We start from the raw sequence: 49,332 nt of genomic DNA on the forward strand, positions 1-49,332 counted from the left end.
CCCCAATAAAGCCCTCGTTTGGGGGCTGGCCCCCAATAAAGCCCTCGTTTGGGGGCTGGCCCCAACAAGGGTCCCGATCAAGATCGTGACAAAGTGCGACCGCGACAAAATCCACGTCGAGCAATCGCCAATCACCTCCCAACGCGCCGCGCAGCGGCGCGGGTCGGATGGGCGCAGCCCATTCGAAATTAAAGCCCGTAAATCCCGCGGAACTTCTCTTCGAGATATCCAAGCAACGGCGCCTCAGACGGGGCTTGCCCGCAGGCGCGTTCGATCACCTCACGTGGCGCATAAAGCCCCCCGTGCCGTTGCACGTTCTCGCGCAGCCAATCTGTCGCCGCTGTGGTGTCGCCTTGCGCCAACGCGCCATTCAAATCCGGCACCGCCGCGTGCATCGCCTCATTCAGACACCCCGCATAGACATTTCCCAAAGTGTAGGTGGGGAAATAACCAAACAGGCCAACCGACCAATGCACGTCCTGCAACACCCCGTTGCTGGCGCGATCCACAGGATAGCCAAAGTCAGCCTCGAACCTCTCGTTCCAAGCGGCCTCCAGATCATCGACTTCGATATCCCGCGCGATCAGGGCGCGCTCCAGATCAAAGCGCAGCAGCACATGCAGGTTGTATTGCACTTCATCGGCTTCGGTCCGGATAAATCCATTCTCGACCCGGTTCACGCAGGCGTAAAACGCCTCCTCATCGGCAATCCCGAAATCGCCGAAGGCATCGCGCATCTGACCATAAAGCCAGCCGGTGAAGGCGCGGCCCCGCCCGATCTGGTTTTCATAAATCCGGCTTTGGCTTTCGTGCACACCCATGGACACGCCCTGCCCCAAAGGCGTCAGCAAATACCGCCGGTCCACGCCCTGTTCGTAGGCCGCATGGCCGACCTCATGGATGGTCGAATAGATACAGTTGAACGGGTCATCTTCGGATGTGCGCGTGGTGATCCGCACGTCCAACCCCGACCCGCTTGAAAACGGATGCACGGCCTTATCGACGCGGCCCATGGACATGTCGTAGCCAAAGGCCTTGGCGATCTGGCGCGCCAATTTCATCTGCGCGCCCTCATCGAAGCGGCCTTGCAAGGCGGGCGGTGCAGGCGCATCCAGAACTGCGGCACGCAGTGCCACCAGGCGTGGACGCAGCGCGTCAAACATGGCCGACAGTTCTACGGCGGTGGCGCCTGGTTCGTAATCGTCCAGCATGGCGTCATAGACATCGCCACCGGCGGACAGGGCGGCTCCCTCTTCACGCTTCAGCGACACGACCTCACGCAGGACCGGTGCGAAGGCTGCGAAATCATCTGCCTCACGGGCCGCAGCCCAAGCGCCCTGCGCCTCAGACGTCATCCGCGCGATCTCAGAGGCGAGCTTGGCCGGCACCTTGCTGGCCCGCTCATAGGACCTGCGGATTTCACGCAATTGCGCGACTTCGACCTCGCCCGATGTTTCCGCGGCCGCCAGCCAGTCCGCCACCCGTGGGTCCGTGCGGCGCGCATGCAGCACGCCCTCCATGGCGGCCATTTCTGCGCCGCGCTGGGGGGCCGCATCGCGCGGCATCATCGTCTCCTGATCCCAGCCCAAACGGCCCGCCACCTGCGCCAAAGCCTGCGTTTCGCGCTGAAACGCCATCAAATCATCATAAGCCGCCATGTCTTATCCCCTTATGGATTGAGCCAGCGGATACCGCGCCAAATACCGCGCCCGCAAAATCGCGATCCAAAGCAGGACCGCCGTAAACTGGTGCACAATCGCGATCTGCACCGGTGCTGAATACAAAACCGTCACGATCCCGATGACCATCTGCACAAACATCAACGCCAACATGACATTGAACGCAAACCGCGTCTGCAGATTGGGCTGACGTCGCGCCCGCCACCACACGAAAACGGCAAAGCCCATTAAGAGATAACCAGATGTGCGATGCACAAATTGCACCAGCCCTGCGTCCTCAAAGAAATTGCGCCAGAGCGGGGTCAACTGAAACGGATCAGGCGGAAAGAACGACGCCCCCGTGCCCGATGTCATCAACGGCCAGTTCGGGAAATTGCGCCCCGCATCAATGCCCGCGACCAGCGCACCCAGCAGGATTTGCACCAAGGCAAAGCCCACCAAAACACCCGCCAACCGGAACAGCCCCGCGTCCCCCGCACGGCGTGCCTGCATCAAATCCGCCTCGCGGCGGCCGAGCAAAAACACGTACCATGCGATGAACCCGAGGATGACAAAGGCCAACCCTAGATGGGTGGCCAACCGGTAGGACGCCACATCCAGCATCCCCTCGCGCAGGCCAGAACTGACCATCCACCACCCGATGGCGCCTTGAAGCCCGCCAAGGGCTCCCAGAAACACCAACCGCCCCGTCCAGCCCACGGGGATCTGACGGCGCAGCAGGAAATACCCAAAGCCCAAAGCCCATACCAGACCGATGACACGGCCCAACTGCCGGTGCCCCCATTCCCACCAATAGATCACCTTGAACTCGGCCATAGACATCCCGCTGTTTTGCTCGATGTATTCGGGGATCAGCTTATAGGCGGCAAATTCGGCCTCCCATTGGGCAGCGTTGAGGGGCGGTACAGACCCCGACAAAGGCGCCCATTCGGTGATCGACAACCCTGAATCCGTCAACCGTGTCAGACCGCCCACGGTGATCATCACCACCACTAGCGCAAACAACATCATCAACCAAATCCGGATCGCCCCGCGCGCGCCCTTGGATTTCGCATCAATCCCACCGGGGGCGGCGACGGGCTTTTGCGTTTCAGTGACCTCTTCGAAAATACTGCGCGGCTTGGTCGCCATTTGTGATCCTCACTTACTGTCTTGTGCGCAACCTATGCCTGACCATCCCCTTGGGCAAGCGGGACCGGTCCGCGCCGCCAAAGCGCCGCACCCCCTCTTCATCTGGCCCGAAAAACTCCCGCCGGAGGCTCCAACAAAAAACCCAAAGAACCACCACCCGACCCGCCGCGCAGCGGCGCCCCCCCCCGCCATACGTCCGGGCCCGATCGCCAGATCGTCAGATCGTCACTCGTCCGATTTTCCACGCAACAACTGACGGAGCATCCCGTGCAACATCTGCACATCCGCGCGGGTCATCGGCATGCGCGCCCACAGATTGCGCAGGTTGATCTTCATGCTCTCGGCCTTGTGGTCGGGATAAAAGAACCCCGCTTCTTCAAGCCGGTCTTCATAATGACGGGCCAGCGCTTCGATATCGCGGTGCTCGGCCACGTCGGTGCGTTGGCCCTGTACCACCACGTCCTCCACCGCCTCAGAAGCGCGGCGCCATTCATACCCCACCAGCAGCACACATTGCGCAAGGTTCAAGGATGGAAAGTCCGAGTTCACGGGCACGGTGATGATCGCCTGCGCATGGGCGATATCGGCGTTTTCCATGCCGGATCGTTCCGGCCCGAACATCACGGCGACCTTTTCGCCCCGTGCGACCCGCTGGGCGGCATCGCGCATGGCGGCCTCGGGGGAAAAGACGGGCTTGGTCAACTCACGCGGGCGCGCTGTTGTGGCATAGACATAAGTCCGGTCCGCCAGCCCTGTGGCCACGTTTGGGGCCACCTCGGCCTCATCCAGAAGACGTCCGGCACCGGACGCCATGGCCACCGCAGACGGGTTCGGCCAGCCATCACGCGGGGCCACGATCCGCATCCGGTCCAGCCCGAAATTCCACATGGCCCGCGCCGCCGCCCCGATGTTTTCGCCCATCTGCGGGCGGATCAGCACAAAGGCAGGCTGGGATCGGTCGGTGGGCATGAAGTGTCTCCTTGAAATCTGACGCCCCCTTAGCAGCCCCCTATTCAAAGGGCAATTTCGGCGCTATAGGCAGCCCAAAGACGAAGGATGACACCATGACTGACGATGCCAACACCCCCGATCATCCCCAGATCTACCTGATGACCCCGCCGGATTTCGAACTCAGCAGCTTTCCCGACCAATTGGCCGCCTGTCTGGACGCGACCGAAGTCGCCTGCGTCCGGCTGAGCCTTGCCACCAAGGATGAAGACCGCATCGCGCGCGCCGCTGACGCGCTGCGCATGGTCACCCATGACCGCGATGTGGCGCTGGTGATGGACACCCATATGTTGCTGGTGGAACGGCTGGGCCTTGACGGGGTGCACCTGACGGATGCGGCGCGCTCGGTCAAAAAGGTCCGCAAGGATCTGGGCGAGGATGCGATTGTCGGCGCCTTCTGCCATAACTCGCGCCATGACGGGATGACCGCGGGGGAACTTGGGGCCGATTACGTCTCCTTCGGTCCTGTGGGTCAATCGCCTTTGGGCGACGGTCGTCAGGCCGAATTGGAGCTGTTCCAGTGGTGGTCCATGATGATCGAAGTGCCCGTCGTGGCCGAAGGCGTGCTGGATGAGACGCTGATCCGTCAGATTGCGCCACACACGGATTTCTTTGGTCTGGGCGAAGAGATTTGGTCCACGGATGCACCTGCCGACACTCTCAAAACCCTCACTGCGGCGATGATGAAAGCCTAGGCCGCCGTTTGGCTGGCATGGCCTGCGCGCACCTGCGCTTCAAGATGGGCGGCGAGCGTCTTGCGACTGGCGAAATCGGTCACCCGCACGGGCGGATGATAGACCACGGTCACCGACCCTTGCGGGGATTGCGCCAAGGTGGCCAACAAATGGGTCGCGAAATCCATGTCGCCCCACCAGCCATAGTGGCGCACATCTGCTCCCTTGGGCGCTGTGTAGATGACCGACACCGCTTGGATCGACAGATCCTCGCGCAGCGCGTCGTCAAAGAAGGCCGCGAACAACGTGGGCTTGAACGCCAGCACCTGTTGGCCATCGGTGCTGGTGCCTTCAGGGAAAAACAACAGCTTATGCCCATGCCCCAGACGCGTGCGAAAGACATCGACCTGTTTGACCGCCTCGCGCCTGTCACGCGCGATAAACACCGTGCCTGTGGCGCGGGCCAACCACCCGATGCCTGGCCAATTGGCGACTTCCGCCTTGGACACAAAATAAATCCGCTTCGCAGCATTAAGCGCGAAAATATCAAGCCATGACGAATGGTTCGCCACCACAGCCCCTGCCCCGATCATCGGCTGACCCACGCGGCGATATTTAATGCCCATCAACACAAACGCCGATCGGCAGACAAACTGGGTAATATAGGGCGTCACAGGGCGACCCTGCCCAAACAAGGGCCTTTCGATCAGCCGCACCAACAGCAGCAGGATCAAACAGCCAAAGGTCAGCGTGGCGGTCGCGGCCCCGCGCACGACCACCCGCAGCCAGCCCAGTCCTGTGACCTTATGGCTTGGCGGCAAATCTTCAGACGTCCAAGTCATCGCGCACCTGCGTAGATCGACCGCTGCCGCGCTGTCATGGTGTCGGTGTCCAGCACCAGACAGACATCGGTCGTGTTAAAGGCGTGATCCACATAAACCCCCTGCCCCACGCGCCCGCCCAGACGCAAATATGCCTTGATCAGGCTTGGCACCTGCTTCAGCGCGGCGATCTTGTCGATCTCATCCACCTGTGGCACCACGTCCGCCCCCTTGGTGGTCACCCGCAAAGGCGCAGGCGCCAGATGATCGCGCATCAACACCGTCAGCGGTGCGGCCAAGGCCTCCAAATCCGTGCCGTGAAAACTGGCCACGCCAAACAGAACCTCCACCCTGCGGGCCTGAATTTCTGCGGCCAAGGCCTGCCAGATGTGAAACATCCCCGGACCGCCGCGATAGTCGCGGTGCAGGCACGTCCGGCCCAGTTCCAACACCGACCTGCCTGAGGATTTGAGCACGCCAAGATCAAATTCATCTTCGGAATAAAACTGGCCTGCTTGCGCGGCCTGTCCCTGATCCAACAGCCGATACACGCCCACGACCTGATCGTCAGACGGCCGTGCATGATCGATCAGGATCAACTGATCGGACACCGCATCAAACCGGTCGATTTCGCGCCGTGCGGCGTGATCCACCATGGGGCCGTCTGCGCCCAATTCGGCTACAAAAACCTCATACCGGAGGTGTTCAGCAGCCCGCCCTTCTTGCGGGGTTTGGGCCAAACGGGCCTCAAACACAGGGGTATGGCGCAACGTATCTTTCATCACGCGCAATAATAGTTCGCGGCCACTTGAATGTTAACCATACCGGCCATAGACTCCGAATTGTACTTCATGAGAGTGACACAACCGTCAGCGGAACGCGATGTTCATCAATGACAACCTTGCCCGCATTTTGAAAGTTAACGGTGACCTTGCCGCCCACTGACGATTGAACTTGACCCAAGCCCCAATCGTCCCGCTGCGGATGCTTTACGATCATCCCTGGTTCGAACAACGATTGCTGCATTATGAACGGAGCCTCCTTTGCCCAACCTCAACGCCCTCATAGGTTCGCGCATCTGTCATGACCTAATTAACCCTTTGGGCGCAATCAGCAATGGATTTGAGCTGTTGTCCATGTCCGGTGCGGTCCAAGGCCCCGAGATGGAGCTTGTCAGCGACAGCGTGGAAAACGCCACAGCGCGGGTGAAATTCCTGCGCATGGCCTTTGGCGCGGCCTCCCCCGATCAGATGGTGTCGCGGTCCGAAATCCTATCGACGCTACAATCTATCGCCCATTGCGGACGGCTGAGTTATTCGTGGAATGTGCCCAGTGACAGCCGCCGGATCGAAGCGCGTGTGGCCTTGTTGTCCATGATGTGTATCGAAACCGCGCTTCCGGTGGGGGGGACATTGAAATCAGCCACGACGGGGCCCGCTGGACAGTTTATTCGCAGCACGAGCGTTTGAACCTGAACCCCGATCTATGGGCCCCGTTGAGCAAGAACATCTGCCCAGAAGAGCTTACCGCCGCACAGGTTCACTTTGGTCTGCTGCCCGAAATGTCCGCCGAAGCACAGCGGACATTGACGTTAAGCCACGGCACAGATTGGGTGAAGATCACCTTCTAGGCCGTTGAAAACGCAAATTAACTGCGCGTCGCGCCATTCCCTTCGACGAGGTACTTGAAGCTGGTCAGCTGGGCGGCCCCCACAGGGCCACGCGCGTGCATTTTGCCTGTGGCAATGCCGATTTCACCGCCCATCCCAAATTCACCGCCATCCGCAAACTGGGTGGAGGCGTTGTGCATCAAAATGGCGCTGTCCAACCGATTGAAGAAGGATTGCACCGCCGCAGGGTCTTCGCTGATGATCGCGTCGGTGTGGTTGGACCCATATGTGCGGATGTGGTCAACCGCCTCGTCCAGCCCGTCGACCAACTTCACGGCAATAATCATATCAAGGAATTCGCGCCCGAAATCATCGGCTGCGGCCTCAACCGTGCCATCAACCTCAAGCAGTTTTCCTGTGGTGCGAACCTCAACCCCTTTATCAAGAAGCGCTTGCACCAGATGGGGCCCGTGTTCGGTGTAATACTGCCAGTCAATCAGTAGACATTCCATCGCGCCGCAAATCCCCGTGCGACGGGTTTTTGCATTGATGACAATGGCTTCCGCCATGTCCTTCACAGCGGTTTTGCCCACGTAGATGTGACAAATCCCTTCCAGATGGGCAAAGACCGGCACACGTGCTTCGCGCTGCACCAGCCCCACAAGACCCTTGCCGCCTCGGGGCACGATCACGTCAATCGTGTCCGTCATGGTCAACATTTCCTGTACCGCCACGCGGTCGCGGGTCGGCACAAGCTGTACGGCATCCTCAGGCAGGCCAGCCTCGCGCAGGCCTTGTTGCAGGCAGGCATGGATTGCACGGCTGGAATGAAAGCTCTCCGATCCGCCGCGCAAGATCACGGCGTTCCCTGCCTTCAGGCACAGCGCACCGGCATCCGCCGTCACATTGGGGCGGCTTTCGTAGATCACACCAATGACACCCAAGGGCGTGCGGACACGGCGAATGTTCAGCCCCGTGGGCTGGGTCCATTCATCCATGACAGCGCCCACGGGATCGGGCTGTTCGGCCACCGCGCGCAGGGCGTCGACGATGCCGCGAATCCGGGCTTCGTCCAGCATCAGACGGTCCATCATCGCAGCTGACAGGCCCTTTTCTTCCCCGAAAACAAGGTCTTCGGCGTTGGCATCAATAATGGCCTGACGGTTTTTCCAGACCGCCTCTGCCGCACCGATCAGGGCGGCATGTTTGCGTTCTGCGCTGGCTTCGGCCAACTGAGCACTGGCGGCTTTGGCGCGCGCGCCGATGTCGGCCATCAAGGCGGGGATGTTGTCGAGGTCTTTCATCTAGATCACCATGTCGTCGCGATGGATAAATACGTTGCGCCCTTCATAGCCCAAGGCTTGGGCAATGTCTTGGCTGCGTTTGCCTTTGACGGCCTGCGCCTCAGCCGCGTCATAGCGCGTGAGGCCGACGCCCAGCTGTGCGCCATCCGCGCCCACAATCGCCACAGCGTCGCCGCGCCTAAAATCACCGGACACCGCCGTGATCCCGATGGGCAGCAGGGATTTGCCCTGACCAAGTGCGCGTTGCGCGCCAGCGTCAACCGTCACCCGTCCATGGGGCTTCATCGCCGCGATCCAGCGTTTGCGCGCGGCCTGTGGGTTGGTTTGTGCGGTGAACCACGTGCAACGACCACCGTCCTCCAGCGTTTTCAAAGGGTTCAGATGCGTTCCTAAGGTGATCGCCATGGAACAGCCCGCATCGGTCGCAAGTTTGGCCGCCATGATTTTGGTCTTCATTCCGCCCTTGGACAGGCCCGATCCGGCATCGCCTGCCTGCGCCTCAATCTCTGGCGTAATTTCACGCACGATATCATAGTGTTGCGCGGCAGAGTTCACCTGCGGATTGTCCGTATAAAGCCCGTCCACATCCGACAGCAACACCAGACAATCGGCCCCGACCGTCACGGCCACTTGGGCGGCCAGCCGGTCGTTGTCGCCATAGCGGATTTCGTCCGTGGCCACGGTGTCGTTTTCATTGACGATGGGCGTCACACCCAGCGACACCAGCGTTTCCATCGTCGCGCGGGAGTTCAGATACCGCCGCCGGTCTTCGCTGTCTTCCAAGGTCACCAGCACCTGTGCGGTTGTGATCCCGTGGGGGGCCAGCGCCTCTTCATAGGCGCGGGCAAGGCGGATTTGCCCCACCGCGGCGGAGGCCTGCGCCTGTTCCAGCGGCAATTCCCCATCCGGCAGCCCCAAGACACCGCGCCCCAAAGCGATGGACCCCGACGACACCAAAATCACATCCGTCCCACGGGCACGCAACGCGGCCACGTCGGCGGCCAGTGACGTGAGCCACGCAGACCGCAGGCCCACGCCCACCTCAACCAGCAGGGCCGATCCGATTTTCACAACAAGGCGTTTGGCGTCGGTTAAGGTTGCCACGGGGCGGCCTCCTCACCCTCCTCGGCCCTCTTCTGGCGCAATTTATCTTCCGCGATCTCAGCCTTCAGGGCGCGCAAGACCTCGACCGTGCCTTCGCCCGTGGCACCCGACATCTGCATCACATCCACACCGGTGCCTGCCTTGATCTCATCCACGATGAACTGCCGTTCTTCGTCGTCCAGCGTGTCGACCTTGTTCAACACCGTCACGCGCGGCTTGTCGGCCAGCGGGCCGTCGTAATTCTCAAGCTCACCAATGATGGTTTTATAGTCGCCCACCGGATCGCCGGAGGTCCCGTCAATCAGGTGCAACAGCACCGAACACCGTTCGACGTGGCCCAGAAACAAATCGCCAAGGCCTTTGCCCTCGGACGCGCCTTCGATCAGGCCGGGGATGTCGGCGATCACAAATTCGGACCCGTCCACGCCCACAACGCCCAGGTTGGGCACCAGCGTGGTGAACGGATAATCCGCGATCTTGGGCCGCGCGTTTGATGTGGCGGCCAGAAAGGTGGATTTGCCCGCATTGGGCAGACCCAGCAGACCCGCATCCGCGATCAGTTTCAGACGCAGCCAGATGGTGCGTTCGATGCCGTCCTGACCGGGGTTTGCCCGACGCGGCGCTTGGTTCGTGGCCGACTTGAAATGCAGGTTGCCCCAGCCGCCGTTACCGCCCTTGGCCAGCACCACGCGCTGGCCGGTTTCAGCCAGATCGACCAGCACCGTTTCCTGATCTTCGTCCATGATCTCGGTCCCCGTTGGGACCTTCAGGACGATGTCATCACCATCCGCGCCGGTGCGCTGCTGGCCTTTGCCCGCCTCACCGTTTTTGGCGAAAAAGTGCTGCTGGTAGCGGAAATCGATCAACGTGTTGAGGTTATCGACCGCCTCAACAATCACATCGCCGCCCTTGCCGCCGTCGCCCCCATTGGGGCCGCCGTATTCGATATATTTCTCACGTCGGAACGAAATGCACCCGCCCCCGCCGCTGCCGGAGCGGATGTAGACTTTGCACAGGTCGAGGAATTTCATCGGTTCGGTCTTTCTAAGGGTTCAGTCCCGCGATACGCGAAAGCGGCGCGCGCCTCAAGCGGTGCCCATCTTGCGCACATAGGTCCACGTTGGGATGACGGCGTTGCGCGCCACGTTAAAGGTTTCGGCATCCCCCAGATAGGCGAAACCGGCGTTGGTCAGGATCCGCGCAGAGCGCGGGTTGTCCTGAAAAACCTCGGCATAGATATCGCAGGCGCCTTGCGGATTGGCAGCCAGCGCCGCCTGCACGGCCTCAGAGGCGATGCCCGCGTTCCAGAAAGCCGGAGCCACCCAATAGCGGATTTCGGACTGGTTGCGATCCAGACGGTTCATTTTCATGACGCCCATGACCTCAGCATGGCCGGTGGCGGATCCGTCCATGGCCCAGAAATCCTCAGACCGGTCGTCCGCATTGGCCCGCGCGATCATGTTTGTCACGTAATCGGGCGGCAAAGGATGGGGGATTTGGCGGGTCATTTCAGCCACGCGCAAATCGCCCAAATACATGCCCAAAAGGCCCGCATCAGACGCCTTCAGCGGGCGCAGGATAAATCTGTCGGCTGCAATAACGGCTTGGCCGGTGACGGTGGTTTCCGCGTTCATGACGCTCCTCCTGCGAACAATGCATAGATCACCGAGGCCACGGTCAGGGCCGCCAGTGTCCACATCAAATACTTTTCCCCCGGCTTTCCGGCCAAACCCGCCGCGATCGTCTGACCCGCAAAGGTCCAGATCGGATGCAGCAGAATTTGCAGTCCCAAAAGACAGATGGCGATCGTTGCCGTGGCCTGCAAGGGGGGCGTGCCAGCGGTCACGTAGACCGTGAAGCCGGTTGTGATCATGCCCCAGGCCTTGGGGTTCAGGGGGTGCACAATTAGGCCCGCCAGAAATCCGGGCGGCGTGTCAGCGCCGTCGCCCACCTTTAACGTCATGCCCGCCACACGGTAGGCCAGATACAGGATATAGGCCACGGACACCCATTTCAGAACCTCAAACACCAGCGGATAATCGTCCTGAATGGCCATCAAACCCAGCCCCAGCGGCCAGATGATCAACTGTTTGCCAAGGGCCACACCGGCCACAAAGGGCAGCGCACGGCGCAGACCAAAGCGCGCGCCGGTCGTCAGCAGCACCATATTCGCAGGCCCCGGCGTGCCCACTTGGGAGGCCGCGAAGGTCAGAAAGGGCAGGATTGCGACGCTCATCCGCACCACTCCCGCGCCAAAATCCCCATGATGATATCGTCCTGCCAGCGTCCGCCGACTTGGGCGTTTTCACGCAAGCGGCCTTCTTCGACGAAGCCCAGCTTGCGGTAGCACGCGATGGCGCGGGCATTGTCATCAAGGACACGCAAGGACACGCGGTGCAGCCCGAGGGTCGTAAACGCATGGGTCAGGATCAGCCCGATGGCCGCAGCGCCGATGCCTTGGCCCAACTTGTCCTCATCCAGCAGCCCCACGGCCATGATGGCCCGTTTGTCGGTGTCATCAAATGAATGCAGGAAGATAACGCCGGTCAGCGCGCCATCGTGATCAATGGCAAAGGCATGGTCCTTGGCGATATGGGCCGCGACCCACGCTTCGGCATCGCTTTGCGTGTAGGGGCCCATTTCGGATGCATCGACACCATATCCGCGCAGGATTTCAGCCGACCGGCCGAGGGCCAGCCGCGCGGTCGCGTCGGCCTCTTGTACCGCACGCAGCTGCACGGCGCCGTCCTGCAGAACGGGGGGTGTGAGTGTCTTGGTCATCCTACCCCTCCTCCTGAAGGCTGCGGATACGAAAAAGGGGGCCGGTTTGCACCGACCCCCTTTCAAATTTGAAAACCTTGAGGTTCGGTTACTCGGCGGCCTCGGCCACCGGGGTCACGGAAATAAAGGTGCGGCCCTTGAAGCCCTTGCGGAAGGACACGGCGCCTTCGACGGTTGCAAAGATCGTGTGATCCTTGCCTTCGCCGACGCCCTCACCTGGCCACCACTTGTTGCCACGCTGACGTGCAATGATGTTGCCAGGGATCACGGCTTCGCCGCCGAACTTTTTGATGCCAAGGCGGCGACCAGCGGAGTCGCGACCGTTACGGGATGAACCGCCTGCTTTTTTATGTGCCATTGGTAAGTCTCCTTATTCGCTGGCGAATTCAGCGGCTTGCTTCAGCCACTCATCGCGGTCGATACGACCTTTGAAATTCAGTTTGTCGTCCATAGCAGCAACGTCCTCTGGGGTCCATGCTGCGATCTGGGCGAAGGTTGTGACGCCAAGGTCGTGCAGTTTCCCGACGATAACGGGGCCAACGCCGCTGATGCGTGTCAGATCGTCTGCGCCATCGGCCTTAGCGGCTTTCTTGGGGGCAGCTTTCTTGGCTTCAGCCTTGGGTGCGGCTTTTTTCTCAGCCGCAGGCTTTGCAGCCTTCTTGGGCTGGGACGCACGTTCAGCAGCAGCAGCCGCTTTCTTGGACGTCGGAGCACCCTTGCCAGCAGCAGCTGCCGCAGCGGACACAAAACCAGCACCGGCAACAGCGGCCATAACGCCGGACTTGCCTGCACCCTTTTCAAGGATGTCGGTGATCCGGACCAGCGTCAGTTGCTGACGGTGGCCTTTGGTGCGCTTGGAGGAGTGCTTCCGGCGACGTTTGACGAAGTTGATCGTCTTTTCGCCTTTGATCTGATCGATGACTTCGGCCTGAACGCCAGCATCTTCCACGAGGGGCGCGCCCACCGTATTGCCAACCATCAGAACATCGTTGAATTGGATTTTATCGCCTGCTTCAGCAGCAATCTTTTCGACACGCAGAACGTCACCAGAGGCGACTCGGTACTGCTTGCCACCGGTTTTGAGAACCGCAAACATATCGTTTTCCTTTTCCATCGCGTCTCTGGGGTCCCTTGTTTCCAAGGTGTTCATCGCATCTGCGACCCGTGGACAGCGCGCCCGTCTGGGGCGAGTTTTCGCTTACATCCGAACAAGTTCCTTGCTCGGATGGCGGCTTATCTGGCCAAATCCCCTGCAAGTCAACCCATTGCAAGGCAATCACATGCGCAAAACCGCCCTTCTTTTCCTGATCCTTTTGCCGGCCTGTACGTCACAGCCAAATCACCTTGGCAATCCGTTGCTTTGGCCGGTGAATGCGATGTCAAACGCCTTCGGCAATGCCAATTATGCCAGCCTCCGCGGCAAGGTTGAGGTTTTCGTCAAAACCAATCACCCCGCCCTTATGGCAGATCTGCGTGCCGGTGGCGGCCCTGCCCTGACACAGGCCTTCGACATCGCCCAAACCCCGCAGCCCGTGCGCGCACCGCATACCTTGCAAATGCAATCCGATCTGGCGCTGTATGAAACCAACATCGCCGCCCTGATCACGGCGATCATGGTGGTCGCTGATCCTTAAGTCCTAAAGATCCTGTGACGTCATCTCCGTGGCAGCCGCGCGCCCCAAAGACCGGCTGATGCCGTTGAACAGACGTTCAAAGCTGACAAACATGGCGCGGTTGATGTCTTCACCGGCTTCTGTTTCCGAAAACGCGATATAGGCCTGCAAATCCGCCTCATCCAACGGCGCATAGGCCAAGAGCAGGAACGAATGGATCCACTGGGAGGTGTTGTCGCGAATTTCGCCCTCTTGCCCCCAGACATCTGTCAAAATCTGCTCTTCGGTCAACGCGCCCCCAAAGGCGTTGCCGTCCACCAATCCGCCATAAAACGCGAGGTTGGAATTCAGCGATGCGGCCACATTCGTCTCAATCAGGTTGTTCACCTCAACAAATTCCTCAACCAGCATCATGCGCGGGTCATCGCTGGCCATGGCGGCGGCGGCGGCATCCTCGCTGGCCTCTTCCACGGCCTCATCCAGAAACGCGCGGCGGGCCGACACCTCAAGCCCGACGATCTTTTGCCCCTGTTCCGATCCAAAAAACGCGATGATCGGGGCGAGGTCGGCGTCTGACAGGCTGATTTCGAAATCCTCACGCACAACGCCGGTCATCACGTCATAGTCGTAAATGCGTTCCACCGTGGCACCCCAATCGGCGCTGGGTTCGCCGGCAAACAGGTCTTGGCCAATAGTGTCGCCGTAAGACAGACCCTCTTCGCGCATGATCTCGATAATATCGGGCAACATCAGCAGATCGAAAAGGATATCCGTTTCACTGTCTTGCGCCTGCGCGGGTCCAACAAGGCCTGCGACAAGACCACAGGCAACGATCATGGGGCGAAGAAACATCTTTGGCGTCCTTTATTCTGCTCACCTATATGAATAGGGTGCGCGGCCCCTCTTTCCAAGGGCCAGCACCCCGGCCTGACGCATATGTCATAAAAGGCGTTAAGCCTCTCTGAATTCTGCGGCGGGCATTGTTATCCTCTTGCACGCCCCCGCCCTCACCAGTAAACCCGCGCCGATCACAAACGGGTGCTGCGCGCCCATAGGTGCGGAGAGGTGCCGGAGTGGTCGAACGGGGCGGTCTCGAAAACCGTTGTGGGTGCAAGCCCACCCAGGGTTCGAATCCCTGTCTCTCCGCCAGTGACCTTGCCCTAAATGATACCGTCTCCCCGCAGGCCATAGGCCTGTCGGCCGCCCCCCGCCCGCTGCAAGCGCCGATCGCAGATCGTCCCGCAGTCGCAACAAAACCCTGACCTTGCCCCATTCCCGCCACCAATCGCGTCAACAATCCCATCAACACAGACGTATTGGTAACGGAGTATGAACAATGCATTTCACCAGCAACTCAGCGACCGTCGTGTCAGAGGTCCGCACGTTTGTCATGAACGAACGCGCCACCTGCCTGTCCGACCGTGAATGGAAATTCCGCCTGCGCGGCTATGGATATGATGTGCGCCACACGGATGCGGGCCACGTGGTGTCTACCCTGCCCCATGGCGTGGATGTCTGCACGCTGGACTGATCCCTCAGGGTGATCCGCAGGCCTCGGCCCGGATCACGTCAATGGCGGGCAAAGGCACCGTTTCAGGTGACACGACGCCCCCTTGGGCGACCCATCTTGAAAATTCAGGGCTTTCGCAGTCCACGGACAGCACGCCGTAAAAGTCGCCCGACTTTCCGTCGCCGCGCACAAACACCAAGACGCCTGCATTGGGATCAGCCCCGATCACAGCGCCCGACCACCATTGTTTATAGACGCCACCCAAGGGTTCTTCGTAGAGCAGCCCCAACTCTTGCGCCGTGACTTGGCCTGCGCACAGGCCCATCACCACGGCTGCGATGCGCGCGCGGATCATGCGCTGCGCGTCCGTGAAATTGCGTCTGTCCAACCTGCATACCGCCGGTCTTTGTCGGCCTCCGCCATCTTTGGCGTGAACTGCCGGTCCAGCGCCCAGGTGGCCGCGAATTCGGCCTGCGCGGGGTACACCCCAGCGCGCATGCCGGCCAGCCAAGCGGCCCCCAGCGCCGTGGTTTCCAGCACTTTGGGGCGGTCCACCGGCGCGCCGATGATATCGCTGAGGAACTGCATCGCCCAGTCAGAGGCGGACATGCCGCCGTCCACGCGCAAGGTGGCCTCTTCGCCGCCGGACCAGTCCGCGTGCATGGCTTCCAACAAATCGCGGGTCTGGAAGCCCACGCTTTCCAGCGCCGCACGGGCGAACTCCTCAGGTCCTGCGTTGCGGGTCAGACCAAAGATCGCCCCGCGCGCCTCGGCGTCCCAATAGGGCGCGCCAAGGCCGGTGAAGGCGGGCACCAGATAAAGCTCCACCGACGGATCGGCCTTTTCGGCCAGCGGATGGGTGTCGGCGGCTTTGGCGATGATCCCCAGCCCGTCGCGCAGCCATTGCACCACCGCACCGGCAATAAAGATCGATCCTTCAAGGGCATACGTCGTCTTGCCGTCCAACTGATAGGCAATCGTGCCGAGCAGACGGTTCTGCGACGTCACCAGTTCATCGCCCGTGTTCAGCAGCGCAAAACAGCCTGTGCCGTAGGTGGATTTCAACATGCCCGGTTCAAAACAGGCCTGCCCGATGGTCGCGGCTTGTTGGTCACCTGCGACGCCCAAAATCGGCAACTCAGGCCCAAACATATCCGTCGTGCCGAAGTCTGCGGCACAATCCAGTACCTCGGGCAACATGGACATGGGGATGCCGAAGCGGTCGCAGATGGTGCTGCTCCACCGGCCTTCACGGATGTCATAAAGCATCGTGCGCGCGGCGTTGGTGGCGTCTGTCACGTGGCGTTTACCGCCCGTCATGCGCCAGATCAGAAAACTGTCCACGGTGCCAAAGGCCAACTGACCCGCGTCCGCCTTTTCTTTCGCGCCTTCAACGGTTTGCAGGATATACCTCACCTTGGTGGCGCTGAAATACGGGTCGGCCAACAGGCCGGTTTTGGCGGTAATCGTCTCCTCAAACCCTTCGGCCTTCAGCTCTTCACAAAAAGCGGCAGTACGGCGGTCCTGCCAGACGATGGCGTTGTGGATGGGTTTGCCTGTTTCACGGTCCCAGACGATGGTGGTTTCGCGCTGGTTGGTGATGCCGATGGCGGCGATGTCATCGGCCTTGGCCACGACATCTCGGCAGACGGCGACAACGCTGTCCCAGATTTCTTCGACGTCATGTTCGACCCAGCCGGATTGCGGATAAATCTGACGGAACTCTTGCTGGGCCACATGCCCCACGGCCATTTTGTCATCAAACAGGATCGCACGGCTGCTGGTCGTGCCTTGGTCAATTGCCAAAATGTGGGTCATGCGTCGTCCTCTGTCTTGCCGCGATAGCCTGTGGCCACCACGAATTTTTCCGAACTGTCCGACCGCGAACTGGGCGGTTTGACGTTCAGCACCTTGTTGAATTTCTGTTTGAGGATTTTCTGCAAATCCCCCTCGGCCCCGCCCGCCAGAACCTTGGCGATGAACGTCCCGCCGTCTTCCAGAACGTCGAAGGCAAAGTAAGCCGCAGCCTCACACAGGGCGATGATGCGCAGGTGGTCCGTCTGTTTGTGACCAGAGGCCGAGGCCGCCATGTCGGACATCACAATATCAGCCTTGCCGCCCAGCCAGTCTTTGACCTTCAGGTCGGCGTCGTCTTCCATGAAATCCAGCTGATGCAGCGTGGCGCCTGCAATCGGCTCCATCTCTTGCAGATCGACGCCAAGGATCGTGCCCACGGGCTTGCCCACTTTTTCGCCCAAAGCATTGATGCGCGGCACGGCGACCTGACACCACCCGCCGGGGGCAGCCCCTAGATCAACGACCCGTTTTCCGGGCGTGAAGAAATTGAATTTCTCGTTGAGTTCCAGAATCTTATAGGCCGCACGTCCGCGATATCCATCGGCCTTGGCCCGTTGAACATAGGGATCATTCAACTGACGTTGCAGCCACTTCGTGGACGACATTTTGCGCCCACGGGCGGTTTTTACTTTGACCGTCAGGTCGCGTTGGCCGCGCCCTGATGAGTTTTTGCCCGCCCGCGATTTGGGCCCTGAGGAAGGTTTTTTTACCATACCCCCCGATTACCCGCCGCCTTAGCGGTAGTAAAGCGACTTGCCGTTGGCAAAAAGATGCACCTTGGCTGGGTCCGCCGTCAGCTGTGCCGCCTGCCCACGCATGGATTTGTGGATACCGGGCATTTTGGCGATGACCGCGTTGGTGTCCTCGTCCGATTTCGGGGTTTCGAAGTAAAGCAACGTGACCTCGCCCAAGGCTTCCGCGATCTCAACCCTGCCGGCGAAGGCATAGTCAGGCCCGTCCGCCGCGACGAAATCTTCGGGCCGGATGCCCACATTGACGCGCATGCCTTTGTCGGCGGCCTGGGTTTTGATGTTGGAATAGGTGATGCCCGCGCCATCATCGATTTTAACGCCCGTACGGTCACCGGTTTCCACGATTTCACCGGGCATCAGGTTCATCGCAGGCGATCCGATGAACCGCGCGACGAATTCGTTTTCAGGCGTCTCATAGAGTTCCAACGGCGTGCCGACCTGCGCGATGGAATGGCTGTAGCCGTTGTCTTTCAACGCATCGAGGACAACGATCCGCGTGGCCAGTGTCATCGCCTCAACCTGATCGTGGGTCACGTAGATCATGGTGCTGTCGGGCATGGATTCCTTGAGTTGGGCAATCTCAATCCGCGTCGCGACCCGCAGGGCGGCATCCAAGTTGGACAGCGGTTCGTCGAACAAATAGACCTTGGGGTCGCGTACAATCGACCGGCCAATGGCGACCCGCTGGCGTTGTCCGCCTGACAGCGCCTTGGGCAGGCGATCCAGATATTCCTCAAGCTGGAGGATCTTGGCCGCTTTCTCAATCGCGGCGTCAATCTCAGCCTTTGGTTTCTTGGCAAGCTTCATGGCGAACGACATGTTATCGCGCACGGTCATATGCGGATAAAGCGCGTAGGATTGGAACACCATGGCGATGCCGCGCTGTGCGGGGGGGACGTTGTTGACGACTTGCCCGTCGATTTTCAACTCACCGCCGGAGATGCTTTCCAGACCGGCAATCATCCGCAGCAAAGTGGATTTGCCGCAGCCGGAGGGGCCGACAAAGACGATCAATTCACCCTGTTTGATGTCCAGATTGATGTCTTTGAGCACTTCAACCGTGCCGCCATATGTCTTTGCGACATCCGTAAGTTTAAGATCCGCCATCGTGCGCTCCCTATCCGTTTGCCCTAGAGGGCGGCCGCAAAAAACGGCTGCCATGGTCCAAGGTGCAGTTTTCCATCGCCCGAAACCTCGGCCGATCCCAATTCTTGCCCGATCACGCGCCAGTCGCCTTTTGGAGCGTCAAAGGTTGAGGGTGTTTCGCTCATGTTGAAGGCACAAAAGATCGTCTCGCCCTTATCCATGCGCGTGAAATAAACGACGTCGCCGTCGTGCTTCACCCCGTCATGATCGCCCTTGGCCAATGCTGTGTGGGCCTGACGGAAGGCAATCGCGCGGCGGTAGTGGTGGATCAACGCGCCGGGATCGTCTTCTTGTTCTGCGACGGCCATGTGCACCTGTTCGTGGCTGACCGGCAACCACGTGCGCGGCGCATCGGAGAAACCCGCGTTCTGGTTGTCACGTTCCCAGACCATCGGCGTGCGGCAGCCATCGCGGCCTTTGAACTTGGGCCAGAACTGAATGCCGTAGGGGTCTTGCAGGTCCTCAAAAGCGACGTCTGCTTCGGGCAGGCCCAGCTCCTCACCCTGATAAATACAGGCCGATCCGCGCAGGCACATCATCAAGGACACGAACGCGCGCAAGGCGCCGGGCGTCAAATCCCAGCGGGTCGCGTGGCGCACAACGTCGTGGTTGGAATAGGCCCAGCAGGCCCAGCCTTCGGCGGCCGCTTCGTCCACGCGGGCCATGACTTGGGCGATAGATTTCGCCGTGGGCTGCGCGCCAGACAGGAATTCGAACGCATAGCACATCTGCATCAGATCATCACCGGCGGTGTATTCGCCCATGATCTCAAGCCCCCGTTGGGCATCCCCCACCTCACCCACGGCAGCGGCCTTGAACGGCTCCATCACTGCGCGCAGTTTGCGCAGGAAATCCAAGTTCTCGGGCTGGTTCTTGGAATAGAGGTGTTCTTGATGGTTATAGGGGTTCACCGACGGCGCGATGGTGCTGTTGCGCTTTTCGGGCGGCAGGGCCGGATTGTCGCGCAAGTCCTTGTCGTGCATATAGAAATTGATCGTATCCAGACGGAAACCATCCACGCCACGGTGCAGCCAGAACTTGGCCGCGTCTAGCAGCGCCTCTTGCACTGAAGGTTCCCAGAAATTCAGATCGGGCTGGGAAATCAGGAAGTTGTGCAGGTAGTATTGTTCGCGTTCGCCATGCCACTGCCATGCCGATCCGCCAAAGATCGACAGCCAGTTGTTGGGCGGCGTGCCGTCGGGCTTGGCGTCGGCCCAAACGTACCAATTGGCCTTGTCGTTGGTTTTGTCCGCCTTGCTGGCCTGAAACCACGGGTGTTGATCAGATGTGTGGGACAACACCAGATCGATCATCACCTTCACACCCAAGGCATGCGCGGTTGAGATCACGGCGTCGAAATCCGACAGGGTTCCGAACATCGGGTCCACGTCGCAATAATCGCTGACGTCGTATCCGAAATCCTTCATGGGCGAGGTGAAGAACGGCGAAATCCAGATCGCATCCACGCCAAGCGACGCGATATAGGGCAGCCGCTGGACGATGCCGCCCAGATCGCCGATCCCGTCGCCATTGCTGTCTTGGTAGCTGCGCGGATAGATCTGATAGATCACCGCCCCGCGCCACCAATCCTTGTCCTTCTCAAAGGCCTCAGATGTGGCCATTGTCTCCATCTTGGTCATATCCAAGAGACCTTTCTTACTTAACTGAGCCGGCCAACAGGCCGCGCACCAGATAGCGTTGCATCATAAAGAAAACCGCCAGCGGCACCGCAATCGACACAAAGGCCGAGGTCGCGAGGATTTCCCAATCGCCGCCGCGTGTGCCCAGCAGTTCGACGATCTGCTTGGTCATCACCGTGGTCTGACCGGAACTGTCGATCAGGAACACCAGCGCCACCAGCAGGTCATTCCAGGTCCACAAGAACTGGAAGATTGCAAAGGATGCCAGTGCCGGAAAGGACAGCGGCAGAATGATCTTGGTGAAAATCTGGAACTCCGTCGCGCCATCAACACGGGCGTTTTCGATGATGTCACGGGGCAAGCCGACCATGTAATTTCGCAAAAGGTAAATCGCCAAGGGCAATCCAAATCCGGTATGGGCCAGCCACACCCCCAGATAGCCCTTCCCGATCCCCACCGCATTGTGCAGCGTCAAAAGCGGGATCAGCGCCAGTTGCAGCGGCACCACCAAGAGGCCCACCACGGCGGCAATCAAAAGCGCCCGACCCGGAAAATCCATCCACGCAAGGGCATAGGCCGCGAAGGCCGCGATCAGGATCGGGATGACGGTGGCGGGGATCACCACAGTCAAAGTGTTGAAGAACGCCTTGGCCATCCCTTCGGAATTGTCTTCGTCAAAGAGCACAAAACCGTAGTTGTTGGTGGTAAATTCCGGCGGCACCGTGGCCGTCAGGAATATCCGTTGTCCGCGACCAGACATCTGGTCTTCGTCGCCCTGCCAGACATAGGCGCCGCCCTCGGACAGGGTCAGCGTTTCACCGTCGCCCAGATCGGCGGTTTCACCCACCTGATAGGCATCCAGCGCGCGGGACGATGTGCCCCAGCTTTCAATGCCAAGGACATCACCGCCCTCAAACACATTGCCTTCGACCACGAACACCCCGGCAGAGGTTTCAATCCGGTTGTCATCCGGATCAGCGGCGCGGAATTGCAACGTCTGTTCCGCAGGGAACATGGACGACCACCAGCCTGATGCGGTGATCTGATCGCCCGTGCGGAAGGACGACACGAACAGCCCCAGGGTGGGAAAAATCCACAGCAAAACCAGCAGAACGACTGAGATGTTCAGCGCCCAAACGACGAGAGGCTTTTGACCTGGCGTTTCCATCATTTCATCTCCTGACGGGCGTTATAGACGTTCCAGACAAGGATCGGCGTGACCAGCAACATGATGATCATGGCCGCAGCCGATCCCATGCCCCAGTCATTGGCGCGGAACAATTTGTCGTACATGTAATTGGCCAGCACCTGCGTTTCCCACTGGCCGTTGGTCATGGCAAAGACGATGTCAAAGACCTTGAGTGTGGCGATGGTGATCGTCGTCCAGACCACGACAATCGTGCCCATGATCTGAGGGATTTTGATCTTGAAGAAAATCTGGAACGGGTTGGCCCCGTCCACAATCGCGGCCTCAATGGTTTCTTCGGGAATGCCACGCAGAGCCGCCGACAGGATCACCATGGCAAAACCTGTTTGGATCCAGATCAGCACGATCATCAGGAAAAAGTTGTTCCAGAACGGAATGGTCAGCCATTGCTGCGGCTCATCCCCGCCGAACAGCAAGAACAGATGGTTCAGAATGCCGATCTGCGCCACGTCTTCGGGACGGGCCTCATAGACCAGCTTGAAAATCACGGCAGCCCCCACAAAGGAAATCGCCATGGGCATAAAGATGATCGACTTGGCAATGCTGCCCCATTTCAGACGGTCCGTCAGCTGGGCCACCAGCAGGCCAAGGGCGGTCGACGCCGCAGGCACTACGATCAGCCACAACACGTTGTTGCGCATGGCCTCCCCGAACTTGGGCTCCGCGAACATCTTGGTGTAGTTTTCAAACCCAACAAACGTGCGCACTCCGCCCGCGCCGCGTTCCTGAAACGACAGGATCAACGTGGCAACCACCGGATAGGCCAGATACAGCCCCAGCGCCAACAAGGCGGGCATCAAGAACAGCCATGGGCGGATGATATTGGCGCGGTTGATGTTGCGGCCTGCATTGGGGCCTTTGGGGGGAAACAGAACCTTGTCCAAAAACAGGTTCGATCCGTAAAAGTAGCCGACACAGCCGCCGACACCTACAATAATGGTAATGACCCCTAACAGTGCAGGATGCATTGGTCCCCTCCCCCTATGTGACCCCTCCTCCCAGAGGCGCCATGGCTGCTGCGGTTAATTCCGCGAAACGTCTTGTCGTTAAATCTGACTAAAAGTCATCCCCAACCGTCCCGGCTTGGACGGATGTGGATGGCGCAACCTGCGCTGCGCCATCCGTAAGTCTTAGGCGGAAATCGCCTTACTTGATTGCGTCCCAGCTGTCCTGGATTGCGTTGGCTGTGTCTTCGGCGGACGCGCCACCGACGAAATCAACCATGCCTGTCCAGAACGTGCCTGCACCGATGGCGCCTGGCATCAGGTCAGACCCGTCGAAACGGAAGGTCGTCGCGTTCTGCAGGATTTCGCCCTGACCGCGCAGCGTTGCGTCCTTGTAGGCGTCCAAGTTCACACCGGTGTGCGGCGTCAGGAAGCCGGACTGTGCCATCATCATCTCGTGCGAGATCGGCTGCTGCAGGTACTCCATGAATGCGAATGTCGCATCGGATGGGTCCGTCACCGCCAGCAAAGTACCGCCACCCAGAACTGGGTTGCCGAGGTCTTTTTCAGCGAAGGATGGGAAGTAGAAGAAGTCTGCGTCTTCACCGATCACAACATCCTCAGGCATGAAGGCTGGGATGAAGGATGCCTGCTTGTGCATAAAGCACTGTGCGGGCGATGTGAACAGACCTGCTGGGCTGTCACGGAAGTCGGTGGACCCAACAGCACCTGCGCCGCCTGCAACCATGTCGTCGTTTTTGGCGAACATGCCGAAGGTTTCAAGCGCTTCGATCACTTTGGGATCGTTGAAGGGCAGATCGTTGGTGACCCACGCGTCGTAATCCGCAGCGGATTGTGTGCGCAGCATGATGTCTTCGACCCAGTCAGTCGCTGGCCAACCAGTTGCAGGACCGGATCCCAGACCGATGCACCAAGGTGTGTCGCCGTTTGCGATCATCTCTTCGGACAGAGCGATCAGCTCTTCCATGGTTTCCGGAACGTCGTAACCAGCATCCTCAAAGTTTTCTGGAACATACCAGACGAGGGATTTCACGTTCACGTTGTAGAAGAAGCCGTAGAACTGGTCGGCCCCGTCTGCGTCGGCATATGTTCCCAGATCAACCCAGGAGGACCCAGCCGCATAGTTGTCACCAACCCAAGCCGCAGCGTCGTCACCCAGTGGTGTCAGCAGGCCCTGAGACGCTAGATTGGCGGCCAGACCGGGCTGCGGGAACACAGCGATGTTTGGCGGGGAGCCTGCTTCGGCGTCGATCACAATCTGCTGCTCAAACCCGTCGGAGCCGGTGTAGGTCACGTCTGCGCCTGTGGCTTCTTCAAAGTAAGCAATCATGTTGCCCAAGTATTCGTCCTCAGGGCTCAACCATGGGCCAAAGATCGTAACGGTCTGACCGCTCAGGTCAGGGGCACCTTCGGCCCATGCGTCATACGCATCCCAGCTGAACGGGCCTTCGCCTGCCGCGAAGATCAGGTGACCTTCGGCTTGCGCCATGCCTGCTGTCAGGGCGACCGCGGCCACACCTGCATACAAAGATTTTTTCATTAGTTCCTCCCAGAGGGGCAGACGCCCCATGAATCAGTCGTTGGTTTTCCCCACGCCTCTTTTCCAAAGCGCTTTGGGTATCGCAACACTGATCCAAATGCTGCACCATGTCAATCCAATACCTAAGAGGTCGAAAATGCTGCAACTGCACAATAAAATAACGTTATTTAGTTGCAATTTGTCGCACCTCGGGACAGTAATCGTCGGGCCAATCAATTTTCAAAGCGGTTTGAAGACGACGCATGAACCTTAAAGAGCTCTCTCACATTCTGGGTCTGTCCCAGACCACCGTCAGCCGTGCGCTGAACGGCTATCCGGAGGTGAAAGAAGCCACCCGCAAGAAAGTTCTCGCCGCAGCACAGGCCCATAATTACAGCCCCAACACCCGTGCCAAAAGTCTGGCCACGGGGCGGTCAAACGCCATTGGCCACGTTATTCCCATGGCCACGAGCCATGAAATGGTGAACCCGATCTTTGGCGATTTCATCTCCGGCGCGGGGGAAGTCTATTCCAAGAACAATTACGAAATGGTGCTGTCGATCGTCGAGGATGGCCGCGAAGAGGACGTCTATCGCGCGCTCAAAACACGCGGCACGGTCGATGGGGTGATTCTACACGGCCCGAAGATGAACGATACGCGAATCGCGCTGCTGGATGAGATTGGCCTGCCTTTCGTTGTTCATGGCCGCGCCTCCGGGATTGATCTGCCCTACAGCTGGCTTGATGTGAACAACCGCAGTGCGTTTCACCGTGCGTCGGATTTCCTCATGGACCTCGGACACCGGAGGATTGCGCTGTTGAACGGGTTGGAAACCATGGATTTCGCCCACAGACGGCGGCGTGGCTACGAGGATGCGCTGGCGGCCCGGTCTATCCCTACTGATCCCGCGTTGATGCGCTCCGAAGAGATGACCGAAACCTACGGCTACACCGCGACGTGTAAGATGCTTGCCCTGCCCTGCCCGCCCACCGCGTTTTTGGTGTCGTCGTTCATTTCCGCCTTGGGCGTGCGGCGCGCGATCGAAGAACACGGGCTGCAGATGGGCCGCGATATTTCCATCGTGACCCATGACGACAGCCTGTCCTATCTGACCAACGGGGCCGACGTGCCGATTTTCACGGCCACGCGGTCTTCCGTACGCGAAGCCGGACGTTCCTTATCCAAGATGCTTCTTGACCAGATTGATGACCCGACCCTCGCACCCCAACATCAACTGCTTGAGGTTGAATTGACTGTGGGCCGATCCACCGGCCCCGCCCCCGTCGCGGCCCAGACCGCCTGACCCAAAGGACCAACATGGACTTCAAACGATCCGACTTCCCCGAAGGCTTCACCTTCGGCGCAGCAACCTCCGCCTATCAGATTGAGGGCCACGCCACCGGTGGCGCGGGTTCCACCCATTGGGACACCTTTGCCGCAACACCGGGCAATGTGGTCCGCCAAGAAAACGGTGATTTGGCCTGCGACCATTACAATCGCTACGCCGAAGACTTTGATCTGATGCAGGCCGCGGGTTTTGACGCCTACCGCTTTTCCACGTCTTGGGCGCGGGTGATGCCCGACGGGCGCACGCCCAACCCCGAAGGGCTCGATTTCTATGACAGGTTGGTCGATGCCATGCTGGAACGTGGGCTGGCGCCATATGCGACCTTGTATCATTGGGAATTGCCGTCGCCTTTGGCGGATGAAGGCGGCTGGCGCAGCCCTGACATGCACAAGTGGTTCGGGGACTACACCGCCTGCATCATGGGCCGCATCGGCGACCGGATGGCGGCGGTGGCCCCGATCAATGAACCATGGTGTGTGGGCTGGCTGTCGCATTTTCTGGGCCACCATGCGCCGGGCTTGCGCGACATCCGCGCCACGGCCCGCGCCATGCATCATGTTCTCAAGGCGCACGGAACCGCCATCCAAACCATGCGCGGTCTGGGGCTGAAAAATCTGGGCGGCGTTTTCAATTTTGAATGGGCCGAACCCGTCGATGACAGTGACGCGGCCCGCCGTGCCGCCGACCTTTATGACGGCTATTACAACCGGTTCTTCCTTGATGGGATTTACAAAGGACGCTACCCCGATGCAGTGATGGAAGGGTTCGCGCCGCATTTGCCGGACGGATGGCAGGACGATTTCGACCTGATTGGCCAACCTCTCGATTGGGTGGGGCTGAACTATTACACTCGCAAAATCATCGCCCCCAACACCGACGCATGGCCCAGCCACGAAGAGGCCCCCGGCCCCTTGCCCAAAACCCAGATGGGATGGGAAATCTATCCCGACGGGCTTTATAAATTCCTGACGCGCACCGCGCGTGAATACACGGGCGATACGCCGCTTTTCGTCACGGAAAACGGCCTGGCCAATGCGGATGTCATTGTAGATGGTGTGGTCGATGATGCTGAACGTACGGCCTTCGTCAGCGCGCATTTCGACGCCGTCAAACGGGCCATCGACGCGGGCGCGCCGGTGTCAGGCTATTTCTTGTGGTCGCTCTTGGACAACTATGAATGGGCCTTGGGTTATGAAAAACGGTTCGGGCTGATCCATGTGGATTTCGACACCTTGAAACGCACCCCCAAAGCCTCTTATCACGCGTTGAAATCCGCCCTCGCGCGTTAATCACCGGAGCCCGCATGACGCATCCTGCAAACACACTCGTCCTTGTGGCAGATATCGGCGGCACAAACACGCGGTGCGCCTTGGCCAAAGGGCGTGAGGTTCTGCCAGAAACCGTGCGCCGGTATTCCAACGCCGACTATGCCGGATTGGAGGTCGTGTTGCGTCGATATCTGTCCGACGAGGGGGATGTTGATCCCGCCGCCGCCTGCGTGGCCGTGGCTGGCCCTGTGCGCGACGGGGCGGCCACGATGACCAATCTGGATTGGCAGATCGATCGGGACACATTGGCCCGCGCGACCAAGGCCGAAACGGTGTCGATCCTCAATGATCTGCAGGCCCAAGGCCATGCGATTGGCCACCTGAAAGACGGGTCAGTCCGGCAGATCATCGCGGGTCCGCAGACGCCCCCCAGCCCGCAGGCTGTGCGTCTGGTTGTTGGCGTGGGCACCGGGTTCAACGCGGCTCCGGTGTTTGAAACCACCGGGGGGCGGTTCGTGCCACCGTCCGAAAGTGGCCACGCCAATTTGCCCATCCGCAACGAGCAAGAACTGCGTTTGTGCCAATATGTGTCGACGGCCCATGGGTTTCCTGCGGTCGAAGACGTTCTGTCGGGTCGCGGTTTGGAACGGGTCTATGCGTTTTTGGGCCAAGAGGCCGGTGACCCCCGCGCCCGGTCGGGCAAAGCCATCATGGCGGCCTGCGCGGATGGCAGCGATCCCCGCGCGGTCGAGGCGGCGTCCTTGTTTGCCCGCATTCTCGGTACGGTTTGCGGCAATCTATCGTTGATCCAGTTGCCGTTCGGGGGTCTCTATCTTGTGGGCGGGGTCAGCCAGGCCTTTGGTCCGCATTTGTCCGCCTTCGGCTTTGCCGAAGCGTTCCGCGACAAGGGCCGTTTCGCAGGTTTTATGTCCAATTTTGAGGTCTCTGTCATCGAAGATGATTATGCCGCCCTTATTGGTTCGGCCGCCCACATCGACGCGCTGATGTCCCAGTGACCTGACGGCCTCTTCGGGTCAGTGCAGTTGGCTGTGGACGGTAGAGGTAAGTTCATTGAGAGAAAACGGCTTGGGCAGGAACACCGAATTCGGGATGCTCTTTTGCTCTTCCCCGAAAGCCTCTTCCGCATAGCCTGACACGAAGACGACCTTGGTTTCAGGCCGCTGCACCAACGCCTCACGGACCCAAGTCGGCCCGTCCTTTCCGGGCATGATGACATCCGTCAAGAACAGATCAACATCCAGATCGGGATCGTTGAGCATATCAAGCGCCGCTTCGGCGCAATCAGCCTCCAGCACTGTAAAGCCACGCAGACGCAACGCGCGGGAGGCAAAGGCGCGCACAGGTGCTTCGTCTTCGACCAGCAAAACAACGCCGTCTCCCTTGGTGGGCACGACCGGATCGGCCACAACGACCGGATCATCGATGGTCAGCGGCGCGTCATGGGCGGGGATGAGAATTGTGAAAGATGTCCCCACGCCGATGGTGGAATCCACGAAGATATAGCCCCCCGTCTGCTTGATAATCCCGTAGGCTGTGGACAGGCCAAGCCCCGTGCCGTCGCCCGTTTTTTTGGTGGTCCAGAAGGGTTCAAACACTTTGGATCGTTTGTCTTCGGGGATACCGGTGCCCGTATCATGGACGCGCAGCGCCACATAAGTGCCCGGCGGCACGGTCACGCGGTCCCGTGATAGCCCGTCTGACAGGGTCACGTTCTCTGTTTCGATGCGGATATTGCCGCCTTCCGCCATAGCGTCGCGGGCGTTGACGACAAGGTTCATCAAAACCTGTTCCAACTGCCGTTTGTCCGCCCGGATCGGGCTGAGCCCCGGATCGTGGTCAAGCGTCAGAGAGATCCTTTCGCCCACAAGACGGTTCAGCAGATGGGTGCTGTCCGACAGGGTGTTGCGCAGGTCCAAAACCTCAGGCTGGAGGTTCTGTTTGCGCGAATAGGCCAGCAATTGGCCGACCAAGGCCGCCGCACGATTGGCGTTTTGATGGATTTGCACCAGATCGGCATAATCACCATCGCCCTGATCGTGACGCAACAACAGCAGGTCGCAATGGCCCGAAATGGCCGTCAGCAAATTGTTGAAATCATGGGCGACGCCCCCCGCCAACTGGCCAATCGCCTGCATTTTCTGGCTTTGGACAAATTGCATCTGCAGGTTTTTGAACTCTGTCACGTCATTAAGGACAACAATGATATGCGGATTGTCGGCCTCACCTGCGGGGTTCAAGGACACCTGCACGTGAATTTCGCGGGTATCATGGACCGCCTCAAGGAACTGGGGCGAGGACTGGCCCTTTCCCTCAACAGCTTCCCCCAGCCAATCCACGATGGGCCGCCCCAATCCCGTGAGAACATCAGACAAACGGCTGCCGCGTGTCAGACGATTGTCCAACAGGGCACGCGCTTCGTGATTGGACGCGATAATCTCCCCCTCGGGGGCGATTTTCAGCAAGGGCACGGGCAGTTCTTCGATGGTGTCCCAATCGGTGCTGCTGATGGTGCCTTCGTTCATACTGTCGCCGGGGAGCAGATAAATTTCGCGCCGGCCACCATGGCTTGGCACCTCGGCCACAAGGCTGTCGATGGGGCCATTTTCAGTGAGAACCTGATGCACCTGACCCGACACGATGGGCAGTTGTGAGAACACACCGGAGAGGTTCTTGGCACGTCCCCCCAGAAGGCGACGAAACGCCTCGTTCATGTATAGAACGGTTCCGGTTGGCCCCGCGGTCAGCATCGGCAGGCTTAAGGCATCTGCCGCACGGGCGCCGCCCCCGCGATCAGACAGATCTTCAAGCCGCCACAGGAACGTTTCTTCATCTACGGAATTGACGGACAGACGCACATGACCTTTGCGGGTGACAATGTCCTCACGCGCGCTGCCAAGTGCCTGCGCTTTGCTCTGAAGACGGTACAGAACCGCGCCGGGGTTTGCGAAAAGATCCGTAAAGGCCTGCCCCAGCGTCGTGGTGGTTTTATCCCGAAACTTGTCGGTGGCGGCATCGTTTTTGAACGTGATCTCGCCCTCAAGACTCGCAAGAAAACAAGGGGATGCATCATTATCGACCAAAGAGATCAGCGCATCTGTCGCCACGCCGCGTCGCCGCAATTTCAACAGCCTGACAATCGTCGCAAGGATCGCGAAAACCACCGCGACACAGCCAAACCCCAAAAGGGCAAGCGACACTTCCGCCACGGGGACCACGAAGGACCCCACCAAAGCGGCCGCGCCAATCAGACCCACCACGAAGGGCAAAACAGGCGATTGCGTTCTTGCGGACGCAGGTCGTGTCACGACACCGTCAGGCCGCAATTGCGATTGGTCCGTATGTTCCGTCACGCGCATTTTCCCTATTGATTCTCAGCGGCCAAAGAACCGCAAAAAGGTTTATCAGCGCTTAAGCATGTCTACATTGTAGGACTTTTCACTCAAATCTCAACCATTGGTTGTTACTTGCGTCGGATCAGTCGTGCCCAATAAAACCCGTCGCCCTGCGGGTTCGGCGCGATTTGCCTGTCCTCAGACAGGGCAAAGTCCGTATTCTGGGCGAGGAAAGCCGCGACACGGTCTTCGTTTTCGGCCCGAAAGACCGAACAGGTCGCATAGATCAATGTGCCGCCCGGTGCCACGTGGGCCGCGCTGGCGCGCAGCACGTCATCTTGCATCTGGGTGAGGTCTTGCAGGCGGTCTTGGGTCAAGGCCCACTTGGCTTCGGGCGTGCGCCGCCATGTGCCGCTGCCCGAACAAGGTGCATCGCAAAAAACGCCCTCAAATACGGGAACATCGCGCAGGGCCGCGCTATCCCGAACCTCAATATCAACGTCCGCGCGCGCCGCGCGAGCCGGAATATCGCGCATACGGCCCGCATCGATATCATGGGCGGTGACCACTGCCCCGCGATCGGCCAGCGCCAAGGCTTTGCCGCCGCCGCCCGCGCAATAATCCAGCCAACGGCCCCCAGACGCGACACCCGCAGCCGCAATGGCCGCTTGGCTGGAGGTGTCCTGCACCTCAACCAGTCCTTGGGCGTAGGCTGCACTTTGCGCGACGCGCCGTTCGTTGCGGATCACCTGAAGGGCTGTGTCGATACCGTCGACCTTTGCGGTTTCAATGTCCTCCGCCTGCATGGCGGCAGCGGCCTCAGCCACGGAACCTTTGCGCAGGTTGACCCGCAAAAACACACCTGCACGCGATTGGAGGGTGCTTAGGATATCATCCGCGCTGTCGCCAAACCGGTCGTCAAAAAGTGGCAACATCCAAGCGGGGCAATCCAGACGTTGGGGCCGGTCAGCCGCGTCCAATGGTGCGCCGTCTTCGCCCTCGGCCACAGGCGCGGGCGCGTGGCCTTCGCCGGTAAATATGGCCTCAACCTCACCTGCGGCGCGCATGGCGCCCAGCATGATCCCGCGTCCTGTGTCAGCGCCGCCCAGCCACCCATAGGACGCACGGCACCGCAGCGCCTGAAACACATGATCGCGGATCGCTGCACGGTCCTTGGACCCCGCAAAACGATGGGCACGGCCCCAGCCGGTCAGCGCCTTTTCGGCCACCTGCCCCGCCAGAATATCGTCCAAGACCTCAATCGCAGCGGCAACCCGTGCGGCGGGTGTCATCACATGATCCGGTAGTTGGGGCTTTCGCGGGTGATCTGCACGTCGTGGACGTGGCTTTCTTTCAGGCCCGCACCCGTGATTTTGACGAATTTGCAGTTGTGGCGCATTTCTTCGACGGTGGCACATCCGGTGTAGCCCATGGCCGCACGCAAACCGCCCACCAATTGATGCACGACAGCACCGGCGGAGCCTTTGTAAGGCACCTGCCCTTCGATCCCTTCGGGCACCAGTTTGTCCGAAGCTGCGTCTTTCTGGAAATACCGGTCCGCAGACCCGCGCGCCATGGCGCCAAGGCTGCCCATACCACGGTAGGATTTGAACGACCGGCCCTGATACAAGATCACCTCACCGGGGCTTTCATCCGTGCCCGCGATCATTGAGCCCACCATGGCGCAAGAGGCCCCTGCCGCAATTGCCTTGGCGAAATCGCCGGAAAACTTGATGCCACCGTCAGCGATCACAGGCACGTCGCTTGCGGCCGCCGCGCAATCGGAAATCGCGGTCAGCTGGGGCACGCCCACGCCCGCCACCATGCGGGTGGTGCAGATCGACCCCGGCCCGATGCCGACCTTTACGGCATCCGCACCTGCATCAATCAACGCGCGCGTGGCCTCACCGGTGGCCACGTTGCCTGCGATAATCTGCACCTCATTGGACAGGTTCTTGGCGCGGCGCACGGCCTCCATCACGCCCTCGGAATGACCGTGGGCGGTGTCGATGACCACGATGTCCACCCCTGCATCAACCAAAGCCTGCGTGCGTTCAAAGCCCGCATCCCCAACAGATGTGGCCGCAGCAACCCGCAACCGGCCAAGGCCGTCCTTGCACGCCGTGGGGTTCAGCACGGCCTGTTCGGTGTCTTTGAGGGTCAACAAACCGGTCAGCTTGCCGTCCGCATCCGTCACCAGCAGCTTTTCGATCCGGCGGGATTTCATCAGTGAAATCGCCTCTTGCCGGTCGGCAGGTTCGCGCAGGATCGCCAGATCATTGCTCGTCATCATGGTGCTGACGGGTTGATCGTCGGCGGTGGCAAACCGCATGTCACGGTTGGTGACAATGCCCACCACGCGGCCCGACCCGTCGACTACGGGGAAACCGGTGAAATTGTAGCGGTCTATCAGCGCCTTGGCATCGGCCAGCGTTTGATCGGCCGTCAAAGTGACAGGGTTATAGACGATCCCGCTTTCGAAGCGTTTGACCCGCCGGACCTCGCGCGCCTGTTCCTCCACGCTCAGGTTCTTGTGGATCACGCCCATGCCGCCGGCCTGCGCCATGGCGATGGCCATCCGGCCTTCGGTCACAGTGTCCATGGCCGAGGACAGCAACGGGATATTCAGATCAATGGCCCTGGTGACGCGCGTGCGCGTGTCAGCGGTGCTTGGCAGGACGCTCGATGCTCCCGGAACCAGCAGTACATCATCAAAAGTGAGGGCCTCGCGAATCTCCATTGGTCTCTCCTGAGCATGGCGTCGTTAGGCATGGTCCTTTCGCATGGATACCGGTTTGATTAAAGGGCTTTCTGGCCTCTTGGCGTGCGAGGGCGGCGATCAAACCAACCTCATGACGTTCCTGAACAAAAAGACGGCGCAAGATGGCTGCCTTTGGCCCCCAAGCGCAGTAGTCTGGCGACAAGCCCGAAAGGTAATGCCATGTCCACAGATCCCCTTGTCGTCTTTACGCCCTCCGGCAAACGAGGGAATTTCCCCGTCGGCACGCCGGTTCTGACCGCCGCGCGGCAGTTGGGTGTCGATCTGGATTCTGTCTGCGGCGGGCGCGGCATTTGTTCCAAGTGCCAGATCACGCCCAGCTATGGCGAATTTCCCAAACACGGACTGACCGCCCGTGACGGCGCGCTGTCGGACTGGAACAGCGTTGAACAACGCTACGACGACAAGCGCGGCCTTGCCAAAGGCCGCCGCCTTGGCTGCCAGGCGACCGTGCAGGGCGATATCGTCATTGACGTGCCTGCCGAAAGTCAGGTGCACCGGCAAGTCGTGCGTAAGGCAGCCAGCACGCGACCCATGGTCATGGACCCCGCCGTGCGCCCCTACTACGTCGAGGTGGCCGAACCCGACATGCACACGCCCACCGGCGATCTGGAACGGCTGGCCGAAGCCCTGCGCGACCAATGGGGCATCGAAAAGATCACTGCGGGCATTTCCGTGTTGCGACAGTTGCAGCCCATGCTGCGTAAGGGCAAATGGACCTGCACTGTGGTGCTGCACAAGGCCCACAATGAGGACACGCACCGCATTCTGGACATCGCGCCGGGCTATTTTGACCGCCCGCTTTACGGCGTGGCCATCGACCTTGGGTCGACCACCATCGCGGCCCACCTAACGGATCTGCGCACCGGTGAGGTCGCGGCGTCGTCCGGCATCATGAACCCGCAAATCCGCTTTGGCGAAGACCTGATGAGCCGGGTGAGCTATTCCATGATGAACCCCGGCGGCGACGGGGAAATGACGGACGCTGTGCGCACGGCCATCAACGCCCTGATCGGGACCCTGACGGCGGAGGCGGGGATCACGCCCGAACAGATTATGGAGGCCGTGTTCGTCTGCAATCCCGTGATGCACCACCTTTTGCTGGGTATCGATCCGGTGGAACTGGGTCAGGCGCCTTTCGCGCTGGCCACGTCGAAATCGATCTCTTTGCATGTGGCCGACCTCGACATCAATTCCATGAACGGTGCGGCGCGGGTGTTCATCCTGCCATGTATCGCGGGCCATGTGGGCGCCGATGCCGCTGCCGTCGCCCTGTCCGAGGCACCGGGCGAACAGGAGGATCTGACCTTGGTCGTCGACGTGGGCACCAATGCGGAAATCCTGCTGGGCAACCGCGAACAGGTCCTCGCCTGTTCATCGCCCACCGGACCCGCGTTTGAAGGCGCGCAGATCAGCTCAGGTCAACGTGCGGCCCCCGGTGCCATTGAACGCATCACCATTGATCCCGCCACCAAAACGCCCCGCTTTCAGGTCATCGGCTGCGGCTTGTGGTCCGATGAGGACGGGTTTGAGGCCGCGATTGCCACCACCGGCGTCACCGGCATCTGCGGGTCCGGCATCATTGAGGCCGTGGCCGAGATGCGCATGGCGGGCCTGCTGGACCCCAAGGGCCTGATCGGGTCCCCCGAACAGACAGGCACGGCGCGCTGCATCCTTGAGGGGCGCACCCATTCCTATGTCATCTATGATGGCACCGCCGATGGTGGCCCGCTGGTGACCGTCACCCAAGGCGACATCCGCGCCATCCAACTGGCGAAATCGGCGCTTTATGCCGGTGCGCGGTTGCTGATGGATGAAATGGGCACCGATACTGTGGACCGCGTGGTGCTGGCCGGTGCCTTCGGCGCACATATCTCACCCAAACATGCGATGGTGCTGGGCATGATCCCTGATGTACCGCTGGACAAAGTCACCTCCGCTGGCAATGCCGCGGGCACCGGCGCACGCATGGCGCTGTGTTCGAACGACGCCCGCACGTCGATTGAGGCCACGGTGCGCGAAATCACCAAGGTCGAAACCGCGATTGAGCCGAAATTTCAGGATCACTTCGTCAACGCCAACGCCATCCCCCATGCCACCGATCCCTTCACGATCCTGCGCAGCGTAGCACCCCTGCCCGATGTCAGTTTCAACACCCAAGGCAGCGGCGAAGACGGCGGACGCCGCAGACGGCGGCGCGCGGGCTAAGAACAAAGCACCCAATCAGATGAAGCCAAATACTTTGATCATTGCGGCTGCGCTTATGGGGCCTGCCAGACAGTCACACCACAAGAACGGGCCGATATGCAGATTGCGGCCCAGCGGGCCCAATCAGATATAGTGCAAACACAGGCCACACCGGCGATCGCAGCTTGCGTATCATACGGGGCGGGGCAGCCCTTTAACGCAGCAAAGCTGACCGCTGCTGGGTTTACGGGCCCCAACAGGGCGTTGGCAGGCGTGGCCTACCGCGCACCGGATTTGTCTGTAGCGCTTAATGAAAATCGCGGTGTGTGCCGCATGTCTTGAATTGGCCTAGCCGCCGGTGCGCCCACACCGGACGTCCTGCGCGCAGAACTGGCCAGTGCGGGCTTTCGCCAGACAGGCCGCCAAGACGGACGGGATGTTTTTTATTCAAATGGCACGACCACGTTGAGCGCGGCCAGCATCATGACGGGGTCCGGTGGCACGCGGTCTCTTGATGTGATCCTGAAACGACGCTGACCCCGATCAGGCCGCGATGTGGCCAACGTGAGCTTTGTGTATTTGTGTGCCCTGCTGACGCCGGCGAAGTGGAGCCGCGGTCTGCACGTGGGCACTGCCCTGCAAAGGTGGCACATGGGCGCGGCGGGCGGCCCATGCGGCCTCCTGCGCGGCTTCGTCTGCCGCGTGCAGCCCCATGACCCGCGCGATCAAAACCGCACTGTACAGCACCATCAGATACACCGGATAGGCCAGCAGCAGCACATCCGCAGCCCCCACCGAATAGACCCCGCACACCGCAGAGGCCAGCAACAGCCCCCAAGCGCTGCCTGTCTCGGTTCTGGGGGCAACATAGGCCTTATAGACCGTGCGCGCGCCGCCCAAGGCCGACACTCCTATAGACAGCGCCAGCGAAAAGGCCGCCGTGTCCGTGACCAGCCAGCTGCCGATGCCCAGACCTGCGGCCCCCATCACCCACAGGTTGGACCGGCTCAACATCCGTCCCGACCCGTAAGGAATGGCCAGCCCGCAGACGACCAAGGTGCCCAAGACCTGTGCTGCAACAAACATAAGCGAAGTGCCTGCGCCTTCCATGATGTTGCTGGCCCCCGACAGGCTGGCCAAGACGGCCCAGATCAACCAACAGGCGCGATCGGGCTTGGCGCGGCCCGCCAGAATGTCGCGCACATAGGGTGCGAAAGCTGCAATGCTAAGGCTGGCGGCCAAAAGTCCGGCCATAAGATATCGGTCGGCCCAAAGGCCGTTCAAAGATAAATCGGTCATCAAATCACTGCCTGAAATTGCGTGACGGTTCAAAACTGCGGGGAAAATATGGCCCCCGTTCCCCCTTAATACGCGGCACCGAAAAATCGGGACAGTCAGGGTTCCCTGACCTTTTGTGCCGCCTGGCCCCAATCGGTGCAGATGCAGAAATTTTGAAAAAATTTGGAACACGCGGCGGGGGGATCGTGTTGTTTACGCAAGCGGCACATGAGCCGCACCGAAAGGACTATGTTATGAAAACGACACTTAAAGCAGCCCTTCTGAGCGCATCCGTATTTGGCTTTGCCGCAATGGCATCCGCTGACACAGATGGCATCATCAACGGCGAACTTCTCAATGAAAATGAAACCATCGTCGAGAACGCGGTCAAAGTATCCAACTTCTCCACTCTGGTCGCCGCTGTTGAAGCCGCTGGCCTGTCGGACGCGCTGATGGGCGAAGGCCCATTCACAATTTTCGCGCCAACAGACGCCGCATTTGCCGCCCTGCCCGAAGGTACAGTCGAAAATCTGCTGCTGCCAGAAAACCGTGACCAGCTGGCGACCTTGCTGCAAAGCCACGTGATCCCCGGCGCCTATACAACAGGCGACATGGAAGTGGCCCTGCTGCAGGACGAAGTCTTTGCAGAAGATTATGAGCTGATGAAGGACGACGGCCTGCTGAAGTTCGACACGCTGGTCCAGACGGACCTGCTGATCGGCAAAGAAGGGTCCAACTTCTACATCGAAACCGCACGCGGCCTTGATGACAACATTCAGGTCATCAACGGTGACATCGCAGCCTCCAATGGTGTGATCCACGTGATTGACCAAGTGATCCTGCCCGCTGGCTAACGCCTCCGGCGTGACGCACCAAACGCCGTCCAGCTTTCCAGCTGGGCGGCTTTTTTCTGGCCAGACGCGGGCGCATCCTTTTTGTGCCGCGACCGCGCAAACCACATTGACTGTCCCGCCGCCCGCCCTTAGGTCTGTGGGCGTTGCGGGTATGGTGAAAAGGTATCACGAAAGCTTCCCAAGCTTCAGTTACGAGTTCGATTCTCGTTACCCGCTCCATTCCCCTTTTGATCTGGAGCCTTCCCCATGTCCGACATCACCCGCATCGACACCAACGCCCGCATGTCCCAAGCCGTTGTGCACAATGGCATCGCCTATCTTGCAGGTCAGGTCGGGGCGGAAGGCGCCAGCGTGACAGAGCAAACGCAGGCCGTTCTGGCCAAAGTAGATGAGGTTCTGGCCAAGGCAGGCACCGATAAGACCAAACTGCTGACCGCACAAATCTGGGTCGCGGACATTGCCACGCAATTTGCCGATATGAACGCCGTTTGGGATGCGTGGGTGCCTGAGGGCTGTGCCCCTGCCCGTTGGACGGGTGAGGCCAAGCTGGCCACCCCGGGCTTCAAAGTCGAAATCATCGTGACGGCGGCCGTTTGACGCCTTATCTGACGCCCCTCACCGGTGACGCACTGCGCGACGCCGGTATCCCCGCGCCGTGGACCTATGGCATCAAAGATCGTGTGCGATTTGGGGAGCTGGACGCGCTGAACCACGTGAACAACGTGGTCTACCCGCGGTGGTACGAAACGCTGCGCGTGCAGTACATGGAAGACTATGGCGTCTACGATCTGGCCGGTCCGGACCCGAAATTCGTGGTCAAATCTGTCAGCGTGGACTACCGCGCCGAAGTGCACCGTGGGGCGGATTACATCAATGTGGGCCGCACCGTGTCCATGCGCAACACCAGCTTTGCCATGGAATACGCCACCTTCGTGGATGGCCAAATCACCACGACGGGCACCTGCATCGTGGTGATCCTGAACGCCGACAATTCAAAACGACCCCTGACAGAGGCCCTGCGCCAGAGGTTCATAGACCGCGATGGCACGCAGCAGATGTAGCGTTACAGCCCGTGGCTGTGCAGGAAGCTGACCAAACCGGCGGTTGATCCGTCTTTGCCTGCCGCATCCGCGCCCTCGACAATCGGTTGCAGCGCCGTGGCAAGTTCTTTGCCCAGCTCAACCCCCCATTGGTCGTAGGAATTGAGGCCCAGCACCACGCCTTCGACAAACACACGGTGTTCGTAAAGGGCGATGATCTGGCCAAGCGTGAACGGGTCTAGTGTCGGATAGGCCAGTGTCGTGGACGGGCGGTTGCCCTTGAAGACACGGTGGTGGGCTTGGCGTTCCAACTCATCCCCTTCGAACTTACCCGCGACTTTTGACCGCGCCTCATCCAGATCGCGGCCTTTCATCAAGGCCTCCGACTGGGCCAGACAGTTGGCAACGAGCAGTTGGTGTTGGTGGTGCAGGTCGTCTTCGTGCCCGCGTGCGGCCACCAGAAATTCGCACGGGATCACCCGCGTGCCTTGGTGGATCAGCTGATAAAAGGCGTGTTGGCCGTTGGTGCCAGGTTCCCCCCAAACGACGGGGCCGGAATTCACCGCCAGTTCAGCGCCGTCCATACTCACGCCCTTGCCGTTACTCTCCATCTCAAGCTGTTGAAGATAGGCGGGCAACCGGCTGAGGTTGTTGTCATAAGGCAGCACAGCGCGGGTGGCATGGCCGCAAACCTGATTGTGCCAGATGCCCACCAACGCCAGCATCGCAGGCATGTTGTCGGCCCAGTCTGCCGCCTGAAAATGACGGTCCATGTCTTGACCGCCCCGCAAAAACGCACGGAAGCCGTCGGCCCCGATGGCGATCATCATGGACAGGCCAATCGGCCCCCACATGGAATAGCGCCCACCGACCCAGTCTTCGAACCCGAACACACGGGTCGCAGGAATACCAAAGTCCGAGGTCTTGTCTTCCGCCGTGCTGAGCGCGGCAAACTGCGCCGCAGGGTCGGCCACGGCCTCCCCCAGCCAGGCCTTTGCGGTGCGCGCATTGGTCATGGTTTCGATGGTGGTGAAGGTCTTGGACGCCACGATCACCAGCGTCGTTGCCGGATCACAGGCGCGCAGGGTGTCCGCGATATCCGCAGGGTCCACGTTGCTGACAAAATGACAGCGCGGCCCGTCGTGATAGGGCCGCAGTGCCAGCACACCCATGGCTGGCCCCAGATCGGACCCGCCGATGCCGATGTTGATCACATCGGTGATCTTGCCGCCCTGCCCCGTGAACACGCCTGCGCGCACATCCTCGGCAAAGCTTTCCATCCGCGCCAAAGTATCCAAAACCCCGGGCATCACGTCCTGCCCGTCAACCATGACCGGCCCACCATCCAGATTGCGCAACGCCGTATGCAGCACGGCCCGACCTTCGGTTTCATTGATGGCCTCGCCGCCGAACATGGCGTCGCGTTTGGCGGCCACACCGGATTGGTCCAGCAGGTCGATCAACAGCGCGCGCCCCTCGGCGTCGATGTTGGTTTTTGAATAATCCAGCCGCATGTCGCCCGCCTGTGCGGCAAAGCCCTGCGCGCGGTCTGCATCGACCAAGGTTTCGAACCGGCGGCTTTTGACGGCCTCATGATGCATCTTCAGCTTATCCCACATGGCTTATCCTTCCGCCCAATGCACAGTTGATCCCGCCAGAATGGCCGCGATCGGGGCCTCCTCGGGGGACAGCCCCCGTGCGCGTTCCAGCGCCTCACGTTTGGCGGCACCGGTGATCACGATATGGCGTGCCATCGCCCCTTTGAGGACCCCGCCCGACAGTGTCACACGCGGCTCCAACCCGTCGGGCGGTTGCACAAAGGCCAGCGCCTGATCGGTGCCAAGGGCGTGGGTCACATCGGCGGAATTGGGGAAAATGCTGGCCGTGTGCATGTCCGCACCCATGCCCAGCAACATCACCGAAATCGGCAAATGCGGGGCAAGGCTTTCGGATTTGGCGGCCAGTGCGGCGTCATCCTCGGGAATGATGTTGACGAAATTGGCCGCCGCCGCCGCATCCTGCAACAGCCGCTGCCGGATCAGTCGTGTATTGGACCTTTCATGATCTTCGGGCACGCGACGCTCGTCGGTCAGCATCACGTCCACACGCGCCCAGTCGATGTGTTTGACTGCACAAAGTGCATCAAAAATCGGCCCCGGCGTGGTCCCGCCGGGCACCGCAAAGGACGCGCGGTCCTGTGCCAGAAGGACGTTTTCCAAATCACCGGCCAGAACGCTGGCCAGATCCATCATCATCATTTCGGCGTCGGGGTATTCTACAAAGTCCATGACGGCTCCTTAGTTCGTGCGCCCTGCTCAGGCCTTGATCTGGCTCCAACGGCGGCCTTCGCGGTGCATCAATAGCAACGCATCATCAGGCCCCGCAGATCCCTGATCGTAGAGTTTCGGCACATCGCCGCGCTTTTCCCAACCTTCGATGATCGGATCGGTCCATGCCCATGCGGCTTCAACCTCATCGCCGCGCATGAACAGCGTCTGGTTGCCGCGGATCACATCCATGATCAGACGTTCATAGGCGTCGGGGCTGTCTTCGGCATCAGGGCCAAGGGCATCGGCAAAGGTCATGTCCAGCGGCACGTCCACCAGACGCATCCCCCCCGGTCCGGGTTCCTTGATGGTCACCCGCAACTGCATGCCTTCGTTGGGCTGCAACTGGATGGACAGGATGTTGCGGTGGCGTTCCTGATCGCCAGGAAAGATCGAATGGCCAAGGTCCTTGAACACCACCACGATCTCAGACGCGCGCGCTTTGAGCTTTTTGCCCGTGCGCAAATAAAACGGCACGCCCGCCCATCGCCAGTTGGCGATTTCGGTGCGCATGGCGATGAAGCTTTCGGTGTGGGACCTCTCGTTCTCCGCATCTTCGCGGTAGCTGGGGTCATCACCGTCACGGTCATACTGCCCGCGCACGATGTGGTGTGGTTCAACGGGCTGCAACGCACGGATCACCTTCAACTTTTCATCGCGCACCGCATCGGCCTCAAAGACCGACGGGGCCTCCATCGCGATGAGGCACAAAAGCTGCATCAGGTGGTTTTGCACCATGTCCCGCATGGCACCGGATTTGTCGTAATAGGCCCCGCGCCCGCCGACACCCACGGTTTCCGCCACAGTGATTTCGATATGATCGACGTAGTGGTTGTTCCACAGCGGTTCGAACAAGATATTCCCAAAGCGGACAGCCATCAGGTTTTGCACCGTCTCTTTGCCCAAGTAATGGTCAATCCGGTAAATCTGGCTTTCCTTGAAATGCTCCGCCAGCGTTGCGTTCAACGCCTGCGCGGAGTCCAGATCACGGCCAAATGGCTTTTCGACGACGACACGGCTGTTGGCATCGGCGATCTTATAGGTGTGCAACCGTTCGGCCAGATCGCCAAACAAGCTGGGTGCCACAGAGAAGTAAAAGGCGTTGACGACCTCAAAACGGATCAGCTTGTGCAGCTCTTTCCAGCCGCCTTCGCCCTTTGCATCCACCGCGATGTAATCCAGCTGGGCCAGAAACGCCTCAAGTCCTTTGGTGTTTTTGGCCTCCTCCCCGCCGAATTCGGCGATCGCGTCGCGGATCATCTCACGGTAGCCGGCGCTGTCCAGATCGGACCGCGCAGCACCGATAATACGGGAGGTTTCGGGCATTTGACCGGACAGGAACCGCCGGAACAGACCAGGCAAGATCTTGCGTCGGGCCAGATCGCCGGTACCTCCGAAAATCACAAGGTCAAAGTCTTCTACAGGAATGACGCGGGATACCATTCGGGGCCTCCTATTCGGGTCGCGGTTAGCGCTAACGCCGCCTCTTTATCCCCCTGACCGCGCGACGTCTAGCGTTCATCCGCCCCCCGCCCACCAATTCGACGGCTTCAGGCGTGCGGGTGCGTGTCGTGCGGCCCACCAGCGCGCGATGCGCCGCCAGCGGGACGTCGCCAGACGATACCACAGCGAGCCCTGATTGTGATGGTTGAACGGACAGACCCGCATACAAATCGCGCAATCGGTTTTGATCTTGGCCCAATAGCCAAAGCAGGCTTCGCAATTGGCGGACCATTTCTTCACGCCGGTTTGGGTCGATGGACTGCCATTGGCCGTGTTCCCACCAAAGTCGGGCGCGCCTTTGGGCAGGGCTTTGGGTGGGCAGGCATCAGCGCAGATTGTGCAATCATAGCAATACCTTGTAAGGCCAAGCTCACGCACAACATCAACGGCCAAAGGCATATTCGTAAAGATTTTGGAAAACCGCACCCTTGGCCCGAATTCCGGCGTCAGCACCATCTGGTTGCGTCCGTATTCGCCCAAGCCCGCTTTGATCGCGTAGGGAATGACCAAGGCCGTGTCATTCATTGATGCCACCGCCTCAAAGCCCAGATTGCGAATATAGGCGGCCAGTTGCATTACAATCGCGGCCTCATGGCTGTATTCGCGCCCCGTGGCCGCCCCTGCCAAGGCGCTGGGATAGGTATCGACCAGTGTTTTATCCATCTCGTGGCCCATCACAATCACATGGGTCAGCCCGTCAGGCAGTGTGTTGGGCACAGGCTCCATCGTTTTGGTGTCGGGTCGGTGGGTGTAATGCCAACGCGGATCAAAATGGGTGATCCCGCACAGATCGGCCCCAAAAAACCGCGCCAGACGCTTGATCTCTGCGGCTTCGTCCTCGGGCGGGGCTAGATCAACCGATCTAGCGGCCACTGGCGTGTCATTTCGGATGGCGCCCTGAAACCCTTCGCGCAGGCCGTCGTCTGCGGCGCGGTTGGATATGATGTCGCTGACCAGCCAAGCCGCATTGCGCAGGGCGAAATCGCGTGGGCCGAATCCTTCGCCCCGTCTCGCGGCGGCCTCCATCCGGTAGCTTGCGAAAAACCCGTCGGTGTCGGCACTGCGCACGCGGTCGTCCCACATGGCGCGGGTGAAGATGTCGTTCATCTGGTTGAAGGGTTCAAAATCATCGGCCACCTCGAACCCTGCAGCGGCATCACTGGCGCGCAGGTGATCTGGCGTGCGGTTCTTGGGCCAGTTCACGCCTCCAGCTCGGCGTCCCAATAGAGGAAATCAAGCCAGCTGTCGTGCAGCCAGTTGGGCGGGAATTTCCGGCCCATGTTGCGCAACTGTTCGGCGGCCGGTTGGCGCGGCGGCTTACGCAAGGACAATCCCGACCGTTTGAGGGACTTGGACCCTTTCGACAGGTTGCACTTGGAACAGGCAGCCACCACGTTTTCCCATGACGTCACCCCGCCCGAGGCACGCGGCACCACATGGTCAAAGGTCAAATCCCCCGTGGCCCCGCAATACTGGCAGGCAAATTCATCGCGCAAAAACAGGTTAAAGCGGGTGAAGGCAACTTTCCGTTGGGGTTTGACGAAATCCTTAAGGACCACGACCGACGGGATGCGTATTTCCATCGACGGCGACCGGGCCACGTCATCATATTCGGCAACGATATCAACACGGTCCAACCAAGCCGCCTTTACCGCATCCTGCCATGGCCACAGCGACAGCGGATAGTAGGACAAGGGCCGGTAATCCGCGTTCAGCACCAAGGCAGGGTGATGTTTCAGCCCTGCAGGCTGGCGCACAAAATCCGCCCTGAAATCGCTGTTGGTTTGGTCGTGAATTTGCAAAATCTGTCCCACCCTGTCTGCCGCTGCATGGCATCAGAGCGGGAGCCCCGCTCCTGCCTTCAAGCTGACTATATATGCCAGCCAAGACCTGACAAGCCCTAGATGTTGACAGTTTCATGACAGGGTGTCGCAACGGCATCCGCGCGACAAAACGTACAGACCTGAGAGGGTTCAAAACGCCTGTGACGTTACTGATACCCCAGCCGTTCGCGCATAAACGCCAACGCAACCGACAGCCCGTCTGGGGCGATCCCATGTCCGGTGCCTTTCTGGATGTGGGCATACACCTCTTTCCAACCGGCCTGTTGCAAGGCTTCGGCAGCAGCGGGCAAGGATTGCACGGGAACAACATCGTCCTCATCGCCGTGGATCAGAAGGACCGGCGGGCGGCAGACCACCTCATCATTGAGCAATTCAGGCTCCAACAAACGACCGGAGAACGCGCACAATCCCGCGACCGCATCTTCGCGGCGGGGCAAAACATGCAGCGACATCATCGTGCCTTGCGAAAAGCCCAGCACCATCACCTGTTCGGGCAGCAGATCTTCATCGACCATGATCCCGTCCAGATAGGCATTCAGGTCCGCTGCCGCCCGTTCCAGCCCTGCGCGCGATTCTTCTTCGGACGATCCGTCGATCCATGGGATCGGGAACCACTGAAACCCCATTGGGCTGCCCGCACAATCCTCCGGCGCGTCGGGCGCAAAAAAGGCTGTGTCGGGCAGATGCTCCGCCAGCGGATCAGCCAGCCCCATCAGATCAGCCGCATTGGCGCCGTAGCCGTGCAAAAAGATCACTGCGGATCGCATTTCGCCTGACGCAGGTTCGCGCCTCTCCGACTTCAATACCCGTGTCATCTGATGCCATCCCTCTTTTGTGCAACGCGGTAGTACGCCCACAACAGCCGCGCTGCAACCGACCGCCACGGGGCCCAGTCTTCGGCCATCTTGCGAAAGGCGGCCTCTTTCGGGCGTTCGGGCAAATCATACAGGACTTTCGCGGCCTCTTGCAGGGCCAGATCACCGGGGGCGAAGACATCGGCATGCCCCAAAGAAAACATCGCATAAATCTCCGCTGTCCACGGGCCGATTCCCGGCACTGCGACCAGCGTTTTGACCACATCCTTGGTGGGCATCTGGCGCAGAGCATCAAAATCGATCTCTGCGCGGGCCAATTCATGGGTATAGCGGATTTTCTGACGGCTGAGACCCACGGAGCGCAAATCGTCCTCACGCGCGGCGGCACAGGCCTCAGGTGTGGTAAAACCCGCCTCCTGCATCCTGACCCAAATTGCTGCGGCACTGGCAATGCTGACCTGCTGGCCCACGATGGCCGACAGCAATTCGGCAAAGCCATCGGGCTTGCGCCGCAGGGGCAATTTACCCGTTTGCGCGTAGGCGGCTTTCATACGCGGACATCGGTCCGCCAGCCATGCCATGCCTTCGGCCACGTCGTCATCTGTTTCAATGATGCGATGTACATTCATTGCTGTTTCACCCATGCCAAGGCTTCCTCCACCGATGTCACGACCACGCCCGTTGTCGGCGCAGGCCGTGCGATCATCAGCACCGGCAGTCCCAATATGCGCGCGGCATCAAGCTTGGCACGGCCCCCGTTGCCACCGGCATTCTTGGTAATCAGATGGGTCACGCCCAGCCCCTCGAACAGCGCCACTTCGGAGGCCACAGAAAACGGTGGTCGCCCGATCACGAATTCCCCGCCCTCAAAGGGCAAGGGGGCCGTGGGCGGGTCAATGACACGGACCAGAATGCGCCGACCCTCCAGCGCGCGAAACCGCGCCACAGTCTGGCGGCCCGTTGCCAAAAACACCGTCGCACCCATGGGCACAAGGGGGTCTGCGTCCTCAGGCGTGGTGATTTGGGTCCAATCGTCCCCGTCTTGTGGCGTCCAGGCAGGCCGGATGAGCTGCGCATAGGGCAGTCCCAGCTGCGCGCAAATCCGCGCCGTCCGGTCCGAAATCCGGTCCGCAAAGGGATGGGTCGCATCCAGCACGGCGCGAATATTTTCGGCGGCCAGAACCTCACGAAAGCCATCTTCGCCCCCGAATCCACCGATGCGCGTGGGGACCGGCAACGGCTCTGGCGACCGCGTGGCCCCGGCCAAAGACGCCAAGACCCGCAGCCCGCTGTCCGCCAGCCCCCAAGCGATCCGTTTGGCCTCTCCCGTGCCTGCCAACAACAAAAGGGTCATGCGCGGCCAATCACCGTGCCCGCACGGTCTATCACGATCGTAGAACAGGCGACGCCCGATCCGTCGAGCAATCGTTCCGCCGCAGCCTTGGCGTCCTGTGCGACGTCGGCGGCAAATCCCGCGCCCAGCATGTCATAGACCTGCAAGGCCGTGTTCGCACCCGCCACATCCGCACGACCATAGCGCGCGGCCAGCCTGTCAAAATCTACTCGAGAGCGCCCCGAATGCAGATCAATCGCCCCCTGCGCCAGCTTGGTCATTTTGCCGATCCCGCCGCCGATGGTCAGATGGGTGATGCCCTGTCCATCCGGCGCTTTCGCAAGGTATTTCAACAGCCCACCGGCAAAATCCCCCATATCCAGCATCGCATGATCCGGCAGGGCGAACATCTCCTGCACAACCTTTTCGGATGTGTTGCCGGTACAACCTGCCACATGGGTCAGCCCATCCGCACGGGCCACATCAATCCCGCGATGGATCGACGCGATCCATGCCGCACATGAAAACGGGCGCACGATGCCGGTGGTCCCAAGGATCGATAATCCGCCCTCAATGCCCAGCCGAGGGTTCCACGTCTTCATCGCAATCTGTGCCCCGCCGCGCACCGACACGGTAATCTGCACATCGGGTGCAGCACCATAGGCCACGGCTGCCGCCGCCACCTCCTGATCCATCATCGAACGGGGCACGGGATTGATCGCAGGCTCCCCTATCCCAATCGGCAGGCCGGGCTTGGTGACGGTGCCGACCCCCTCACCGGCTGCGAACACAACGCCGCCCACTGAGGCCTCAACCCGCACCCGCACGGTGACGCCATGGGTGACATCCGGGTCGTCGCCTGCGTCTTTGACAATGCCCGCCTCGGCCCAGCCCGCGCCCGCGCGGGGCTCCACGACCTCAAACTCGGGCACCTCGCCTTTGGGCAACACGATCGACACGCGCGCGGGGATACCGTCCCCCCATAGCCCTGCCAGCGCCGCCTTGGTGGCGGCGGTGGCACAGGCGCCCGTGGTCCAGCCTCGGCGCAGCTCTCCCTCGGGCTTTCGCGTCATGGGGCGACCTTACCCAGCCTGCGACGTGACGCCAATGCACAAACAGACGTCGCCTTGCACCTTTCCAGCCCGTCCAAAGTGGCCCATAAACGGGTCATGACAACGATGCCCCTTCCCGCCTCAGATTGGCCCACATTAGAACCCGGCTGGGTCTGGCTGTGTGGCGCAGGCCCAGGTGATCCGGGCCTGCTGACACTGCATGCGCTCAACGCGCTGCGTCAGGCGGATGTGGTGATCTACGACGCGCTGGTGCAAGAGGCGATCTTGGACTGGGCCCCGCAGGCAGAGCATATCTATGCCGGCAAACGCGGTGGCAAACCCAGTGCCAAACAGCGCGATATCTCCCTACGGCTGGTCGATCTGGCGCGGAGCGGCAAACGGGTGCTGCGCCTTAAGGGCGGTGATCCCTTCGTGTTTGGCCGTGGCGGGGAAGAGGCGCAAACGCTGGTGCAACACGGCGTGCCCATCCGCATCATCCCCGGCATTTCGGCAGGCATCGGCGGGCTGGCCTATGCAGGCATCCCAGTAACGCACCGCGATGTGAACCAATCGGTGACCTTCGTGACGGGCCACGACCAGTCCGGCAACACGCCGTCCTCACTGGATTGGCACGGTATCGCACGCGGCTCCCAGGTCATCGTCATCTATATGGGCATGAAACACGCGGCCCAAATCTCCGCCCAGCTGATCGCGGCCGGACGCAGCGCCAGCGAACCGGTGGCCGTTGTGACCACCGCCACTACAGCCGACCAACAGGTGATGGAAACCACCTTGGCGCAGCTTGACGCGGACATCAAAGCCTCGAACTTTGAGCCTCCGGCGATCATCTGCATCGGTCAGGCCGTGCGCATGCGCGACGTGCTGGACTGGCAGGCGCAGGCGGCAGGCATCCCGCCCGTGAACCTTGATCCGCTGGACCGTGGCCGCCCCGCCGAATCCGCCTGAGGCCACGCACAGCGGTCCCTCTTCATCTGGCCCGAAAAACTCAACACCAAGGTCGCCATCTGATGTCCAAAGGCCTGATCATCGCAGCCCCCGCCTCAGGCGCTGGCAAAACCACCGTGACACTGGGCCTGCTGCGGGCCTTGAACCGGACGGGCCATATGACGCGGTCGTTCAAATCCGGACCGGACTATATCGATCCCGCCTTTCACGCCGCAGCCACCGGCCAGCCCTGCCTGAATTTGGACGCTTGGGCGATGTCGTCCGACCGCCTATCCGATCTGATCACAGCAGAGGCAGACTTCATCATCGAAGGGGCCATGGGCCTTTTCGACGGCGCACCGCCCATGGGCAAAGGCGCCACCGCCGATCTTGCCCGTCAGTTTGGCTTGCCGGTGGTGCTGGTCGTCAACGCAGCGTCCATGTCCCATTCTGTCGCCGCAGTGGTCCGTGGCTTTGCCACCCATGACCCTGACGTGCAGATCGCTGGCGTGATCCTGAACAACGTGGGCTCTGAGCGCCACGGAGCGATGCTGCGCTCAGCCCTCGCCCCATTGGACATTCCCGTTCTGGGCACGCTGCCACGCAGCGCAAATCTGGCGCGCCCGTCGCGCCATCTTGGGCTGGTGCAGGCCGGCGAAATGCCTGACCTTGACCGCTTCCTTGCCACCGCCGCCGATCACGTCGCAACCCACGTTGACCTCATAGCCCTAAGCGCCCTGATGGCGCCCCCGCGCGCGCCGGGTCCGCGGGGACCGCGGGATCGGGGCGCGGCGCCGAAAACCATTGCACTTGCCCAAGACGCGGCCTTTTCCTTCAGCTATCCTCACCAGATCGCGGACTGGCAGGCCGCTGGCACCAAAATCCTGCCGTTTTCGCCCCTCGCGGATGACGCAGTGCCTGAGGCCGAGGCTGTCTTTCTGCCCGGTGGCTATCCGGAACTTCACGCGGCCTGTCTGGCCGCCAATCAGACCTTCATGCAAAGCCTAAAGGTCGCCGCACAAACATCTGATATTTATGGTGAATGTGGCGGCTACATGACCCTTGGCGAAACCCTGATCGACGCG

48 protein-coding genes, 2 tRNA genes and 1 pseudogene are annotated in these 49,332 nt (G+C 60.4%); 15 read left to right on the forward strand and 36 right to left on the reverse strand.

The features are described from left to right. Window positions 1–188 precede the first annotated feature (188 nt). From ACTG36_RS14275 to ACTG36_RS14285, 3 genes are all read right to left on the reverse strand, one after another. On the reverse strand, window positions 189–1,658 hold the full coding sequence (locus ACTG36_RS14275; RefSeq protein WP_439142700.1) for a carboxypeptidase M32: 1,470 nt from the start codon (window positions 1,656–1,658) through the stop codon (window positions 189–191). Between the two features lie 3 nt (window positions 1,659–1,661). Then, entirely contained in the window at window positions 1,662–2,810 is a 1,149-nt protein-coding gene (gene ctaA / locus ACTG36_RS14280) for a heme A synthase (RefSeq protein WP_375281320.1), read from the reverse strand. 225 nt (window positions 2,811–3,035) lie between these two features. Further along, window positions 3,036–3,779 carry an RNA methyltransferase gene (locus ACTG36_RS14285; protein WP_375281321.1) on the reverse strand — a complete coding sequence of 248 codons (744 nt, stop codon included), beginning with the start codon at window positions 3,777–3,779 and terminating at the stop codon, window positions 3,036–3,038. Between the two features lie 95 nt (window positions 3,780–3,874). Here ACTG36_RS14285 and ACTG36_RS14290 point away from each other — a divergent pair, with 95 nt between their 5' ends. Next, complete coding sequence (locus tag ACTG36_RS14290) at window positions 3,875–4,513, forward strand: thiamine phosphate synthase (protein ID WP_375281322.1); 639 nt, start codon at window positions 3,875–3,877, stop codon at window positions 4,511–4,513. Here the strand turns inward: ACTG36_RS14290 and ACTG36_RS14295 are convergent. From ACTG36_RS14295 to ACTG36_RS14305, 3 genes are all read right to left on the reverse strand, one after another. After that, window positions 4,510–5,334, reverse strand: coding sequence for a lysophospholipid acyltransferase family protein (locus tag ACTG36_RS14295; RefSeq protein WP_375281323.1), 825 nt, complete (start codon window positions 5,332–5,334; stop codon window positions 4,510–4,512). The two genes, ACTG36_RS14290 and ACTG36_RS14295, sit on opposite strands and share 4 nt — an antisense overlap. Beyond that, window positions 5,331–6,095 carry a GNAT family N-acetyltransferase gene (locus tag ACTG36_RS14300; RefSeq protein ID WP_375281324.1) on the reverse strand — a complete coding sequence of 255 codons (765 nt, stop codon included), beginning with the start codon at window positions 6,093–6,095 and terminating at the stop codon, window positions 5,331–5,333. Before ACTG36_RS14300 ends, ACTG36_RS14295 begins: the two co-directional genes overlap by 4 nt. Window positions 6,096–6,162: 67 nt before the next feature. After that, a complete protein-coding gene (locus ACTG36_RS14305) occupies window positions 6,163–6,339 on the reverse strand; it encodes a DUF3553 domain-containing protein (protein ID WP_375281325.1) in 177 nt (58 codons plus the stop codon). 224 nt (window positions 6,340–6,563) lie between these two features. On the opposite strand from ACTG36_RS14305, the pseudogene ACTG36_RS14310 reads away from it, so the two are divergent. After that, window positions 6,564–6,943, forward strand: a pseudogene (locus ACTG36_RS14310) (histidine phosphotransferase family protein). Between the two features lie 17 nt (window positions 6,944–6,960). On the opposite strand, the gene ACTG36_RS14315 reads toward ACTG36_RS14310, so the two are convergent. From ACTG36_RS14315 to ACTG36_RS14350, 8 genes are all read right to left on the reverse strand, one after another. Beyond that, complete coding sequence (locus tag ACTG36_RS14315) at window positions 6,961–8,226, reverse strand: glutamate-5-semialdehyde dehydrogenase (RefSeq protein WP_375281327.1); 1,266 nt, start codon at window positions 8,224–8,226, stop codon at window positions 6,961–6,963. Continuing rightward, on the reverse strand, window positions 8,227–9,330 hold the full coding sequence (gene proB, locus ACTG36_RS14320) for a glutamate 5-kinase (RefSeq protein WP_375281328.1): 1,104 nt from the start codon (window positions 9,328–9,330) through the stop codon (window positions 8,227–8,229). It abuts the gene before it with no gap. Beyond that, on the reverse strand, window positions 9,318–10,361 hold the full coding sequence (gene obgE, locus ACTG36_RS14325; RefSeq protein WP_375281329.1) for a GTPase ObgE: 1,044 nt from the start codon (window positions 10,359–10,361) through the stop codon (window positions 9,318–9,320). Before obgE ends, proB begins: the two co-directional genes overlap by 13 nt. Before the next feature lie 54 nt (window positions 10,362–10,415). Further along, window positions 10,416–10,964 carry a GNAT family N-acetyltransferase gene (locus tag ACTG36_RS14330; protein ID WP_296420524.1) on the reverse strand — a complete coding sequence of 183 codons (549 nt, stop codon included), beginning with the start codon at window positions 10,962–10,964 and terminating at the stop codon, window positions 10,416–10,418. Then, complete coding sequence (locus ACTG36_RS14335; protein WP_375281330.1) at window positions 10,961–11,566, reverse strand: LysE family translocator; 606 nt, start codon at window positions 11,564–11,566, stop codon at window positions 10,961–10,963. Before ACTG36_RS14335 ends, ACTG36_RS14330 begins: the two co-directional genes overlap by 4 nt. Continuing rightward, window positions 11,563–12,111, reverse strand: coding sequence for a GNAT family N-acetyltransferase (locus ACTG36_RS14340; protein ID WP_375281331.1), 549 nt, complete (start codon window positions 12,109–12,111; stop codon window positions 11,563–11,565). The genes ACTG36_RS14335 and ACTG36_RS14340 overlap by 4 nt, the downstream gene beginning before the upstream one ends. Before the next feature lie 88 nt (window positions 12,112–12,199). Next, window positions 12,200–12,469: a 50S ribosomal protein L27 gene (gene rpmA, locus ACTG36_RS14345; protein WP_296420519.1), complete on the reverse strand. Its 270-nt coding sequence runs from the start codon at window positions 12,467–12,469 to the stop codon at window positions 12,200–12,202. Between the two features lie 12 nt (window positions 12,470–12,481). Then, entirely contained in the window at window positions 12,482–13,207 is a 726-nt protein-coding gene (locus ACTG36_RS14350; protein ID WP_375281332.1) for a 50S ribosomal protein L21, read from the reverse strand. 184 nt (window positions 13,208–13,391) lie between these two features. On the opposite strand from ACTG36_RS14350, the gene ACTG36_RS14355 reads away from it, so the two are divergent. Beyond that, window positions 13,392–13,745 (forward strand): hypothetical protein, encoded by a 354-nt coding sequence (locus ACTG36_RS14355; RefSeq protein ID WP_375281333.1) that lies wholly within the window; start codon window positions 13,392–13,394, stop codon window positions 13,743–13,745. A 3-nt stretch (window positions 13,746–13,748) separates the two neighbouring features. Here ACTG36_RS14355 and ACTG36_RS14360 read toward each other — a convergent pair whose 3' ends face one another. After that, a complete protein-coding gene (locus tag ACTG36_RS14360) occupies window positions 13,749–14,576 on the reverse strand; it encodes a DUF2059 domain-containing protein (protein WP_375281334.1) in 828 nt (275 codons plus the stop codon). Window positions 14,577–14,783: 207 nt separating this feature from the next. Between ACTG36_RS14360 and ACTG36_RS14365 the strand changes: the two genes are divergently transcribed. Both ACTG36_RS14365 and ACTG36_RS14370 read left to right on the forward strand, forming a co-directional pair. Continuing rightward, window positions 14,784–14,873: transfer RNA gene (locus tag ACTG36_RS14365), tRNA-Ser, on the forward strand. Window positions 14,874–15,060: 187 nt separating this feature from the next. Further along, on the forward strand, window positions 15,061–15,255 hold the full coding sequence (locus tag ACTG36_RS14370) for a hypothetical protein (protein ID WP_375281335.1): 195 nt from the start codon (window positions 15,061–15,063) through the stop codon (window positions 15,253–15,255). Between the two features lie 4 nt (window positions 15,256–15,259). On the opposite strand, the gene ACTG36_RS14375 is transcribed toward ACTG36_RS14370, so the two are convergent. The 8 genes from ACTG36_RS14375 to ACTG36_RS14410 form a co-directional block, all read right to left on the reverse strand. Continuing rightward, entirely contained in the window at window positions 15,260–15,589 is a 330-nt protein-coding gene (locus ACTG36_RS14375) for a hypothetical protein (RefSeq protein WP_375281336.1), read from the reverse strand. Then, a complete protein-coding gene (gene glpK, locus ACTG36_RS14380; RefSeq protein ID WP_439142708.1) occupies window positions 15,586–17,052 on the reverse strand; it encodes a glycerol kinase GlpK in 1,467 nt (488 codons plus the stop codon). Before glpK ends, ACTG36_RS14375 begins: the two co-directional genes overlap by 4 nt. After that, window positions 17,049–17,804 (reverse strand): RlmE family RNA methyltransferase, encoded by a 756-nt coding sequence (locus ACTG36_RS14385; RefSeq protein ID WP_375281338.1) that lies wholly within the window; start codon window positions 17,802–17,804, stop codon window positions 17,049–17,051. Before ACTG36_RS14385 ends, glpK begins: the two co-directional genes overlap by 4 nt. 21 nt (window positions 17,805–17,825) lie before the next feature. Further along, complete coding sequence (locus tag ACTG36_RS14390) at window positions 17,826–18,950, reverse strand: ABC transporter ATP-binding protein (protein ID WP_375281339.1); 1,125 nt, start codon at window positions 18,948–18,950, stop codon at window positions 17,826–17,828. 23 nt (window positions 18,951–18,973) lie between these two features. Further along, entirely contained in the window at window positions 18,974–20,629 is a 1,656-nt protein-coding gene (locus ACTG36_RS14395; protein WP_439142711.1) for an alpha-amylase family glycosyl hydrolase, read from the reverse strand. A gap of 16 nt (window positions 20,630–20,645) precedes the next feature. Then, window positions 20,646–21,800: a carbohydrate ABC transporter permease gene (locus ACTG36_RS14400; RefSeq protein ID WP_375281340.1), complete on the reverse strand. Its 1,155-nt coding sequence runs from the start codon at window positions 21,798–21,800 to the stop codon at window positions 20,646–20,648. Beyond that, on the reverse strand, window positions 21,797–22,804 hold the full coding sequence (locus tag ACTG36_RS14405) for a carbohydrate ABC transporter permease (protein WP_375281341.1): 1,008 nt from the start codon (window positions 22,802–22,804) through the stop codon (window positions 21,797–21,799). Before ACTG36_RS14405 ends, ACTG36_RS14400 begins: the two co-directional genes overlap by 4 nt. Before the next feature lie 178 nt (window positions 22,805–22,982). Then, complete coding sequence (locus ACTG36_RS14410; RefSeq protein ID WP_375281342.1) at window positions 22,983–24,341, reverse strand: ABC transporter substrate-binding protein; 1,359 nt, start codon at window positions 24,339–24,341, stop codon at window positions 22,983–22,985. A 242-nt stretch (window positions 24,342–24,583) separates the two neighbouring features. Here ACTG36_RS14410 and ACTG36_RS14415 point away from each other — a divergent pair, with 242 nt between their 5' ends. From ACTG36_RS14415 to ACTG36_RS14425, 3 genes are read left to right on the forward strand one after another with little or no spacing between them, the layout of a single operon-like run. Continuing rightward, a complete protein-coding gene (locus ACTG36_RS14415; RefSeq protein WP_375281343.1) occupies window positions 24,584–25,624 on the forward strand; it encodes a LacI family DNA-binding transcriptional regulator in 1,041 nt (346 codons plus the stop codon). A gap of 14 nt (window positions 25,625–25,638) precedes the next feature. Continuing rightward, window positions 25,639–26,958 (forward strand): GH1 family beta-glucosidase, encoded by a 1,320-nt coding sequence (locus ACTG36_RS14420; protein ID WP_439142714.1) that lies wholly within the window; start codon window positions 25,639–25,641, stop codon window positions 26,956–26,958. Between the two features lie 14 nt (window positions 26,959–26,972). Next, a complete protein-coding gene (locus tag ACTG36_RS14425; RefSeq protein ID WP_375281345.1) occupies window positions 26,973–27,953 on the forward strand; it encodes a glucokinase in 981 nt (326 codons plus the stop codon). 18 nt (window positions 27,954–27,971) lie between these two features. Here ACTG36_RS14425 and ACTG36_RS14430 read toward each other — a convergent pair whose 3' ends face one another. From ACTG36_RS14430 to guaB, 3 genes are all read right to left on the reverse strand, one after another. Continuing rightward, window positions 27,972–30,308, reverse strand: a complete 2,337-nt coding sequence (locus ACTG36_RS14430) for an ATP-binding protein (protein ID WP_439142717.1) — start codon at window positions 30,306–30,308, stop codon at window positions 27,972–27,974. Between the two features lie 110 nt (window positions 30,309–30,418). Continuing rightward, entirely contained in the window at window positions 30,419–31,582 is a 1,164-nt protein-coding gene (locus ACTG36_RS14435; RefSeq protein WP_375281347.1) for an RsmB/NOP family class I SAM-dependent RNA methyltransferase, read from the reverse strand. Continuing rightward, complete coding sequence (gene guaB / locus ACTG36_RS14440) at window positions 31,582–33,030, reverse strand: IMP dehydrogenase (protein WP_375281348.1); 1,449 nt, start codon at window positions 33,028–33,030, stop codon at window positions 31,582–31,584. The genes ACTG36_RS14435 and guaB overlap by 1 nt, the downstream gene beginning before the upstream one ends. Window positions 33,031–33,231: 201 nt before the next feature. Here guaB and ACTG36_RS14445 point away from each other — a divergent pair, with 201 nt between their 5' ends. Continuing rightward, complete coding sequence (locus ACTG36_RS14445; protein ID WP_439142719.1) at window positions 33,232–35,277, forward strand: ASKHA domain-containing protein; 2,046 nt, start codon at window positions 33,232–33,234, stop codon at window positions 35,275–35,277. Window positions 35,278–35,799: 522 nt separating this feature from the next. Here the strand turns inward: ACTG36_RS14445 and ACTG36_RS14450 are convergent. Then, complete coding sequence (locus tag ACTG36_RS14450; protein WP_375281350.1) at window positions 35,800–36,555, reverse strand: hypothetical protein; 756 nt, start codon at window positions 36,553–36,555, stop codon at window positions 35,800–35,802. A gap of 233 nt (window positions 36,556–36,788) precedes the next feature. Here ACTG36_RS14450 and ACTG36_RS14455 point away from each other — a divergent pair, with 233 nt between their 5' ends. The 4 genes from ACTG36_RS14455 to ACTG36_RS14470 all read left to right on the forward strand — a co-directional run bounded on the left by ACTG36_RS14455 (window position 36,789) and on the right by ACTG36_RS14470 (window position 38,449). After that, window positions 36,789–37,388, forward strand: coding sequence for a fasciclin domain-containing protein (locus ACTG36_RS14455; protein WP_375281351.1), 600 nt, complete (start codon window positions 36,789–36,791; stop codon window positions 37,386–37,388). Window positions 37,389–37,533: 145 nt separating this feature from the next. Continuing rightward, a tRNA-Gly gene (locus tag ACTG36_RS14460) sits at window positions 37,534–37,607 on the forward strand. A gap of 27 nt (window positions 37,608–37,634) precedes the next feature. Beyond that, entirely contained in the window at window positions 37,635–37,985 is a 351-nt protein-coding gene (locus ACTG36_RS14465) for a RidA family protein (RefSeq protein ID WP_375281352.1), read from the forward strand. After that, window positions 37,982–38,449 carry an acyl-CoA thioesterase gene (locus tag ACTG36_RS14470; RefSeq protein ID WP_375281353.1) on the forward strand — a complete coding sequence of 156 codons (468 nt, stop codon included), beginning with the start codon at window positions 37,982–37,984 and terminating at the stop codon, window positions 38,447–38,449. The genes ACTG36_RS14465 and ACTG36_RS14470 overlap by 4 nt, the downstream gene beginning before the upstream one ends. 2 nt (window positions 38,450–38,451) lie before the next feature. On the opposite strand, the gene pgi is transcribed toward ACTG36_RS14470, so the two are convergent. From pgi to ACTG36_RS14515, 9 genes are all read right to left on the reverse strand, one after another. Further along, window positions 38,452–40,047 (reverse strand): glucose-6-phosphate isomerase, encoded by a 1,596-nt coding sequence (gene pgi, locus ACTG36_RS14475; RefSeq protein ID WP_375281354.1) that lies wholly within the window; start codon window positions 40,045–40,047, stop codon window positions 38,452–38,454. A gap of 3 nt (window positions 40,048–40,050) precedes the next feature. After that, the gene (gene pgl / locus ACTG36_RS14480) at window positions 40,051–40,716 is read right to left on the reverse strand and encodes a 6-phosphogluconolactonase (protein ID WP_439142723.1); all 666 of its coding nucleotides are present in this window, start codon (window positions 40,714–40,716) and stop codon (window positions 40,051–40,053) included. A gap of 27 nt (window positions 40,717–40,743) precedes the next feature. After that, window positions 40,744–42,198: a glucose-6-phosphate dehydrogenase gene (gene zwf / locus ACTG36_RS14485; protein WP_375282275.1), complete on the reverse strand. Its 1,455-nt coding sequence runs from the start codon at window positions 42,196–42,198 to the stop codon at window positions 40,744–40,746. A 75-nt stretch (window positions 42,199–42,273) separates the two neighbouring features. After that, window positions 42,274–43,461 carry a 4Fe-4S double cluster binding domain-containing protein gene (locus ACTG36_RS14490; protein WP_375282276.1) on the reverse strand — a complete coding sequence of 396 codons (1,188 nt, stop codon included), beginning with the start codon at window positions 43,459–43,461 and terminating at the stop codon, window positions 42,274–42,276. Beyond that, on the reverse strand, window positions 43,458–44,072 hold the full coding sequence (locus ACTG36_RS14495) for an HNH endonuclease (RefSeq protein WP_375282277.1): 615 nt from the start codon (window positions 44,070–44,072) through the stop codon (window positions 43,458–43,460). The genes ACTG36_RS14490 and ACTG36_RS14495 overlap by 4 nt, the downstream gene beginning before the upstream one ends. A gap of 176 nt (window positions 44,073–44,248) precedes the next feature. Next, the gene (locus ACTG36_RS14500; RefSeq protein WP_375282278.1) at window positions 44,249–44,917 is read right to left on the reverse strand and encodes an alpha/beta hydrolase; all 669 of its coding nucleotides are present in this window, start codon (window positions 44,915–44,917) and stop codon (window positions 44,249–44,251) included. Further along, window positions 44,914–45,546 (reverse strand): DNA-3-methyladenine glycosylase family protein, encoded by a 633-nt coding sequence (locus tag ACTG36_RS14505; RefSeq protein WP_375282280.1) that lies wholly within the window; start codon window positions 45,544–45,546, stop codon window positions 44,914–44,916. The genes ACTG36_RS14500 and ACTG36_RS14505 overlap by 4 nt, the downstream gene beginning before the upstream one ends. After that, window positions 45,543–46,271, reverse strand: coding sequence for a cobalt-precorrin-6A reductase (locus tag ACTG36_RS14510; protein ID WP_375282279.1), 729 nt, complete (start codon window positions 46,269–46,271; stop codon window positions 45,543–45,545). The genes ACTG36_RS14505 and ACTG36_RS14510 overlap by 4 nt, the downstream gene beginning before the upstream one ends. Next, entirely contained in the window at window positions 46,268–47,323 is a 1,056-nt protein-coding gene (locus ACTG36_RS14515) for a cobalt-precorrin-5B (C(1))-methyltransferase (RefSeq protein ID WP_439142727.1), read from the reverse strand. Before ACTG36_RS14515 ends, ACTG36_RS14510 begins: the two co-directional genes overlap by 4 nt. Window positions 47,324–47,419: 96 nt before the next feature. On the opposite strand from ACTG36_RS14515, the gene cobA reads away from it, so the two are divergent. Together cobA and ACTG36_RS14525 are read left to right on the forward strand one after the other, a co-directional pair. Further along, entirely contained in the window at window positions 47,420–48,268 is an 849-nt protein-coding gene (gene cobA, locus ACTG36_RS14520) for a uroporphyrinogen-III C-methyltransferase (protein WP_375281821.1), read from the forward strand. Window positions 48,269–48,330: 62 nt separating this feature from the next. Then, a partial coding sequence (locus tag ACTG36_RS14525) for a cobyrinate a,c-diamide synthase (RefSeq protein ID WP_439142729.1) occupies window positions 48,331–49,332 on the forward strand: 1,002 nt, incomplete at its 3' end.

Origin of the sequence: Pseudooctadecabacter sp. (assembly GCF_965657175.1) — a bacterium.
Lineage (GTDB): Bacteria > Pseudomonadota > Alphaproteobacteria > Rhodobacterales > Rhodobacteraceae > Octadecabacter.

What these genes read in the sequence shown, in the direction of transcription:
- guaB (WP_375281348.1), bottom strand. Translation starts at nt 33,030, where the DNA reads ATGGAGATTCGCGAGGCCCTCACTTTTGATGATGTACTGCTGGTTCCG.
- ACTG36_RS14350 (WP_375281332.1), bottom strand. Translation starts at nt 13,207, where the DNA reads ATGTTTGCGGTTCTCAAAACCGGTGGCAAGCAGTACCGAGTCGCCTCT.
- ACTG36_RS14510 (WP_375282279.1), bottom strand. Translation starts at nt 46,271, where the DNA reads ATGACCCTTTTGTTGTTGGCAGGCACGGGAGAGGCCAAACGGATCGCT.
- ACTG36_RS14410 (WP_375281342.1), bottom strand. Translation starts at nt 24,341, where the DNA reads ATGAAAAAATCTTTGTATGCAGGTGTGGCCGCGGTCGCCCTGACAGCA.
- ACTG36_RS14515 (WP_439142727.1), bottom strand. Translation starts at nt 47,323, where the DNA reads ATGACGCGAAAGCCCGAGGGAGAGCTGCGCCGAGGCTGGACCACGGGC.
- ACTG36_RS14435 (WP_375281347.1), bottom strand. Translation starts at nt 31,582, where the DNA reads ATGACACCCGCCGCACGGGTTGCCGCTGCGATTGAGGTCTTGGACGAT.
- cobA (WP_375281821.1), top strand. Translation starts at nt 47,420, where the DNA reads ATGACAACGATGCCCCTTCCCGCCTCAGATTGGCCCACATTAGAACCC.
- ACTG36_RS14405 (WP_375281341.1), bottom strand. Translation starts at nt 22,804, where the DNA reads ATGCATCCTGCACTGTTAGGGGTCATTACCATTATTGTAGGTGTCGGC.
- ACTG36_RS14375 (WP_375281336.1), bottom strand. Translation starts at nt 15,589, where the DNA reads ATGATCCGCGCGCGCATCGCAGCCGTGGTGATGGGCCTGTGCGCAGGC.
- obgE (WP_375281329.1), bottom strand. Translation starts at nt 10,361, where the DNA reads ATGAAATTCCTCGACCTGTGCAAAGTCTACATCCGCTCCGGCAGCGGC.
- rpmA (WP_296420519.1), bottom strand. Translation starts at nt 12,469, where the DNA reads ATGGCACATAAAAAAGCAGGCGGTTCATCCCGTAACGGTCGCGACTCC.
- ACTG36_RS14340 (WP_375281331.1), bottom strand. Translation starts at nt 12,111, where the DNA reads ATGACCAAGACACTCACACCCCCCGTTCTGCAGGACGGCGCCGTGCAG.
- ACTG36_RS14360 (WP_375281334.1), bottom strand. Translation starts at nt 14,576, where the DNA reads ATGTTTCTTCGCCCCATGATCGTTGCCTGTGGTCTTGTCGCAGGCCTT.
- ACTG36_RS14390 (WP_375281339.1), bottom strand. Translation starts at nt 18,950, where the DNA reads ATGGCGGATCTTAAACTTACGGATGTCGCAAAGACATATGGCGGCACG.
- ACTG36_RS14330 (WP_296420524.1), bottom strand. Translation starts at nt 10,964, where the DNA reads ATGAACGCGGAAACCACCGTCACCGGCCAAGCCGTTATTGCAGCCGAC.
- ACTG36_RS14400 (WP_375281340.1), bottom strand. Translation starts at nt 21,800, where the DNA reads ATGATGGAAACGCCAGGTCAAAAGCCTCTCGTCGTTTGGGCGCTGAAC.
- glpK (WP_439142708.1), bottom strand. Translation starts at nt 17,052, where the DNA reads ATGACCCACATTTTGGCAATTGACCAAGGCACGACCAGCAGCCGTGCG.
- ACTG36_RS14290 (WP_375281322.1), top strand. Translation starts at nt 3,875, where the DNA reads ATGACTGACGATGCCAACACCCCCGATCATCCCCAGATCTACCTGATG.
- ACTG36_RS14355 (WP_375281333.1), top strand. Translation starts at nt 13,392, where the DNA reads ATGCGCAAAACCGCCCTTCTTTTCCTGATCCTTTTGCCGGCCTGTACG.
- ACTG36_RS14420 (WP_439142714.1), top strand. Translation starts at nt 25,639, where the DNA reads ATGGACTTCAAACGATCCGACTTCCCCGAAGGCTTCACCTTCGGCGCA.
- ACTG36_RS14275 (WP_439142700.1), bottom strand. Translation starts at nt 1,658, where the DNA reads ATGGCGGCTTATGATGATTTGATGGCGTTTCAGCGCGAAACGCAGGCT.
- zwf (WP_375282275.1), bottom strand. Translation starts at nt 42,198, where the DNA reads ATGGTATCCCGCGTCATTCCTGTAGAAGACTTTGACCTTGTGATTTTC.
- ACTG36_RS14445 (WP_439142719.1), top strand. Translation starts at nt 33,232, where the DNA reads ATGTCCACAGATCCCCTTGTCGTCTTTACGCCCTCCGGCAAACGAGGG.
- ACTG36_RS14385 (WP_375281338.1), bottom strand. Translation starts at nt 17,804, where the DNA reads ATGGTAAAAAAACCTTCCTCAGGGCCCAAATCGCGGGCGGGCAAAAAC.
- ctaA (WP_375281320.1), bottom strand. Translation starts at nt 2,810, where the DNA reads ATGGCGACCAAGCCGCGCAGTATTTTCGAAGAGGTCACTGAAACGCAA.
- pgl (WP_439142723.1), bottom strand. Translation starts at nt 40,716, where the DNA reads ATGGACTTTGTAGAATACCCCGACGCCGAAATGATGATGATGGATCTG.
- ACTG36_RS14315 (WP_375281327.1), bottom strand. Translation starts at nt 8,226, where the DNA reads ATGAAAGACCTCGACAACATCCCCGCCTTGATGGCCGACATCGGCGCG.
- ACTG36_RS14295 (WP_375281323.1), bottom strand. Translation starts at nt 5,334, where the DNA reads ATGACTTGGACGTCTGAAGATTTGCCGCCAAGCCATAAGGTCACAGGA.
- ACTG36_RS14450 (WP_375281350.1), bottom strand. Translation starts at nt 36,555, where the DNA reads ATGACCGATTTATCTTTGAACGGCCTTTGGGCCGACCGATATCTTATG.
- ACTG36_RS14300 (WP_375281324.1), bottom strand. Translation starts at nt 6,095, where the DNA reads ATGAAAGATACGTTGCGCCATACCCCTGTGTTTGAGGCCCGTTTGGCC.
- ACTG36_RS14425 (WP_375281345.1), top strand. Translation starts at nt 26,973, where the DNA reads ATGACGCATCCTGCAAACACACTCGTCCTTGTGGCAGATATCGGCGGC.
- ACTG36_RS14505 (WP_375282280.1), bottom strand. Translation starts at nt 45,546, where the DNA reads ATGAATGTACATCGCATCATTGAAACAGATGACGACGTGGCCGAAGGC.
- ACTG36_RS14285 (WP_375281321.1), bottom strand. Translation starts at nt 3,779, where the DNA reads ATGCCCACCGACCGATCCCAGCCTGCCTTTGTGCTGATCCGCCCGCAG.
- ACTG36_RS14395 (WP_439142711.1), bottom strand. Translation starts at nt 20,629, where the DNA reads ATGACCAAGATGGAGACAATGGCCACATCTGAGGCCTTTGAGAAGGAC.
- ACTG36_RS14415 (WP_375281343.1), top strand. Translation starts at nt 24,584, where the DNA reads ATGAACCTTAAAGAGCTCTCTCACATTCTGGGTCTGTCCCAGACCACC.
- ACTG36_RS14370 (WP_375281335.1), top strand. Translation starts at nt 15,061, where the DNA reads ATGCATTTCACCAGCAACTCAGCGACCGTCGTGTCAGAGGTCCGCACG.
- ACTG36_RS14455 (WP_375281351.1), top strand. Translation starts at nt 36,789, where the DNA reads ATGAAAACGACACTTAAAGCAGCCCTTCTGAGCGCATCCGTATTTGGC.
- pgi (WP_375281354.1), bottom strand. Translation starts at nt 40,047, where the DNA reads ATGTGGGATAAGCTGAAGATGCATCATGAGGCCGTCAAAAGCCGCCGG.
- ACTG36_RS14335 (WP_375281330.1), bottom strand. Translation starts at nt 11,566, where the DNA reads ATGAGCGTCGCAATCCTGCCCTTTCTGACCTTCGCGGCCTCCCAAGTG.
- ACTG36_RS14465 (WP_375281352.1), top strand. Translation starts at nt 37,635, where the DNA reads ATGTCCGACATCACCCGCATCGACACCAACGCCCGCATGTCCCAAGCC.
- ACTG36_RS14500 (WP_375282278.1), bottom strand. Translation starts at nt 44,917, where the DNA reads ATGACACGGGTATTGAAGTCGGAGAGGCGCGAACCTGCGTCAGGCGAA.
- ACTG36_RS14305 (WP_375281325.1), bottom strand. Translation starts at nt 6,339, where the DNA reads ATGCAGCAATCGTTGTTCGAACCAGGGATGATCGTAAAGCATCCGCAG.